The 57,671-nt window shown below is 55.2% G+C and carries 49 protein-coding genes and 4 pseudogenes (1 of these 53 running past the window's edge); 28 read left to right on the forward strand and 25 right to left on the reverse strand.

Going from position 1 to position 57,671, the window contains the following annotated elements:
* A protein-coding gene (locus CR155_RS02175) for an SURF1 family protein (protein ID WP_102068348.1) crosses the window boundary here: on the reverse strand, positions 1–622 show its 5' portion. The gene continues 188 nt to the left of window position 1, outside the view; 622 of the gene's 810 nt are visible here — the first part of the coding sequence; the start codon lies at positions 620–622; its stop codon lies beyond the left edge, outside the window.
* A 34-nt stretch (positions 623–656) separates the two neighbouring features.
* Here CR155_RS02175 and CR155_RS02180 point away from each other — a divergent pair, with 34 nt between their 5' ends.
* The gene (locus CR155_RS02180; RefSeq protein WP_102068349.1) at positions 657–863 is read left to right on the forward strand and encodes a twin transmembrane helix small protein; all 207 of its coding nucleotides are present in this window, start codon (positions 657–659) and stop codon (positions 861–863) included.
* 63 nt (positions 864–926) lie between these two features.
* Here the strand turns inward: CR155_RS02180 and CR155_RS02185 are convergent, their stop codons facing one another.
* From CR155_RS02185 to coxB, 4 genes are all read right to left on the reverse strand, one after another.
* Positions 927–1,802 (reverse strand): cytochrome c oxidase subunit 3, encoded by an 876-nt coding sequence (locus CR155_RS02185; RefSeq protein WP_102068350.1) that lies wholly within the window; start codon positions 1,800–1,802, stop codon positions 927–929.
* Positions 1,803–1,838: 36 nt separating this feature from the next.
* A complete protein-coding gene (locus CR155_RS02190) occupies positions 1,839–2,063 on the reverse strand; it encodes a DUF2970 domain-containing protein (protein ID WP_102068351.1) in 225 nt (74 codons plus the stop codon).
* Between the two features lie 129 nt (positions 2,064–2,192).
* Positions 2,193–3,791, reverse strand: a complete 1,599-nt coding sequence (ctaD, locus tag CR155_RS02195) for a cytochrome c oxidase subunit I (protein WP_102068352.1) — start codon at positions 3,789–3,791, stop codon at positions 2,193–2,195.
* A gap of 85 nt (positions 3,792–3,876) precedes the next feature.
* Positions 3,877–5,034, reverse strand: coding sequence for a cytochrome c oxidase subunit II (coxB, locus tag CR155_RS02200; protein ID WP_102068353.1), 1,158 nt, complete (start codon positions 5,032–5,034; stop codon positions 3,877–3,879).
* Positions 5,035–5,293: 259 nt separating this feature from the next.
* Between coxB and CR155_RS02205 the strand changes: the two genes are divergently transcribed.
* From CR155_RS02205 to CR155_RS02225, 5 genes are all read left to right on the forward strand, one after another.
* Positions 5,294–6,127, forward strand: a complete 834-nt coding sequence (locus tag CR155_RS02205; RefSeq protein WP_102068354.1) for an NUDIX hydrolase — start codon at positions 5,294–5,296, stop codon at positions 6,125–6,127.
* Between the two features lie 128 nt (positions 6,128–6,255).
* Complete coding sequence (locus CR155_RS02210) at positions 6,256–6,993, forward strand: PhaM family polyhydroxyalkanoate granule multifunctional regulatory protein (RefSeq protein WP_102068355.1); 738 nt, start codon at positions 6,256–6,258, stop codon at positions 6,991–6,993.
* Between the two features lie 27 nt (positions 6,994–7,020).
* Positions 7,021–8,397: a bifunctional UDP-N-acetylglucosamine diphosphorylase/glucosamine-1-phosphate N-acetyltransferase GlmU gene (glmU, locus tag CR155_RS02215; protein ID WP_102068356.1), complete on the forward strand. Its 1,377-nt coding sequence runs from the start codon at positions 7,021–7,023 to the stop codon at positions 8,395–8,397.
* On the forward strand, positions 8,394–9,788 hold the full coding sequence (locus CR155_RS02220) for an MFS transporter (RefSeq protein ID WP_102068415.1): 1,395 nt from the start codon (positions 8,394–8,396) through the stop codon (positions 9,786–9,788). Before glmU ends, CR155_RS02220 begins: the two co-directional genes overlap by 4 nt.
* A 6-nt stretch (positions 9,789–9,794) precedes the next feature.
* The gene (locus tag CR155_RS02225; protein WP_102068357.1) at positions 9,795–10,856 is read left to right on the forward strand and encodes a glycosyltransferase family 4 protein; all 1,062 of its coding nucleotides are present in this window, start codon (positions 9,795–9,797) and stop codon (positions 10,854–10,856) included.
* An 11-nt stretch (positions 10,857–10,867) separates the two neighbouring features.
* Here the strand turns inward: CR155_RS02225 and CR155_RS02230 are convergent, their stop codons facing one another.
* Positions 10,868–11,362, reverse strand: coding sequence for an Lrp/AsnC family transcriptional regulator (locus CR155_RS02230; protein WP_102068358.1), 495 nt, complete (start codon positions 11,360–11,362; stop codon positions 10,868–10,870).
* Between the two features lie 147 nt (positions 11,363–11,509).
* Here CR155_RS02230 and glmS point away from each other — a divergent pair, with 147 nt between their 5' ends.
* Positions 11,510–13,342: a glutamine--fructose-6-phosphate transaminase (isomerizing) gene (gene glmS / locus CR155_RS02235; RefSeq protein WP_102068359.1), complete on the forward strand. Its 1,833-nt coding sequence runs from the start codon at positions 11,510–11,512 to the stop codon at positions 13,340–13,342.
* A gap of 542 nt (positions 13,343–13,884) precedes the next feature.
* On the opposite strand, the pseudogene CR155_RS20625 reads toward glmS, so the two are convergent.
* The 5 genes and pseudogenes from CR155_RS20625 to CR155_RS02260 all read right to left on the reverse strand — a co-directional run.
* Positions 13,885–13,989 (reverse strand): annotated as a pseudogene (locus CR155_RS20625) (hypothetical protein); the annotation flags it as partial.
* Between the two features lie 140 nt (positions 13,990–14,129).
* The gene (locus CR155_RS02240) at positions 14,130–16,424 is read right to left on the reverse strand and encodes a type I restriction endonuclease subunit R, EcoR124 family (protein WP_233213827.1); all 2,295 of its coding nucleotides are present in this window, start codon (positions 16,422–16,424) and stop codon (positions 14,130–14,132) included.
* Entirely contained in the window at positions 16,358–16,711 is a 354-nt protein-coding gene (locus CR155_RS20630; RefSeq protein ID WP_199171648.1) for a thiolase C-terminal domain-containing protein, read from the reverse strand. The genes CR155_RS02240 and CR155_RS20630 overlap by 67 nt, the downstream gene beginning before the upstream one ends.
* 384 nt (positions 16,712–17,095) lie before the next feature.
* A complete protein-coding gene (locus tag CR155_RS02250) occupies positions 17,096–17,935 on the reverse strand; it encodes a Bug family tripartite tricarboxylate transporter substrate binding protein (protein WP_143705169.1) in 840 nt (279 codons plus the stop codon).
* Positions 17,936–18,455: 520 nt separating this feature from the next.
* Complete coding sequence (locus CR155_RS02260) at positions 18,456–19,040, reverse strand: hypothetical protein (protein ID WP_143705170.1); 585 nt, start codon at positions 19,038–19,040, stop codon at positions 18,456–18,458.
* A gap of 450 nt (positions 19,041–19,490) precedes the next feature.
* Here CR155_RS02260 and istA point away from each other — a divergent pair.
* Positions 19,491–20,372, forward strand: a pseudogene (istA, locus tag CR155_RS02265) (IS21 family transposase); the annotation flags it as partial.
* A gap of 45 nt (positions 20,373–20,417) precedes the next feature.
* Here the strand turns inward: istA and CR155_RS02270 are convergent.
* A pseudogene (locus tag CR155_RS02270) lies at positions 20,418–21,425 on the reverse strand (XdhC family protein); the annotation flags it as partial.
* A 175-nt stretch (positions 21,426–21,600) separates the two neighbouring features.
* Between CR155_RS02270 and CR155_RS21450 the strand changes: the two are divergent.
* From CR155_RS21450 to CR155_RS02365, 16 genes and pseudogenes are all read left to right on the forward strand, one after another.
* Positions 21,601–21,918, forward strand: coding sequence for a hypothetical protein (locus tag CR155_RS21450; protein WP_102068364.1), 318 nt, complete (start codon positions 21,601–21,603; stop codon positions 21,916–21,918).
* Between the two features lie 1,081 nt (positions 21,919–22,999).
* Positions 23,000–24,187, forward strand: coding sequence for a CaiB/BaiF CoA transferase family protein (locus CR155_RS02290; protein ID WP_102068365.1), 1,188 nt, complete (start codon positions 23,000–23,002; stop codon positions 24,185–24,187).
* 52 nt (positions 24,188–24,239) lie between these two features.
* Positions 24,240–24,812, forward strand: coding sequence for a DUF2889 domain-containing protein (locus CR155_RS02295; protein ID WP_102068366.1), 573 nt, complete (start codon positions 24,240–24,242; stop codon positions 24,810–24,812).
* A 192-nt stretch (positions 24,813–25,004) separates the two neighbouring features.
* On the forward strand, positions 25,005–26,252 hold the full coding sequence (locus CR155_RS02300; RefSeq protein WP_102068367.1) for a CaiB/BaiF CoA transferase family protein: 1,248 nt from the start codon (positions 25,005–25,007) through the stop codon (positions 26,250–26,252).
* A gap of 15 nt (positions 26,253–26,267) precedes the next feature.
* On the forward strand, positions 26,268–27,224 hold the full coding sequence (locus CR155_RS02305; RefSeq protein WP_102068368.1) for a Bug family tripartite tricarboxylate transporter substrate binding protein: 957 nt from the start codon (positions 26,268–26,270) through the stop codon (positions 27,222–27,224).
* 48 nt (positions 27,225–27,272) lie between these two features.
* On the forward strand, positions 27,273–28,502 hold the full coding sequence (locus tag CR155_RS02310) for a CaiB/BaiF CoA transferase family protein (protein WP_102068369.1): 1,230 nt from the start codon (positions 27,273–27,275) through the stop codon (positions 28,500–28,502).
* A gap of 313 nt (positions 28,503–28,815) precedes the next feature.
* Positions 28,816–29,262, forward strand: a complete 447-nt coding sequence (locus CR155_RS02315; RefSeq protein WP_158238226.1) for a PaaI family thioesterase — start codon at positions 28,816–28,818, stop codon at positions 29,260–29,262.
* Between the two features lie 441 nt (positions 29,263–29,703).
* Positions 29,704–30,348 carry a nitroreductase gene (locus CR155_RS02320; protein ID WP_255399122.1) on the forward strand — a complete coding sequence of 215 codons (645 nt, stop codon included), beginning with the start codon at positions 29,704–29,706 and terminating at the stop codon, positions 30,346–30,348.
* 586 nt (positions 30,349–30,934) lie between these two features.
* Positions 30,935–31,015, forward strand: a pseudogene (locus tag CR155_RS20975) (SDR family oxidoreductase); the annotation flags it as partial.
* Between the two features lie 37 nt (positions 31,016–31,052).
* Complete coding sequence (locus CR155_RS02330) at positions 31,053–31,169, forward strand: SDR family oxidoreductase (RefSeq protein WP_199171651.1); 117 nt, start codon at positions 31,053–31,055, stop codon at positions 31,167–31,169.
* A 260-nt stretch (positions 31,170–31,429) separates the two neighbouring features.
* Entirely contained in the window at positions 31,430–32,827 is a 1,398-nt protein-coding gene (gene leuC, locus CR155_RS02340) for a 3-isopropylmalate dehydratase large subunit (protein ID WP_102068371.1), read from the forward strand.
* 1 nt (position 32,828) lies between these two features.
* Positions 32,829–33,479 carry a 3-isopropylmalate dehydratase small subunit gene (gene leuD / locus CR155_RS02345; protein WP_102068372.1) on the forward strand — a complete coding sequence of 217 codons (651 nt, stop codon included), beginning with the start codon at positions 32,829–32,831 and terminating at the stop codon, positions 33,477–33,479.
* Between the two features lie 5 nt (positions 33,480–33,484).
* A complete protein-coding gene (locus CR155_RS02350; protein WP_102068373.1) occupies positions 33,485–34,039 on the forward strand; it encodes a carboxymuconolactone decarboxylase family protein in 555 nt (184 codons plus the stop codon).
* Between the two features lie 535 nt (positions 34,040–34,574).
* On the forward strand, positions 34,575–35,555 hold the full coding sequence (locus CR155_RS02355) for a Bug family tripartite tricarboxylate transporter substrate binding protein (RefSeq protein ID WP_102068374.1): 981 nt from the start codon (positions 34,575–34,577) through the stop codon (positions 35,553–35,555).
* Positions 35,556–35,665: 110 nt separating this feature from the next.
* On the forward strand, positions 35,666–37,315 hold the full coding sequence (locus CR155_RS02360; RefSeq protein WP_233213833.1) for a GMC family oxidoreductase: 1,650 nt from the start codon (positions 35,666–35,668) through the stop codon (positions 37,313–37,315).
* A gap of 72 nt (positions 37,316–37,387) precedes the next feature.
* On the forward strand, positions 37,388–38,893 hold the full coding sequence (locus tag CR155_RS02365) for an aldehyde dehydrogenase family protein (RefSeq protein ID WP_199171652.1): 1,506 nt from the start codon (positions 37,388–37,390) through the stop codon (positions 38,891–38,893).
* A 325-nt stretch (positions 38,894–39,218) separates the two neighbouring features.
* Here CR155_RS02365 and CR155_RS02370 read toward each other — a convergent pair whose 3' ends face one another.
* Positions 39,219–40,238 (reverse strand): IS110 family RNA-guided transposase, encoded by a 1,020-nt coding sequence (locus CR155_RS02370; RefSeq protein WP_102068377.1) that lies wholly within the window; start codon positions 40,236–40,238, stop codon positions 39,219–39,221.
* A 232-nt stretch (positions 40,239–40,470) separates the two neighbouring features.
* On the opposite strand from CR155_RS02370, the gene CR155_RS02375 reads away from it, so the two are divergent.
* From CR155_RS02375 to CR155_RS02385, 3 genes are all read left to right on the forward strand, one after another.
* A complete protein-coding gene (locus tag CR155_RS02375) occupies positions 40,471–41,442 on the forward strand; it encodes a Bug family tripartite tricarboxylate transporter substrate binding protein (RefSeq protein WP_158238227.1) in 972 nt (323 codons plus the stop codon).
* A gap of 307 nt (positions 41,443–41,749) precedes the next feature.
* Positions 41,750–42,730, forward strand: coding sequence for a Bug family tripartite tricarboxylate transporter substrate binding protein (locus CR155_RS02380; protein ID WP_102068379.1), 981 nt, complete (start codon positions 41,750–41,752; stop codon positions 42,728–42,730).
* 198 nt (positions 42,731–42,928) lie between these two features.
* Entirely contained in the window at positions 42,929–43,657 is a 729-nt protein-coding gene (locus CR155_RS02385; protein WP_102068380.1) for a DUF4286 family protein, read from the forward strand.
* A 41-nt stretch (positions 43,658–43,698) separates the two neighbouring features.
* On the opposite strand, the gene CR155_RS02390 is transcribed toward CR155_RS02385, so the two are convergent.
* The 7 genes from CR155_RS02390 to CR155_RS02420 form a co-directional block, all read right to left on the reverse strand.
* Positions 43,699–44,841: an acyl-CoA dehydrogenase family protein gene (locus tag CR155_RS02390; protein WP_102068381.1), complete on the reverse strand. Its 1,143-nt coding sequence runs from the start codon at positions 44,839–44,841 to the stop codon at positions 43,699–43,701.
* 61 nt (positions 44,842–44,902) lie between these two features.
* Positions 44,903–45,661 carry an enoyl-CoA hydratase/isomerase family protein gene (locus CR155_RS02395; protein WP_102068382.1) on the reverse strand — a complete coding sequence of 253 codons (759 nt, stop codon included), beginning with the start codon at positions 45,659–45,661 and terminating at the stop codon, positions 44,903–44,905.
* Positions 45,662–45,776: 115 nt separating this feature from the next.
* Positions 45,777–46,730, reverse strand: coding sequence for a Bug family tripartite tricarboxylate transporter substrate binding protein (locus tag CR155_RS02400; RefSeq protein WP_158238228.1), 954 nt, complete (start codon positions 46,728–46,730; stop codon positions 45,777–45,779).
* A 46-nt stretch (positions 46,731–46,776) separates the two neighbouring features.
* The gene (locus CR155_RS02405) at positions 46,777–47,970 is read right to left on the reverse strand and encodes a CaiB/BaiF CoA transferase family protein (protein ID WP_233213838.1); all 1,194 of its coding nucleotides are present in this window, start codon (positions 47,968–47,970) and stop codon (positions 46,777–46,779) included.
* A 3-nt stretch (positions 47,971–47,973) separates the two neighbouring features.
* Positions 47,974–48,753, reverse strand: a complete 780-nt coding sequence (locus tag CR155_RS02410; protein WP_102068384.1) for an SDR family oxidoreductase — start codon at positions 48,751–48,753, stop codon at positions 47,974–47,976.
* Positions 48,754–48,856: 103 nt separating this feature from the next.
* Positions 48,857–49,837, reverse strand: coding sequence for a Bug family tripartite tricarboxylate transporter substrate binding protein (locus CR155_RS02415; protein WP_102068418.1), 981 nt, complete (start codon positions 49,835–49,837; stop codon positions 48,857–48,859).
* A 379-nt stretch (positions 49,838–50,216) separates the two neighbouring features.
* The gene (locus CR155_RS02420; protein WP_102068385.1) at positions 50,217–51,863 is read right to left on the reverse strand and encodes a sigma-54 interaction domain-containing protein; all 1,647 of its coding nucleotides are present in this window, start codon (positions 51,861–51,863) and stop codon (positions 50,217–50,219) included.
* A gap of 275 nt (positions 51,864–52,138) precedes the next feature.
* On the opposite strand from CR155_RS02420, the gene CR155_RS02425 reads away from it, so the two are divergent.
* Positions 52,139–52,960 carry an enoyl-CoA hydratase/isomerase family protein gene (locus tag CR155_RS02425; RefSeq protein WP_102068386.1) on the forward strand — a complete coding sequence of 274 codons (822 nt, stop codon included), beginning with the start codon at positions 52,139–52,141 and terminating at the stop codon, positions 52,958–52,960.
* A 45-nt stretch (positions 52,961–53,005) separates the two neighbouring features.
* Here the strand turns inward: CR155_RS02425 and CR155_RS02430 are convergent, their stop codons facing one another.
* The 5 genes from CR155_RS02430 to CR155_RS02450 form a co-directional block, all read right to left on the reverse strand.
* Entirely contained in the window at positions 53,006–53,983 is a 978-nt protein-coding gene (locus CR155_RS02430) for a Bug family tripartite tricarboxylate transporter substrate binding protein (protein ID WP_102068387.1), read from the reverse strand.
* A 34-nt stretch (positions 53,984–54,017) separates the two neighbouring features.
* The gene (locus CR155_RS02435; RefSeq protein ID WP_369406162.1) at positions 54,018–55,166 is read right to left on the reverse strand and encodes an acyl-CoA dehydrogenase family protein; all 1,149 of its coding nucleotides are present in this window, start codon (positions 55,164–55,166) and stop codon (positions 54,018–54,020) included.
* 111 nt (positions 55,167–55,277) lie between these two features.
* On the reverse strand, positions 55,278–55,748 hold the full coding sequence (locus tag CR155_RS02440; protein ID WP_102068389.1) for a MaoC/PaaZ C-terminal domain-containing protein: 471 nt from the start codon (positions 55,746–55,748) through the stop codon (positions 55,278–55,280).
* Positions 55,749–55,791: 43 nt separating this feature from the next.
* The gene (locus CR155_RS02445; protein WP_102068390.1) at positions 55,792–56,970 is read right to left on the reverse strand and encodes a thiolase C-terminal domain-containing protein; all 1,179 of its coding nucleotides are present in this window, start codon (positions 56,968–56,970) and stop codon (positions 55,792–55,794) included.
* Positions 56,967–57,404, reverse strand: a complete 438-nt coding sequence (locus CR155_RS02450) for a Zn-ribbon domain-containing OB-fold protein (protein WP_233213839.1) — start codon at positions 57,402–57,404, stop codon at positions 56,967–56,969. The genes CR155_RS02445 and CR155_RS02450 overlap by 4 nt, the downstream gene beginning before the upstream one ends.
* Positions 57,405–57,671 lie beyond the last annotated feature (267 nt).

The following is a 57,671-nucleotide window of genomic DNA, read 5'->3' on the forward strand; positions in this document are numbered from 1 at the left end:
TGGATTCAGCGGACTGGGCCAGCACTGTGGGCAGAAAGTTCAGTCCGGCTGCCTTGCCATAGGCTTCGATGTCCAGGTTCTGCACTTTCGGCACGGGTGTTGTCGTATCGGGCAAGGCGGATGGCAACTGGCTGGCATCGTCCTGAGACAAAGACATTAACTCAAAAAGCCGAGGTACGCGTTCCAACAACTGGCCGCTGACGGTTTGCGGGCCGGCTGGGGCAGGAATCACCGGCACGGTTTCGCCGGGACGCATGGGCCGGGCCATCCAGCCGCGCAGCACCAGAATGGCGGAATTACTTGCCTCATCAACAAGCAGTGGCGTGGCTACCCAGTAACCTGGCCGGCCCTGGTAGTTGCGGTTCTCGAGTAGTACAGTGAGTGGATGCAGCCACACTCCCTGGGCGCTTGCCGGTCGCCACGGCACGAGTTCCGTGGCGGGTGTGCTGGCGTCCAGATGCAATGCAGCTGTGCTTCGGCCGGCTTGTATGGCAGCCTTGATGGCTTCACGTTGGCCAGCCCGATCCAGCTGCCAATTGCCCAGCGATGCGAACACAACCGCCATGATGCCCAGCAAGATTAATGCGGCAATAATGCGAAAACCAGTGTGTGTACGGGCCATGTCTGCAATAATTCCACTTTCAGCGGAGGGCGTAATGCGTTTTGTAGTAATCCTGGCGTTCCTGGGTATTGTCGGAAGTCTGGCGTCCGCGCTGTTCTATCTGATGCGCGACAAGGGCGGGACCAATCGTACCGTGAACGCTTTGACCGTACGCATCGGGTTGTCGATAGCGTTGTTTCTATTTGTGCTGTTCGCCCATTACATGGGCTGGATCCAGAGTACCGGCATATCCGCGGGTTGACATAAATCGCCATCCAGAAAAAAGGCTGGCAATGCCAGCCTTTTTTTCGGGCATCGCTTCTGTTTAGAACCAATACACGAACAGATACAAGCCCAGCCATACAACGTCAACAAAGTGCCAATACCATGCAGCGCCTTCGAACCCGAAGTGATGCGAAGCGGTGAAGTGCCCTTTGATGAGACGGAACAGGATCACCGTCAGGAACGTGGCGCCCAATATGACGTGGAAGCCGTGAAAACCGGTAAGCATGTAGAACAGTGAGCCGTACGCGCCAGAATCAAAGCGCAGGTTCAGGTCCTGGTAGGCGTGCATGTATTCATAGCTCTGGACACCTACGAAAGTGAAGCCCAGGATGACCGTAAGCGCGACCCAGAAAATTGCTTTGCCGCGATGGCTGGCGCGCAGTGCATGGTGCGCAATGGTCAGTGTCAGGCCGGAGGTCAACAGCAGAGCCGTGTTGATCGTAGGCAGCCAGAACGGACCAACGGTCTTGAATGCCGGTACAACGCCGGCAGGCCCCAGGTTGGGCCACGTTCCGGAGAAGTTAGGCCATAGCAATGTTTGGTGGTCGATATTGCTGAGCCATGGTGTAGTCACTTCGCGGGTGTACCAGAGCGAACCAAAGAATGCGGCAAAGAACATCACTTCGGAGAAAATGAACCAGGCCATGCTCCAGCGGTAGGAATGATCGACGCGGGCGTTGTTCATCCCGCCTTCGGATTCGCGTATGGCGTCGCCGAACCAGCCAAACAGCACCACGAAAAGGCCAAGAATACCGACGATGAACAGCCAGAAGCCCACTTCATAGCTATTGATCCAGAAGGCGGCACCCAGCAGAGCCAGCAGCAAGCAGAAACTTGCGCGTACGGGATGTACTGAATCGGCAGGCACGTAGTAGTAAGGTGCCTCGTTGCCCTGAGCCAAGTGACTTGCACTCATGGTGTTCTCCTGATGCGAATTATTAAATTGAAAATGCTAGGTCAAATAGAAAATAAACCAGCGGGCAGCCATGATCAAGGCCACTACGAAGACGATGGCGGCCAGCACGCCAGCCAGAATCAGATGCACCGGGTTGAGCTTGGAAATGTCTTCGGTATAACCCTTGCCCTTGCGTACGCCAAAAAAGCCCCAGGCCACGGCCTTCAGTGTCTGGAAAAAGTTCAGCTTGCGCCGGGAAAGCTCGTGGATATCTCGCGTCATGCCGGGCTAGCCTCCACCCAGTGACCCACCGCGCCAGAAGGTCCACGCGACGATCGTCAGCACAATGATGACAAGTACGATGGCGGTGTGGCGGTTCTTCCGGCGTTGTTCGGGTGTCATTGATTTACCTTACTTGACAACGGGGGGGACAACAAAGGTATGGAAAGGTGCGGGCGAAGGCACGGTCCATTCCAGACCCGTTGCGCCCTCCCAGGGCTTAGCCGGGGCGGGTTTTCCGTGCCCGGCATACGAGCGCAGGATGACGAACAGGAATATCAGTTGCGACAGGCCGAACCAGAAGGCGCCAATCGTTGCGATTTGATTGAAATCGGTGAATTGGGCCGAGTAGTCGGCATAACGGCGTGGCATTCCGGCCAGCCCCAGGAAGTGCATGGGGAAGAACGTGATGTTGAACGAAATCATGCTGGACCAGAAGTGCGTTTTGGCCAATTTCTCGTTGTACATGCGGCCTGTCCACTTCGGCATCCAGTAATAGGCGCCGGCGAACATGCCGAACAGCGACCCGGCCACCATCACATAATGGAAGTGGGCGATGACGTAGTAGGTATCATGGACCGCAATATCGATAGGCGCAACTGCCAGAATAAGGCCAGTGAAGCCACCGATGGTGAACACAAAGATGAAGCCGATGGCGAATAGCATGGGCGTTTCAAACGTCATGGAGCCGCGCCACATGGTGGCTACCCAGTTGAATACTTTCACGCCCGTGGGAATGGAAATCAGCATGGTTGCGTACATGAAGTACAGCTGTCCGGTAACCGGCATGCCGGTTGAGAACATGTGGTGAGCCCATACCAGGAAGGAGAGAATGGCAATGGCTGCGGTGGCATATACCATCGAGGCATAGCCGAACAGTTGCTTGCGGGCAAATGCAGGAACCACGGCGGACACGATGCCGAAGGCCGGCAGGATCATGACGTAGACTTCGGGATGGCCGAAGAACCAGAATACGTGCTGGTACAGGACCGGATCACCGCCGGCGGCGGCGTTAAAGAAGCTGGTGCCGAAGTGGCGGTCGGTGAGCAACATGGTGACTGCCGCGGCCAGCACAGGCATGATTGCGATAAGCAGGTAGGCAGTGATGAGCCAGGTCCAGCAGAACAAAGGCATCTTCATCAGGGTCATGCCGGGAGCGCGCATGTTCAGGACGGTAACCACGATGTTGATGGCGCCCATGATGGAGGAGGCACCCAGGATGTGGACCGCGAAAATGGTGAAGTCCATGCCGGGACCCATTTGCAGCGAGAGCGGCGCGTACATGGTCCAGCCGGCGGCATTGGCGCCGCCTGGAACGAAGAACGACGAGGTCATCAGGATGGCGCCGATGGGCAACAACCAGAAGCTGAAGTTGTTCATGCGAGCGAAAGCCATATCGGACGCGCCGATTTGCAGGGGGATCATCCAGTTGGCAAAGCCCACAAATGCCGGCATGATCGCGCCGAAAATCATGATCAGGCCGTGCATGGTGGTGAATTGGTTGAAGAGTTCTGGCTGGAAGAACTGCAGGCCGGGCGAGAACAGTTCTGTGCGCACCAACAGTGCCAGCACGCCGCCTTCAAGCAGCATGCAGAACGAAAAGAGCAGGTACATGGTACCGATGTCTTTGTGATTGGTGGCAAATAGCCAGCGCCGCCAGCCGTGTGGCCGGTGGTCGTGGTCGTCGTGCCCGTGACTGGCTGGGACGTGATCGGCAGTAACGCTGCTCATGGTGGAACTCCTTCCTACTCAACCAGACGCCGCATGACGGCTATCCGGTAAAAACATTCGAATGTGTCTGTAACGTGCTATCGACTTAGCGCAAGGCCTTGACGTTGGCAGGTTGAACAACGGGATCCTGACCTTTACCGGCATTGCCCCACGCGTTGCGGGAATAGCTGATCGCAGCGGCAATTTCGACATCGTTCAACTGATCACGGAAGGCCGCCATGGCAGTGCCGGGACGTCCATTGAGCACGGTGAGGATTTGGTCTTTCATGGGGCCGAGCACTTGCTGGCTTCCGTCGAGGGCAGGGAATGTGCCCGGAAGGCCTTTTCCAGTTGCCTGGTGACAGGCTACACAGTTTGCAGTGTAAACCTGTTCACCGCGAGCGACGAGCTCTTCTTTGGTCCATTCCTTGTTCGGATCGTCGGCCGCCGAAGCCATGGATTTCTTCTTTTCGGCTGACCATTTTTCGTAATCGGCTTGCGATACGACGTCAACGACGATGGGCATGAAAGCGTGATCTTTACCACAGAGTTCAGCGCACTGGCCACGGTAGGTACCGATTTTCTCGGCGCGGAACCAGGTGTCGCGCAGGAATCCGGGCATCGCATCTTGCTTTACGCCGAATTCCGGAATCATCCAAGAGTGAATGACGTCGTTGGCGGTAAGAACGATGCGTACCTTTTTGTTGACTGGAACGACAACGTGGTTGTCGACTTCCATCAGGTACAGGTCGGTGCGTGGAGCAGTACCTTCGATCTGTTCGCGCGGCGTCGCCAGGTTAGCCAGGAACTTGACGCCCTGGGCAGGACCGTCGAGGTATTCATAGCCCCATTTCCACTGATAGCCCGTAACCTTGATGGTAAGGTCGGAGCTGCTGGTGTCTTTCATGGCCACGACCGTGCGCGTGGCAGGCAATGCCATGGCGATCACGATGATGAAGGGAATGACGGTCCAGGCAATTTCAATACCTACGTGCTCGTGGAACTTCGCAGGCACGGCGCCGCGCGATTTGCGGTGCATGAAGATGGAGTAGAACATTACTCCGAACACGCCAACGAAAATCACGGCGCAGATGATAAGCATCATCCAGTGTATCCACATGATGTCCTGCGCGATCTGCGTTACTCCCTCGTGCAGATTGAGCTGATTGACCCTGGGGCCTCCCGGCATGTCCTTGACCTGCGCACCGGCAGCGCATGCCGTTAGCAATGCGCCAGTGCCCAGTAACCCTCTCAACTTCTTCATGCTGACCTCGAAATACGACGTGTTCTGGACGAATGTTGACTTTGATCAAACGGAGTGATCGGGAAAACACCGAACGAACACATAATTATTGAACGGCAGGTTTAAAATGTTGTACGTTGGGTAATACCTGCTCGAATCACCTATAGACCGCGGAATTATAGCGAACAAGCGCTGACGATGGGCTGATTCAGCGTCAAAGGCTTGAACAGGCTCGCGCCCGAACATGCGTAAGTAACCCAGCATCTACTACAATTATTGCATGAAAGATGCACCCGCCCATGCACTGACGCTCGCCATAGACGCGCGTTATCAAACACTTGCAAAACGAATTCAACACCTGCCACCCACCGGATCGCGACCGTTGACGGTCGCTGGAAAGGTCGCGGGCTGGATTACCGCCAAGGCGACCCGTCACCTGGTCGGCCTGCCCGGCATATATGTTGAAGACGAAGCGGTGCACATCACCGCCGCTGCCGGGCAACGCAAATCCCTGAATACGGTATTGGCGGAATTGGCCGTGGCGCTCAGGGACGCGGGTTGTCTGCGCACGTGGAGGGACGAGCTGCTGGATGTCGTCGGCGAAGGGCGCCGCCTGGCAGTCATCGAACGAGCTGCCGTGCGCCCCCTGGGGCTGCTGACCAGGGCGGTGCATTTGAACGCATGGACGCCCGAGGGCAAGCTGTGGATCGCACGCCGCGCCTTAAGCAAGTCGACTGATCCCGGCATGTGGGATACGCTGGTCGGCGGGCTGGCCGGCGCCGGGGAAAGCCTTGATGTTTCTTTGTTGCGGGAAAGCAACGAAGAGGCCGGACTGATCGCCAGCGACATCGAGGACAGGTCTCCTTTGCGCATTATCCTGCGCATGCACCGACGCCTGCCGGAAGGCTATCAGGTCGAGGACGTGCTTGTCAGTGACTGCATCCTGCATGAATCGGTGACGCCTAGAAACCTGGACGGCGAAGTCAGTGAGATCCGGCAAGTCGACATCGATGAATTGTGGGCGATGGTCGAGTCGGGCGAGTTTACGCGGGAGGCCGAGCTGGTCATTCTCGAAGGTTTGCGCAAGCGGGTGCGCGAAGGACTTATCCGGTAGCGCCGAGTGCTGGGCTCCACGGCCATTAGACGGCGGCCCGGGTTCAGTTTAAGCTAGCGTGAGACCTGGTCCGGCGCACATAACGGTACGCAGCCAGGGTCCCCTACGATTGTGCTCAAGGAGGCGACATGGTCACTCAAAACAACAATCCGTTTGTATTGCCCGGTTTCGGTCAAACCGGCGATATGGCCCAGAACCCACTTATCGCCAGCATGGAGATGATGCGCCAGGCCTGGCAAGGGCTGGCAAGCGCCGGCGGCGCGAATGCCGGTGCAATGGCGGCGCCTATTTCAGTCGAAGACCTCGAGCGGCGCATCAGCGATTTGCGAGCTGTGGAAAACTGGCTGCGCCTGAACCTGTCCATGCTCTCCAGCACCATACAGGGGCTTGAAGTACAGCGTTCAACCATTGCCACCCTTAAGTCGTTCATGACATCGGCGACCGCCGCAGCAAGCGCCCCGAACGGACCGTCACCACTGGAAGTGGCGCTGGGCATGGTGGCGCCTGCCTCGCAAGGCAGCGGGTCGTCGTCGGCCGCTGCCACGGGCAAGGGCAACAGCGAGCCGTCCAAAGACACGGCCGAAAGCAATGCCGCCGGGACGACCGCCGCCGCCCAGGCATGGTGGGACATGGTGCAAAAGCAATTCGACACGCTGGCGGCGGCTACAACCGCGACCCTGCAGGGCGCCGAGGCGGTGAAGACTGCGGCGCAACAGGCAGCTTCAAGTGTGTCGGCCGACTCGACCTTGGGCAAGGGCAGAACCAAGGCACAAGGTGCCACCGCGAGCCAGTCCCCGGCGCCGCGAAAAGCCGCGGCCAAGAAAGCAACGACGCGCAAGCGGGCGCCGGCCGCGCGAAAGCCATAATTCTTTACTCATTTTTTAAGTAATTTCATGCTCAATATTGTTATTCTTGCCGCCGGTCTGGGCAAACGCATGCAGTCCGATTTACCAAAAGTATTGCACCCGCTGGCCGGCAAACCCATGCTCGCCCATGTCCTGGACAACGCTAGGCAGCTTGGGCCGGACCGTATCATCATCGTGGTAGGACATGGCGCCGATCGCGTCAAGGCGGCGTTTGCCGATCAGGCGGACCTGCACTTCGTCATGCAAGTTCCGCAGCATGGCACCGCGCATGCCGTGCAGCAGGCGGCCGGCCTTTTGCTCGAAGGGCAAGCGGCCGCGCAGGACGCCACGCTGGTGCTGTATGGCGATGTCCCTCTGGTGCAGACCGGGACCTTCCAGCGGCTGTTGGAGGCAAGGGGACAAGGCATGGCGGTGCTCACCGAGACATTGGCCGATCCCACCGGTTATGGCCGCATCGTACGAAACGATAGCGGCGAAGTGCTGCGTATCGTCGAGCACAAAGATGCCACGCCAGCCGAGCACGCCATCGCCGAGGTGAATACTGGCATTCTGGTTGCCCCCACGGGCCGGCTCAAAAACTGGCTTACACGCATCAACAACAATAACGCCCAGGGTGAGTACTACCTTACCGATGTGGTCGGGCTTTCTGTGCAGGACGGTTTGCCGGTGCATGCCGCGCAGCCTTCAGCGGGCTGGGAAACGCTGGGCGTGAACAGCCGTATCCAGCAGGCACAACTGGAACGCGATTGGCAGGGCGAGCAAGCCCGCCGGTTACTGGAAAAGGGCGTTACGCTGGCCGACCCCGCTCGTTTCGATTTGCGCGGTTCGCTGGACTGCGGCCGCGATGTCTCCATTGACGTCGGTTGCGTTTTTGAAGGTGTGGTCAAGCTGGCCGACGGTGTCCGCATCGGCCCGCATTGCGTCATCAAAGACGCCGTCATCGGCGCGGGCACGCATGTCGAAGCCTTCAGCCATATCCAGGAAGCGACGATTGCCGATGAGGCACGCATAGGACCATACGCGCGCCTGCGGCCGGGTGCCGATATCGGCACGCAAGCCCACGTCGGCAATTTCGTGGAAATCAAGAAAAGCCAGCTGGGTAAAGGTTCAAAAGCCAATCACCTTGCCTATATCGGCGATGCCGTAATAGGGCAACGCGTGAACATAGGCGCTGGCACCATTACCTGCAACTACGACGGCGTGAACAAGTCGCAGACCATCATCGAGGACGACGCCTTCATCGGATCGGACACTCAACTGGTGGCGCCGGTACGGGTCGGTCGTGGCGCTACGCTGGGTGCCGGCACGACCTTGACCAAAGACGCGCCTCCGGACCAGTTGACCATATCACGATCGGTGCAGCAGACTATCAAGAGTTGGGTGCGTCCCGTCAAGAAGTCCTGACCGTGCCTGACGCTGCACCTCGGCCGAGGCCCACGAATCTGCCTGACGGATTGCCCACGCCTGAACGCTATTGGGCCGCGCTCGGCTTGTTGCTGGCCATCACCATCACGGTGCTGGATTCCAGCATGGCCAACGTCGCCTTGCCGGCCATTGCCCATCAGTTGGAAATCGATCCAGCCGCCGTGGTGTGGGTGGTCATCGCCTACAACCTGACGGTGGTGGTCTCCTTATTGCCGCTATCGGCCGTGGCCGAGCGCATCGGCTTCCGGCGCATGTTCGCGATCGGCATGACCATATTCCTGCTCTCGTCGATCACATCGGCCATGTCGAACTCTTTGCTGACGTTGACACTGTCGCGCATTGTGCAAGGATTGGGTTCCGCCATGCTGATGTGCATGTTTGGCGGCTTGGTGCGCAATACCTATCCGCTCAACAAACTGGGAACGGGCATCAGTGTCAACGCCATGACGGTGGGGGTGATGGCGGTATTGGGTCCCACAGTAGGTGCATTCATCCTGCAACTGGCATCATGGCAGTGGATATTCCTCGTCAATATCCCGATAGGCGTCGCCGCTTATTTTTGCATCCGCTTCCTGCCCGAGGTACCACGCAGTCGGGGTCGGTTCGACTGGATCGCCTGTGCGCTGAGTGTGCCGGTATTTGGCTTGTCGATCGTGGGACTGGATGCGATTGTCAAGAATCCCACGCGTGCCGCGCTTTGCCTGATCGTGGCGGGCCTGGCCGGATGGATATTGGTACGGCGTTCGCGCGGACAGGTTGCGCCCATCGTTCCCATCGATTTGCTGCGCATTACGCCTATTGCATACGCCGTCGGTGCATCGGCATTTTCATTTGCCGCACAGATGGCGGCGTTTGTCTCGCTGCCCTTCTATTTTCACCAGGAGCTCGCTTTTTCCTTCGGCGATGTCGGCCTCTTGCTGGGCGCCTGGTCGATAGGCGTTGCAGTCATGGCGCCCGTTGCGGGACTCCTGTCGAATCGCTGCTCCATTGCCGTGTTGTGCGGTATTGGCGCGGCGGGGATGGCGACGGGACTGTTCTGGGTCATCATGCTTCCGGCCGGCGCAGCCTTCGGATGGTTGATGGCGGCGATGCTGATGGGCGGCGTGGGTTTCGGGTTTTTCCAGACACCCAACAATCGGGCGATGTTGGCCGGCGCGCCACGGCATCGCAGCGGTGCGGCCGGCGGCATGCAGGCCACCACCCGCGTCTTCGGCCAGAGCTTTGGCACCGCCCTGGTTGCCATCGCCTTCAATGTCAGCCAGACGCAAGGCGCCGTGCTGGGTGTATCGGCCGCCATCACCTGCGCCCTGATCGCGGTGGTTATCAATATCTGGCGGCAGTTGAATCCTTCCCTGGACCTGGAGCTCTAAACCATCATGCGCATACTGCAGATGAATTTCGAACGCGGCTGGCGGGGCGGCGAGCGACAAACCTTGCTGAGCATGCGGCAGTTCCGGGATGCCGGGCATGACGTATCGCTGCTGGCGCGTCGCGGGGGCGAGCTTGCCCGCCAGGCCATAGCCCAGGGATTCACAGTGCATGAGCCGGCCAACGTGCCGGCACTATGCGGCTTTCTCGTTCGTCATGGCCGCCGCTACGATATTTTGCATGCGCAAACCGCCAATATGATGACCTGGCTGGCACTGCTGAAGCCTTTGCTGGGGCGCCGCGTCGTCTTCACTCGGCGGACCGCTTTCCCGGTAAAACGGCGCGAACGCCAGACTGCCTGGAAGTGGCGTAGGGCCGACGTGCTTGTTGCCATCAGCCAGGCTGCGGCTTCAGAGCCGCGTCGACTTGGCCTGGTGGCAAGCATCATCCCGAGCGCCATCGAGGTTAAAGCATTGGACCAAGGACACATTGCAGCATTTACCCGGCAATTTGACCTGGCCGATAAACGAGTGCTTGCCACCGCAGCCGCATTAACCGCCGACAAAGACCCTTGCACGTTGATACGGGCTGTACATCGCCTGCACCAGTTGCGCAGCGATTTTGTGTTTTTGCATTTGGGGGCGGGCGGTGGATCAGAATCAGAAGCACGCGCACTGGTGCGCGAGCTGAGCCTCGAGAATATCTATTTGTTCGCGGGTTTCCAGTCCGGCATCGATGATCTGTACCGGCTCATGGACGTATTCGTCCTGAGCTCCCGAAGCGAGGCTTTGGGCACGAGTGTGCTGGATGCGTTCTTGTACTCGGTTCCCGTCGTCGCCACCAATGCAGGCGGGCTGGCTGAAATCCTGGCGGGCGGCCGAGGAATCATGTGCGCGGCGGGCGATCACGAAGCGCTGGCGGCCGGCATGGACCGCGTATTAAATGATCGCAGCCTGCGGGCCAGCATGGTCGAGAACGCACGCGACTATGTCTTGCGTGAGCACGATGCCGGCGTCATGGCCAAGCGTTACCTGGTGCAGTACCAACGTTTGATCGACCGGAACACCTAGGCATTGTCGGGTCAGTTTCCTTTTCTTGCGAGCGTCATGCGCGTCTCGAACTTGCTTCGATGCATGGAGAAAAACGTTCGGACATTGCGCACATTGGCGCGAGAAGTGAACGTCCGATGCGCCAGTGCGTGGTAGGCAGGCATGTCAGCCACCTGCGCAATCACAATGAAGTCGGGCCCGGGCGACACGCGATAGCACTGCAGAATGGCGGGATCGTCGGCCAGGCTTGCTTCAAACGCATCTAGATGCTCGGCGGTTTGCACGTCCATCGTGATTTCAATAATGGCAGTCAGCCCTTGACCGACTTTTTGGGGGTCGAGGATGGCGACCTGTTTGTGGATGATGCCTTCCTGTATAAGGCGGCGGACACGCCGCAGGCAGGTCGGGGGCGAGGCGTGCACAAGCTGTGCAAGGTCCTGATTGGTCATGGAGTTGTCGGCTTGTAGGTGTTCGAGTATCCGAAGGTCGAGCTCGTCGAGCTCCAGGGGAGCAGTAGGTTCCGTCATTTATTTCTATTCACTATTCAATTTGAAATAAAATTACATAGTAAGCTAGTATGGAAATAAAATACCATTTATGCCTTCAATAAGAAACCTTATTTCTTTCAATGTTGCGCACAATAGCCTTTCTTTGACATCGGCCGGAGTTTATCTATGTGCGGAATTGTTGGCGCAGTGGCGCAACGCGACATCACCCCTGTTCTTCTGGAAGGGCTTAAACGCCTGGAATACCGTGGATACGACTCCTGCGGCGTGGCCGTGTACGCCGATGGTGAATTGCGGCGCGCGCGCAGTACAGAGCGGGTTGCCGAACTCCAGTCGCAAGTCGAAAAAGACAAGGTCGCTGGCTTCACAGGAATTGCACATACCCGCTGGGCGACCCATGGCGCCCCCGCCACCCACAATGCCCATCCCCATTTTTCCGGCCATGCCAAGAGCTCGCCCCGCATCGCGCTCGTGCATAACGGCATTATCGAGAATCACGACGAACTTCGCGAAGAACTGCAGGCCGCGGGTTATGTATTCGAAAGCCAGACCGACACCGAGGTCATCGCACATCTGGTCGATCACCTGTATGCCGGTGATCTTCGTGACGCGGTGCAGCAGGCAATCCGTCGTCTTTCGGGCGCCTACGCCATTGCCGTATTCTGCCGCGACGAACCCCACCGAGTAGTCGGCGCACGCCACGGATCGCCACTGGTCGTGGGCCGTGGCGTCAATGAAAACTTCCTGGCATCCGATGCATTAGCGCTGGCCGGCACCACCGATCAGATCATCTATCTTGAAGATGGCGACGTCGTCGACCTACAACTGGCACGAGTATGGATCACCGACAGCGACGGTCGTGCCGTGGACCGCGAAGTCCACACCGTGCAAGTGCACACAGGAGCGGCCGAGCTAGGGCCATATCGCCACTACATGCAGAAGGAAATTTTCGAGCAGCCGCGCGCCGTGGCCGACACCCTGCAAGACATTGAAAGCATTACGCCGGAACTGTTTGGCGACCAAGCCTATAAAGTGTTCAAGGACATCGACAACGTGTTGATTCTGGCTTGCGGCACCAGCTATTACGCCGGATTGACCGCACGCTACTGGATAGAATCCATCGCCAAGATACCGGTGAACGTTGAAATCGCCAGCGAATACCGTTATCGCGACAGCGTGCCCAACCCGCGCAGCCTAGTCGTCACCATTTCCCAGTCCGGCGAAACCGCCGACACCCTTGCCGCCTTAAAACACGCACGCGGCCTGGGCATGGAACACACCCTGACGATCTGCAACGTTGCCACCAGTGCCATGGTGCGTGAATGCAAACTGGCCTACATCACGCGCGCAGGCGTGGAAATCGGCGTGGCGTCCACCAAAGCGTTTACCACGCAGCTGACCGCCTTGTTCTTGCTGGCGTTGGCCTTGGCCCAGGCCAAGGACCAATTGAGTGAAGTGAAAGAGGCGGAGTCCTTGAAAGCGCTGCGCCACCTGCCGGTTGCCATCGGAGCCGTACTGGCGTTGGAACCGCAGATCATGGCCTGGGCCGACCGCTTTGCCAGCAAGGAAAACGCCTTGTTCCTGGGGCGCGGCATGCACTATCCCATTGCCCTGGAAGGCGCGTTAAAGCTTAAGGAAATCAGCTACATTCATGCCGAGGCTTATCCCGCGGGTGAATTGAAGCATGGTCCGCTGGCGTTGGTGACGGAAGCCATGCCTGTGGTCACGATCGCACCGCGGGATGAACTGCTGGAAAAGTTGAAATCCAATATGCAGGAGGTCCATGCGCGCGGCGGTGAGCTGTATGTATTCGCCGATGCCGATACCAGGATTGGAAGCAGCGAAGGGATACACGTGATTCGCATGCCGGAGAATTACGGGAAATTGTCGCCTATTCTGCACACGATACCGCTGCAGTTGCTGGCGTATCACACGGCGTGCGCGAGAGGGACTGATGTGGATAAGCCGCGGAATTTGGCGAAGAGTGTGACGGTGGAGTAGGCGGCGTGGAAATGCAGTCGGTTTTGAAGTGCAGAAATAAAGTCCGCCCTTTGGAAATAAAGTCCGCCTTTTCCAAATTCGTCCAATACTCGTTCAACCGTAGCTAAGATCCTATAAAGCGTGGGCATAATCTGCCATTTTGGTTTGCATGAATCGATGCGGTGTTAATTGCCGAAACGGAAATTTGCCGATCGATAAAAGATATTCCTTTCGCCCTTTGCGAATTTACGACATAAATGCGCTTAAGTTTTAGTCTCACTATGAGCGGAGTGGTGTTTTGGCCCAAAAAGGTAGATGCACCCGTGCACTATTTGGCTTAGATTGGGGAGTTGCGACCCTGCTGATGGAGAGTGCAGTCAGTGGCTGCATTCGACCCACAAGGGAAGGCTAGGTTGCGACTGTTATGTGGCCATTGATGGCAGGGAGCTGATAGCCAGATCGATGCAGTGGATTCGCAAGGTATGCCCAAATCGGCACTTGTCTCAATGACTTCTGGCCCACCAATTGCAGTTCGTCGCGGCCTATGCCATGTGTCACCTGTTGCACCAGGGGCAGACGCTGCGACCTTTGCAGGAGAAGACGGCTAGATAGTCACGCCCAGAGTCATCGCAGTGCGCGCGGGCAAAGCCGTGTGCGAAGATGCCGCATTAGATCGTTGCCAGTGATGTCGTAAAGGTGCAGCAGGCAGCGTCAGCTAATTAACGGACGCAAACAGTACTTCCAATTGAGGCTGGTGTGCCACCGATGTGGGTGAATTGGAGGTTATGTGCCTCCATGCGACTTCTTCTTAACTTGCTGTCTTTAGCTCGATACCACCCCGAAGAAGAAAGTCACTCAGCAGATTAGAAGCTTTGATGTTGACCCGGAACATCGGCAGCGGCTTACCTTCTAGGCCTTCAAAGTAGGCCATTGCCTTTTGCTGATCCAGCGTTCCCCGCAGGTCATCAAAGCGGCCATATTCATTGAGATTGGATTCAGTGAGCTGGGTATTCATCAGGGCGATGAGCTTCGCTGGGTCCAGGCCGAGGCAAGAGACGATGGCCGCAATTTTCTCGTTCACGGCCTCTGCTTTGTAGTCGCTCAAGTAGTCGTGGAAGGTGCAGCATGGGTCGATCTGCACATCACCGCGCTGGATGTCGCGGAGAAAGATTTCGGCGATTTTTTGGTCTTCCTGTGAGAGCGATGTAAATGAGCGGTGCAAATCGGCCAAAGTGGCTTCCTTGGCTTGCTGATCGCCGCTTTGCAGCACTTTGAGATATTTTTCAAAGCGCGCGTTCATGTAGTCGGCGTCGATCTTGCCTGTGTCGATTTCGGTTATATGGCTATCAATATCGAAGGGAATATCCTCGCTGCCACCGCCGCCGCCACTGCCGCCGAGTTCTTTGTAGCGTTGCAGTAGCGTCAGATAGTGATGCTGGCTAAGGGCCAGCTGGACCCGCGTCGCGGGGTCTTCACCAAACTCATAAACCGATTTCTCCCAGCTAAAGCCTTGGATCTTCGCAGCCTCTAAGATGGCGCTGAATTGGTTGAACTCCTTGGCAAAGGCCGCACGCGCTGCAAGGTCGTCCGGTAGCTTGGTGAAGTCCTCGATGCCTGCTGCGCTGAAGATGGCGTCGATTTCAGCAAAGCTAGCATTCATCCGCTCCAGGTTCATCGGCAACCGATCGGCGAACAGGCCAATCGGTTTGTCGCCGGAATAAAGTTTCACGGCGGCCTCGACATTGCGCGTCATCGTATGGGGCTTGCGGTAGTAGCGGATGCTGCCAAAGGGCTTGTCTGGCCCGAACAGGCGATTGGTGCGCGAGAACGCCTGAATGATGTTTTCGTATTCCAGCAGCTTGTCGAGGTAGAGCGTATTCACCCATTTCGAGTCGAAACCGGTGAGCATCTGATTCACTACGATCAATAGGTCAAGTCGCTTGCCCGGCTCGGCCTCGATACGAATATAGGCCTTTTTATGCGCGAGGCGGTAGGCCAAGTCTTCCTTGAATTTCGCGTGCGTTCCGAGGTCAAACTTCTGCCCGTAGGCGGCGTTGTAATCCTCCAGAATCTCGACAAGTCCGTCCGTTTTAAACGCCGGATCACAGCCGCCGTCTTCGTCACTGATATTCGGATCAAAAAGTGCGGTGATCTTCAGCGCCGGGCACCGCGCCTTCATTAGGCGGTAGTAGGTGATGGCCTCTAGGATGCTGCTGGTGGCAAAGATGGCGTGGAATTTACTGCCTTGGCTCAGGGTCTCCCAGTTTGCTGCCATGTCGTCTATCACCGCATCCTGGTGCTGGGCGTGGCGGTATTGGCTGTTGGGCAGATGGTCTTCGATGCCTTTTTGATAGACGCCCGAAGCATCCCGATACCCCGCCATCGGCACATCGTTCATGTAACGATTGAAGACTTTCTTTTTCGCCGTATCGGCCAGCGCTTCAGTCACCGTTGTGGCTTTGGCTTTTTCCAGCGCAACGGCCTGCCGTAGGTCACGGTCGCGATAGGTGAGCATTTGGTACGGATCGAAGCCGAGGACGTTCTTGTCACGAATACCGTCGGCGATGCTGTAGCGGTGCAGCTCATCGCCGAACACATCGGTGGTGGTGTTGTCCTTGCGGACGTTCTCCTTGTGGATGGGCGTGCCGCTGAAGCCGAACAAGATCGCGCCGGAAAAGCTCTTTTTGATATCAATGAGCATGTCGCCAAACGTGGAGCGGTGACATTCATCAACGATGAACACGATGCGCTTGGCGCGCATGGTATCCAGATCGTGCGCCTTGAGGCCGTCTTCTTCATCCTTGAGCCTGCTCATCTTCTGGATGGAGCTGACGATCAGGGTATCGACGGGATCGGTGCTTTTGAGCTTCTTGACGAGAATGCCTGTGTGTTCCGTGGCCTGCACCTCGTTGCCGTCTCCGGCGAAATCACGGTAGGCCAGTAGCGTCTGCGTGCCCAGCTCGATACGGTCAAGCAAAAACACCACCTTGTCTGCGTCTTTGGAATTGGCGATGAGTTGGGCAGACTTGAAGCTGGTCATCGTCTTGCCTGATCCGGTGGTGTGCCAGATGTATCCTCGCGCAGCTTCTTCATCATCTCGCATATCGACATCACGACGTAGCTGTTGCCAGGTCCGCCGTAATAGGGTAAGCCGCCGGTCACAGTCAGCCCCCTGGGGTCGTCTTCGGAAATCCCCAACTCCTTGCAGGTGATCTCAACGGCGGAAGGAAAACAGCTGTATAGGTCGAAGTGATCGATATCGTCGATGCTTAATCCTGCCATCTCTAACGCCGATCGAGACGCGATTCGGACCGCGGGCGACGAGCAAAGGTCGGCCTTTTCTGTCACGAACCAATGGTCGTTGGCATCAGCATATCCATGGAGGAACACCCATTTTTCCCTCGGAATCCATTTCGCCCCTTACGATCTTCTCAGACGCCCAATTTGCAGCGTACTGGGGCATGTTGCCGCTGTACCAGGTGTAAACATTCCGCTTAGGCGTGATGTTCAGCCGGTTGGCAACACTCTTTGGGGGATTCGTAGAGCTTCCAAAGCCATGGCTAAATCGTGGCGACGTATCAGCATGCGACCGAATCACAACCAGCGTATCGATACTGTCTCTGAACGCTTCGGACTGCGTGTCGGCCAGCGCAAGGTCGGCTGCTTCAGCCAACAAATCATATCTTGACCTGTCGGTGCGGGGCACTCGGCCCCGATCTGTGATGCAGCCAACACCAACAATAATTGGCGTTCTCGGATTCATATTCCCTTCCCTCAGTTCGGCTTGATGTTGGCTTGCTGGATAACTTGACCCCACCGAGGAATTTCACTCTTAACGAATGCCTTGCTTTCGGCTGCGTTGGAATTGATGACGCGACCGCCAATGGTGCTGACTTTCTCGTTGACTGCAGCGGAGTTCAAGCTTGTGGAAATCGACTTTTCGATTCTTTCCGTGACTTTCGGATCAAGGCCCTTAGGTGCTGCAAGGCCGAACCACGCTTCCTTCACAGGCAGGTCATACCCTAACTCTGAAAGCGTGGGCACGTCCGGCAACATAGTCAGCCTGTCTTTCGACGTCACCGCCAGCACGGTCACTTTGCCGGTGGGGATGTGTTGTGCGATTGAAGAATAGCTGCTGATGCCAAGCGGCGCGTGACCGCCGAGGACATCGGTGACAGCGGGCGCCTCGCCCTTGTACGGGATATGCGAAACCTCAATCTGCGCAGCATTCGTGAAGCTCTCGGCCATCAAGTGAACCGCAGTACCGTAGCCGCCGTTTGCCATGCTGAGCTTTTCGCCGCCGCCCTCGGCTCTTTTCATCAAGTCTTCAAAAGACTTAAGTCCGGAACTCTCACTGGCAATGATCATGTAGGGTACGGCGAACATCACGGCCAACTGGTCAAAGTCGCTTTCCGGGTCGTAGCCGATATCTTTATAAAGAAACTTGTTGGCCGCCATGGTGCCGTTTGTCGTGACTCCGAGGGTGTAGCCGTCAGGAGCCGCCTGGCTCAGGAACTTGGCCCCAAGGCTGCCGCCCACGCCTGGCTTGTTCTCCACAATGATCGTTTGGCCCAGGTCGTTTGACATCTCCTGAGCGACGATGCGACTAACCACATCGGTAATTCCGCCCGCAGCAAACGGTACGATGACTCTCAACGATTTGTTGGGGTATCACAGCGTAAATACCGGTCTTCAGTGTTAGGGTCGGATTTGCCTGTATGGGTCTGCCGAATGTGCAGAAGAACGCGCGGGCATCAGACCGGACCACGTTTCCATCATGAAATCCGTTTAGTATTCATTCTGGAATGCTCGCATATCGCGTCCTTACGCTTGCCAATTTGACTATTTTCTTCGGCCCCTTGTCGTTTATACAGAACAACCCCATATTCACCATAATGAGCACATGCCGATGGTGTAAGCAAGGACTATGCCAGTTCGTCATCACTTCTTTGAATTTCCAGTTGATTCTGATGGAATCCGTTCAGCAAAGCCGTGCTGCGACCGCACAGTTGCAGCAACACTATGTCTAGTTTTATGACACAATGTCCGGTATAAAGACACGATGTGTCTTGTCTGTGTCGTTTCGAGTCTCGGGAGCCCGACAAGGTGAGTAAGTGCACTGGGAACCTTGCTATTACCCACATCTTTTGACGATTTGCGCGCCCAGTAGCAAATCGCTAAGCCGACGCATGCCTCTCCAGATAAACAAGTTGCCCGGAGGCGGATCATGTGCTCGCGCGAGATAGCCGCCAAGCCGAGCGAGGCAAATCAGGTAGTCTTTCAGACGAGACTGGTGCGTTAACGGCGTGTGCCACTGCTGCGATATCTTGCGCAAGACGAGTCTTTCGCAGGCGGTAAATGCCACCTCGGGTGGTGCTCTGGGGGCCGAGCGCTGAATCATGGTGAGCCAGAAGATACGCCAGCTCACAATGCAGCACAGGGCGATCAGGTTAACGCGACGTTGCGCCGTGCGAAGCTTGGACTGCTCAACCCTGCAGCCTGATTTCAGGATGTAGTGGAACACTTCGGTTTTCCAGCGTAATGCATACCAACGCAGCTTCTCGATGGCCTCGGTTCGAGTGCATACCGGCATATCCGTTACCAGCTTCCAGCCGATGGGATCTCGCCCTTTAGGCTTGTCCTTTTCTCGAGCGTGAATGACGGTCGCCGTCAATTCAGGATACCGGCTGCGCTTAGCGCGCGACGGCAGAAGGCGCAAACGCACATCTCCTGCGCCACTGTGTGCGTGCCATCGCCACAGAGCCGATCAGCACACGTGCGCACCAGAAAGTGTGTGCCTAACTCTTGAGCGGTACTGAATAATTCATAGATGTCGCATTCATGATCGCCAACGTGAATGCATTCATCTGGGCAACCTAGCAATGCTGTTGATTGCTGCACGTTTTGCAACCAGCGGATACTGTCCTTTTGCTCAATTGGGTATTCCGGCCTATCGTGACCGGCCATTCTGGTCCATCGCGACCACCCATTCCGGTCTATCGTGACCGATTTCCGGGGACACCGGAATCGGCGGTCATGATGCCGGAATCAGCGGTCACGATACCGGAACGGCGTCGTATCGCGCAGGAATGATGTTACGCATATAGCAACCAACCGAGTACGCTGCCAGCTTTTGTCTGGAGACAGCGTGCCGGTATTAAGGATCACTATGCGTAAGATAAAAGACGTACTGCGTTTAAAGCTGGACGCCAAGCTCTCGCACCAGCAGATCGCCACGGCGCTGGGCATTTCAAAGGGTGTCGTCACCAAGTATGTCGGCTTGGCGGGCGCGGCAGGCCTAGACTGGCCGACCGTGCAAGCATTGGACGAAGCCGCCCTGAAGCGGCGCCTGCTGGGGGCCCCAGAACAGCCCCGCGACCACGTGCAGCCGGACTACGGGCGCCTGCACCAGGCGCTGCGCCACAAGGGCATGACATTGATGCTGCTGAGGGAGGAGCGCCGCGCCGACCACGCCGATGCGCACACCTACAGCTACTCGCAGTTCTGCGAGAATTACCGACGCTTCGCCAAGCAACTTAAGCACTCGATGCGTCAGATACACCGGGCCGGCGAGAAGCTGTTCATCGACTACGCGGGCCCCACCATTGCGCTGACCGACGGCAGTCGCGCCCACATCTTCGTGGGGGCGCTGGGCGCCTCGAGCTATACCTATGCCTGTGCCACGCCGCGTGAAACGATGGCCGACTGGATCGAATCGACGGCTCGCGCGCTGGCCTTCATCGGGGGTTGTCCGCAGTTGATCGTACCGGATAACCCGCGCGCCATGATCTCGCAGGCAGATCGCTACGAGCCGCGCAGCAACGACACAGTGCTCGACTTCGCACGCCACTATGGCACGTCGATCCTTCCGGCGCGGCCCCGTCATCCGCAGGACAAAGCCAAAGCGGAGTTGGCCGTTCAAGTGGTCGAACGCTGGATCATGGCGCGGCTGCGCCACCAGAAGTTCGCCAGCGTGCACGAGGTCAATACGGCGATGGCGCCGTTGCTTACGCGTCTGAATGACAAGCCGTTCCAGAAGCTGCCGGGCAGCATCGAATGGGCCTTCTGTTGCAACGAGATCGTCGGTCCGCGTGGCTGCAGCTTCTTGCTGTTTCTTGGCCTGAGCGACGGACCATTCGCGAGGCAGACGTATGCCGTTTTTAACGGCAAGTATTTCCGCCATCACGCTTACGGCGATTTCGGCCGGCGTCTTGCTGCCGATGTAGATTCCCACGGGGCCCCGAAGGCGTTCGAGCGACGCCTGCGTCTCGTCGAAATGCTCGATCATCCGGGCGCGCCGGCTGTCGTTGTTGCGTCGCGAGCCAATGGCACCCACGTAGAATGCGGAGCTGCGAAGCGCCTCTAGTAGTGCCAGGTCATCGAGCTTTGGATCGTGGCTGAGCGCGACGATGCAGCTGCGCTGATCGGGGCGGAAGGCTACGACCGCATCGTCGGGCATTTCGACGACTTTCTGCACGCCAGGTAATGACCATGCATCCATGTATTCCACCCGTGGATCGCATATCGTCACGGAGAATCCGTTGAACAGCGCCATCGTGGACAGGTACTCGGTTAGCATTCCCGCTTCGATCAGGAGCATGCGGTACTCGGGGCCGAAGATACTCGTGAGGTAGCTGCCATCGAACCGCAGCTGTTCGGGTGCATCGGCATGTTCGAGTGTGACGCTCCCGTCGAGACAGCAGACAGTGCGGCGCACAAGCTCGCCGGTCTCCAGCCTTCGCACTAGCTCGCCCAATGATTCGTGTTGCGGGCCGAACTCCAGCAGCAGTTCCAGTGTGCCGCCGCACGGAAGCCCGAACCGGTGCGCTTCGTCGGCACTCACGCCATAGCGCAGCACTTGTGGAGACTCGCAAGGAATACCTTGTACTCCGTGAGCGCGTGTATAGCGGAAAATCAGATCGTCCTCGATACATCTTCCGGAGACGGAGCCCACGGCGCGCCCATCCTCGCGTAACGCCATCATTGCCCCTACCGGCCGTGGTGAGGATCCCCAGGTTCTAATGACTGTCGCCAGCAGAGCCCGATGACCGTCAGCGCGCCAGTCCCGCAAGGTGCGCAGGACGCCGACATCAATAGTTTCCATTCGCCTCTCTCTCGTTTGGCTGGCTTCGAGCACGAAGTAGCGCTTCTGCGTTGGCTAAGTCCTCCATCGTATCCACGTCCATCACAATGCCCATGTCATCCAGGGGTAGATCCAGCACCGCGCCAGATGAACGGCGGTTTCTTACTACGGTTGCGGCGCCAGTATCGCTGGACAGATGCATCAGCGCATTGAAGCATTCCGCTCCAAACCCGACGGGGTGGCCCTGGCGTTCGCGCCAGCTCGGCACGACAACGTATGCGGCGCTAGTGCCTGCGCCACACAGCGCAAACTTTTTGATGTGATCAAAGGCGAGTCACTTGGCAAGATGAGCCATCCCGGTGCTTCGGCCGTGGCGGCTACTCCTGCGGCGATGGAGTCACCCATGCTCGACCCGGCTGCATGGGTGTCAGGAGGCTCAACGCTGTGCTTTTTAAAAGCGTATCAACCGTTAGATTTAAACACGGTGCTGTTTATAGATGGTATGCGGTTATGAGCAACATTCATGAAAGGATGCTCTCTTCGGGTCTCCGCCAGTGGCGATTTGTCAATATCGTCGTTACCCAATTTTGGGTTTTAGCGTCGATCTAGAGCGGGCGTGACGGTTTGACGGCACTTACTTTGCAGGGGAATAAGCGATAAGCCGGAAAGCAGTGGCGGGCTCATTGTGGCAGCCATTCAACTCTCCATCATGCCGGGAGTGCACAGGGCGGATTGCTCCTGGATCACATGCCGATCGCGGCAACGCTGCTCGGCGGTAGGGCTCTTTTGGTTCTGGCGTCGCTTATTGTCGGGAATGGTGGCCATGTCAAATCACAAGCTTTCTAATCGATGATAAATCGAAGACTACTATCAAACCAAATATTTGCCATGGTATTTGTCGGAGCCAATTGTGCTGGGTGATCACACATCACTCGAGGACTTCACGCCGACGTCAAAAAGCATGTACGCTTGAGCTGTGAAGTCCGTACAGGCCTTGCGCATGGGGAAAGTACGTCCAGAGCCAGAGCTAGAGCGCCCGGGCGCGTGTGCGCGGTAGATGGATTTTTGTCTGTCGCAAAAAGCAAACGGTTCCAAGTCTGTGGCGACCATTCCCATTAATGTCCAAGTTAACGGCTCGTAGCGCGTTGGTGAAGATGGGCGAACTCATGTGCAGCGCGCCCTGCAGGTCGCGCCCCAGGGTCACGCAGTAGAATTTGGCGATGGCTTCCCGTTCAGTGCTCGCTGCATACAGCGTGGGGATAACAGCGCCAGTATCCGCCTGGCGGAGCGGACTGAACCTACCATTACCCAACTCCGAGTCATTAAACCGGTTCGCCGCGTACTTGCCGCTATCTCGATCATACGGCCGCCACCAATGTCGCTGTGGAAGACAAGTGTATTTGCCGAGTGCAGGTTCTTCTTGTAATTGACACGCCGGCGACTATCCGCAAGGCCTATACACATGTGATGCAACCTGGCATTGAACTTGCTTCGAATTATTTTAAGGAAAATTACCAAGTAAGGTTTTCTTCCCAGGGTCCACGGCGTTTAGTACGATCCGATGGGGCGGTAGTGAACTTGTGTAGAGGAATCGTATGTCCGGTCCGTTATCTGGAATCAAGATCGTTGATCTAACGTCAATGGTGATGGGGCCCTATGCCACGCAAATTTTCGGTGACATGGGTGCCGACGTAATCAAAGTGGAAAGCCCCCAGGGCGACATCATGCGACATATGGGCGTCGGCCGTAGCGAAGCGATGGGGCCAATTCATTTGGCCGTCAACCGCAACAAAAAAAGCCTGATGCTCAATCTGCGTTTACCCGCTGCACATGAGGCGCTACTCCGAGTTATCGAAAAGGCTGATGTTTTCGTGCACTCCATGCGTCCTGCTGCGATTGAACGTCTCCATCTGGATTATTCGCGGATCAAGGAGATCAATCCAAACATTGTTTATTGCGGCGCCTATGGCTTTGGCAAGGACGGCCCTTATGCTGAAGAACCTGCTTACGATGACATGATTCAGGGGCTTTCAGGCCTGTGCGCCGTCAACGCGGGTTTGGCAGGCGAACCGCGCTTCACACCCTCTATCGTTGCGGACAAGGTTGCAGGCCTTACCATTGCATACAGCGTTCTTGGCGCGTTGTTCCATAAGCTTCGGACGGGGGAGGGGCAGAGCATTGAAGTACCCATGTTCGAATCCTTCACGTCGTTCATGCTGGTCGAGCATATGGGAGAGCGCACGTTTGACCCCACAAAGGGTGCCGCAGGCTACTCGCGCGTACTCAGCCAGCTTCGCAAACCTCACCGTACCCAAGATGGCTATTTATGCGTGTTGCCGTACACCGACAAGAACTGGCAGGATTTCTTCAGATTGGTCGATCGCAATGATTTGGCGACAGACGACCGTTACGCGACGGCAAACAGTCGCAGTCAAAATTATGAAAGCTTATATAAGACCCTTGGCGAAATCCTGGCGCAGCGCACATCGGAAGAATGGCTCAGTCGATTGAAACCGCTCAGTATTCCGGTGGCCAGGGTCAATACGCTTGAGGATCTATTCGCTGACCCACACCTGTCTGCGGTAGGTTTGTTCAGTCAAATGTCGCACCCAAGCGAGGGTGCGGTGACACAGATGCGGCCGCCCGTCAGCTTCGAAAAAACACCTAGCGAAATTACACGCCTGGCGCCATGCTTGGGCGAGCACAGCCGCGAGGTACTTGCCGAAGCGGGTCTTTCGGACAGTGAGATCGCGGCCCTCGTCGAAGCTGGCGCAACGTGCTAACAACAGGTAAGCGTTAATAAGAAATTAAGCACGCCAAACCCGGAGACTGTATATGGTAGCCACTTCACATTTTCTTTCCAAGCCTCAGTCCCCCAGGAAAGCAGCACATTCACGCACAATCCATCTTCAGGCCTATGAGCGTCAAGATGGCCTTTGGGATCTGGAGGCATTGATCGAGGACCTGAAGGCAGAACCCTTCACTTCACAGGCCTCACACTTTGATTGTGGCGTACCAATCCATTTGATGGCGTTGCGAATTACGATCAACCAAAACATGGATGTGCTGTACGCTGAAGCCAGCATGCAGCGGATGCCATTCTCTACCGTCTGTCCGGAGGCTGGAGTGAGTGTCGAGCGATTGGTAGGCGCGAACCTGCTCAAAAGCTTCCGTAAGGAAATCTCAAAGCGAATTCCATTGCACGAGCGCTGCTCGCACCTTTCAGAGCTTGCCGCGTTACTGCCTACTCTGGCCGTGCAAACAATGATGCCCAGAAGGAAGGCCTGTGAAGAGAGTGACTCTTCAGGACCACGCCCTTTAAAGATCGGCGGATGCCTTGCGTGGAGAGAGGACGGTCCGCTGGTTCTAAAGTACCACCCAAACTGGTATCGCGAGCCAGATCAATAGAAAGACAGCGTTGCAAACTCTGCTCTGCACTAAAACTCGCATGTGTCGTTGACGCACACAGTTTGCTCTGCCTAGAGTCACTTTCTTGAGGGGTCCCATGTTCAGCACGCGTCTATATCTGGTGCCAGACGGCTCGTTGATCTGGCACAGGATTTGCGTAACAGTGGGAATGATTCACAAGGAAGGCAACTGATGCAGACCGACACACAGGACGGACAGAACACTAAAGACAATCGCCCGCTTGCGGGCATCCGCGTCCTGGATTTGACGCGGGTTTTCTCAGGGCCGTGGGGCACGCAGATTCTTGGAGATCTGGGGGCAGACGTTATCAAGGTAGAACAGCCAGGTCGTGGAGATGATCAGCGCCGCCTAGGGCCTCCATTTCTGTTGGATGGCGATGGCTGTCCCACTGAAGAATCAAGCTATTACCTGAGCGTCAACCGCAACAAGCGATCTGTCGCACTGGATATCAAGACTAAAGAAGGTCGAGACGCCGTTTTGAAGCTCGCAGGGAAAAGCGATGTGTTCGTAGAAAACTTTAAGGTTGGCAATCTTAGTAAGTATGGTCTTGATTACGAGAGCATCTCACGCATAAATCCTCGCATCATCTATTGTTCGATCAGTGGATATGGCCAAACAGGCCCGCGCAGCAGTCAGATGGGTTATGACACCGTAATGCAGGCGATGTGCGGCCTGATGAGCGTAACCGGCAAGCCGGACGAAGAGCCCGGCGGCGAGCCGCTGAAAGTAGGGCTGGTTATGTCTGACATGATGGCAGGGACCTACGCAGCCATGGCTATTCAGGCAGCGCTTTATGCACGAGACACGCGGGACGAAGCGCGTGGTCAGTACATTGATATTTCGATGTTCGACGCCCAGTTGGCCGCTATGTCGCACCAGGCCAGTCACTATCTAGTTTCTGGAAAAACGCCTGCACGTTTTGGTAATGGCGCGCCCTCTGTGTCCCCATCAAATGTCTTCACATGCTCCGACGGAAAGATCGTAATCGTATCCGGGAACGATGCTCAGTTTCGCAGGCTATGTGAGATGCTAGATCTGCCCACGCTGATCGACGATATCCGCTACCAGAGCAATAGCTTTCGCGTCATTAATCGCCAGCCTCTCAAAGAAGCGATTGAAGAACGGCTAAGGTCGAACAAAAAATCTTATTGGTTGGCGTTATTGACTAACGCAAACCTTGTCGCCGGCCCGATTAATACGCTGAGCGAAGCTTTAGCTGATCCACAAGCCGGAGCGCGGGAGATCGTCAAACATGTGAAGCATATCAGCGGCGGAATTGTCCCTTTGATCGCTTCGCCCATGCGTATGTCCGCGACGCCACTTGATCGCTATCTCGCCCCACCCACGTGCGGACAACATACGGAAGAGGTGTTGGCGGAACTACTCGACATACCGCCCGGCACAATCAATAACGCCTGACAACAGGAGAAAACAATGAGCTATCGCTTCATACTTTCGGCGATCTTCGCGATCACGCTGCCACTTACTGCAGTTGGGCAAAACGCGCCGACAAGAATCATCGTGCCATTCACGGCAGGGGGCGCTACAGACACGCTCGCACGAGGACTTGCTAGTCGCCTGTCCGAGGCTTGGGATCGCCCGGTAGTGGTAGAAAACAAGCCAGGCGCGGCTGGAACCATTGGGTCACGGCAGGTCGCACTTTCGTCGCCTGATGGAAACACACTGCTCATCGTAGCGAGCGGACATGCAACCAATGAGCTGGTCCATGAAAAATTGCCGTATAAAACGCTCGACGATTTTACGCCCATCGCACAGATAGTCGACGTGCCAAACGTGCTACTGGTTCCCAAGAACAGTCCGTACCAAAACGTCATGCAATTGATCGCGGCTTCAAAAGAAGCGCCCGATTTACTCTCATATGGCACTTCTGGTATCGGCACCTCTGTCCATCTGGCTGGTGAGCTTTTCAAAGCTATGAGCGGCGCGAAGATGGAGCCCGTGTTTTTCAAGGGGGATTCCGAGTCCCTATCCAATGTTGTAGGAGAGCATGTACCCGTCAGCGTCAATACCGTTCCTGGTGCTAAAGGACAAATTGATGCAGGCAAAGTGCGAGCGCTCGCTGTAACGTCGCAACAACGGGTACCAATTCTTGAAGATACGCCCACGATCAGCGAGGCAGGTGTTCCCGGGTATGAGGTGAGTACATGGTTTGGAATCTTGGGACCTAAAGGCATGGATCCTGACGAGGTGAAACGTATAAATGCAGACATCCGTACCGCCATGACGAACACTGAAGTCGTCAAGCAGTTAAGTGACAGGGGCATGATTGTCAAAATTGGCTCGCCATCTGATTTCGATCAATTAATACGCAATGAAATCGACAAGTGGCGCCCGATCATAGGAAGTATGGATATGCGTGGGAAAAACTGATCGTTATCACAATCAACAACCATTTCCTCTCACATACTGAGTACGACAATGAACCTTCTCGACAAACTGCCGCAATTGCCATATTCCGACGGATTAAACTTTCTTCAAGGAGTAACGGTACTGGATCTGACGACCTCCATTGCCGGCCCATACAGTACCCAACTGCTGGGCGACCTCGGAGCGGAGATTATCAAAGTTGAAAGGCGCGATGGTGGGGATGATGCTCGCCACTGGGGGCCGCCTTTCCTGAACAACGAGTCGTTGTGGTTCATCAGCGCCAACAGGAATAAAGAAAGCCTGACCCTCGACCTGACGCTCCCGGCGGGCCGGAGGATCCTTCATGAACTGGTCAAGCAGGCTGACGTTATCGTGATGAATACGGCCTCTCGTATCCAGGCTAAGCTGGGCATAGACTACCAAACCCTTCACGCCATCAACCCATCGCTGATTCACGTCTCGATTACGGGTTTTGGTTTGGAAGGCGTAGGGGCCGATCTGCCTTGCTATGATTTGATCGCCGAAGGGTACTCCGGCATCATGGATCTGACCGGAGAGGCCGCTCGCTCACCTCAGAAAATCGGGACGCCGGCATCCGACCTGCTTGCTGGCCAAGATGCTGCGCTGGCCATACTCGCGGCTTTACATGGGCGTCAGCGTACCGGTTCGGGTACCCAGATCGATATTTCAATGGTGGCCAGTTCCACACGATTCATGGCGTCCCGCATCGTTCCCTACCTCGGGTCCGGCAAACTACCCAGACGGTCCGGCGGCACTGACTCAGTGGTCGCTATCTATCAGGTTTTCGAGACGGCTGATTATCCCATCACGCTCGGTCTTGGAAACGATGCAATTTGGCATCGCTTCTGGACGGCGGTTGGCCAGCCAGAATACGGTATGCAAGACTCTCTTAGTTCCAACATCAAGCGCTGCGAGCTGCGCCAGGACATTGTCGCCAAGATCGCTAAAATTCTGGCCGAGTATCCGCGCGAAAAATGGCTGGACTTGTTCGCACGGCATAGGATTCCCGCAGGACCAATCAACACGTTGGCACAACTGGTCGATGACCCTCTGGTGCAAGCGAATAACCAACTCTACTGCCTGGATGGCCCATCAGGACCGATTCCTCAAGTGGGACTCGGTATTCGTTTTGATGGGGCCAGCGAGACCGCGCGTCGCGCTCCACCGAAACTTGGCGAAGATACGGAACGAATCCTTCGAGAGCGCCTTGTCATGTCAGCAGACGATATTGCGGATTTGAGGAAAGCGAAGGTGATTTGATTGGTGACTATAGGTTGATTACAAAGAAGATTCTCGAGTCTTTATGTGCGTCGCAGAGGCATCTTTTTTATTTTTACCAGTCACTACCACCTCATGCTTCTAACTATAGGCGCATTTTTCACCGCTCCGGGCCGACAAGGGACTCAGAAAAATGTTGATATTTAGAGCGCTGAAGAATCATCGTATCGGTACAGGGGGCGAATTTCCCCCGAGAAACCGAGGTTCAGTGAAATCAACGGCATAACGTGTTATGCCGCGCTTGACGTGTGTTCGAAGCGAGGCCGACGGCGAAAATTTCATAACGAGAGACTATATGGTAGTTGAGCGACAAGAGTCTGAAATACATTCAGAAAATAATTGGGCAAAGCCTAACTTCGGGGCGATCTTAGGTTTTATCCATGAAGAAGCGCCGAATGAGAGGGCGATGGTCAGGCTTGATGTGCAATCCGAGCATTGCAATTTGCGAGGTATGGTTCATGGTGGCGTGCTGATGTCCTTGATGGACGCCACAGGGCTGTGGGCGGGTGTACCTAAAGGCGAAGCCGTGCCAAGCGCGGCAACGGTGAGCCTTAACTGCAGCTTTCTGCGGGGAGCTAAACGGGGCGAAACAACGTCGTTGCGGGCGGAAGCCTTGGTGACCAAGCGGGGCCGGGCGCTTCACTTCGCGTCGGTTTCGGTCTATGGCATGCCGCAGAACACGCTCCTTGCTACAGGTCAAGGCATTTATAGCTGGGGCGCAACGTCAAACCCAAGCGCCTGAAGTAAATGTGTTTGTTTCAACGTCACTATAAGAGCCTCAAAAAAGCCCGGCTCAACCGGTCAGTGCAACACCTTAGATTTATTGATCGAATAAGATATGGAGGGATGTGCAATGGCCTGTGCTTATGGAGCCATGATTGATGAGCGCAAAACGCGAATCTGGCAACTGTGGCGACAGCGCCGCCCTTGATTGATATTGCCCGTGATATTGAGAAGCCCCCTGCGACCGTCTATTCTTACCTTACGTAAAGCTTATTGATCGAGAGTATGCTGCCCTCCTAGATGGAGCAAGCGTACTTCATCAAACAGGGCTAAGGTATTTTCGATTTTGATTAAATAATGATTAGCATTCTTTTGCTCAAGCGCAAGCATAAAATTTCGAGCGTTGACACTGATGACCCCCTTTGAGAACTCAAACAAGCTAGCATTGCTAGATTACTTAATGACCGCTCGGCACAGTTGCCGGGCCTTTCTGCCGCAACTGGTTACTCGCGATGTAATCATGCAAATTCTACTGACATCCCAACAAACGGCATCGTGGTGCAACGCTCAGCCATGGCGCGTTTATGTCGTTAGCGGAGATCCGTTGGAAGCTCTCCGCGCCGACTTAATTCGTTGCGCAGAGGAGGGTCGACGCCCGAACCCAGAGCTGGATTGGCCGCGTGAATACCGAGATGTCTTCCAAGCGCGTCGACGCGAATGCGGCTGGCTACTTTATGGGGCTGTAGGCATCGAGAAAGGCGACCGGGCAGGCTCTGCAGAGCAGGCCCGCGAAAACTTCCGATTGTTTGGCGCCCCTCACCTCGCCGTAGTCACAAGCCCTGACGTTCTAGGTACGCATGGTTGCATCGACACCGGCGGCTGGGTGTCAAACTTCATGCTCACCTCTGTCGCACATGGGGTAGGGACGATTGCCCAAGCGGCGCTTGCTTCGTGGCCGGACGTTTTACGCAAGCATCTGCCGATCGAGGCCGATCAACGTATCGTTTGCGGCATCTCCTTCGGCTATGCGGACAATATACATCCCGCCAACGGATTTCGGACGACGCGGGCTCCCTTGGGCGAGGTCGTGACGTGGGTCGACTGAGCAACGCCCCGTCAAGCAATTAGTTAGATCCGTCCGATCTCTTGGAGTGGCGACATGAAGACTCGGACAAGGTCAACCGCAGTTTGCCGGGCCGATCAAAGCCATAATCGAAGAACCTTCAGCCTTTGATTATCAAACGGTGGCGTAGCTACTGCGTTTTTATGAGGACACCATGCAGCGCAGTCTTGCAGCTCACGCTAACGAGTAAGAAAACGAGCCGTTGACTTTAGGCCTCGCAGCCAGGCAATACAACTGCAGCCGAAATTTCCTTGGGTGTGCGCAGCCATGGAGGGGGTCATTAATGGCCTTATCACGAGACGACGTCATGGCTCGATTCGTACCTAGACGCGAATCAGAGACGGCTGAGCAGTCAAACTGTTTTTTACGAACACACCGTCGCATTTGCCAAATACACTGTCCACCCATGCCAACGATATTCACGTCAGATTAGCAAACGAGCAGACCCATAGGCTCGTATGTAATTGCGAACGCTGGCGCTTGGTCCAAACGAGGTTCTGCAGGTTGGCACGCAAGTTGCGTTAATCCGAATAACATAATTTGGATTAACGGAGAAAGCTCGATGTATATGAACGACACATTGAGGGGTCGCGTCGCCTTGATCACCGGCAGCGGCTCGGGGATCGGTCTTGAAATCGCCACCATCTATGTTCGCCTGGGCGCGAGCGTAATGCTTACGGGACGGAATGAGGCAGGATGTGGCAAATGCCGCTGTTTACCTCGCCTCGGATTTCGCTACCTATGTCACCGGCGAAAGTTTGATCGTCGATGGTGGCCGGTGGTTGAAATACGTGGCCGCGTGACATCTCTTCCTGGAAATCTTCCGCACAGCGATGATAATCGCTACCGCGCCGTCCGCGCTCCACACCACCTTCAAATATTGTAAACCACTCAATCTGGCGAACCTATTGCTCGCGGTCCGCTGGTATACGCGATTATGGGTGGCCTGCAATACGCAAGCACCATCACTGGCGGAACACCCTCTCAGGAAATGACGGCGACCCTGCTATATCGTCGGCTGGGCTACTAAATAAATAACGCAGGAACATCTAAGGCAAACGGCATGAATGAAACTCTGTACGAGAAGGTCTGGAACGCTCACACGATTTTGCAGGGCGACGATGGACAGTCACTACTGCATGTTGGGCGCCACTTAGTGCAAGATGGCTCTCTTCATGCCTTCGAGTTCTTGCAAGCCCGCGGCATCGGGGTGCGTCGACCTGACCAGACGTTCGCCACGCCCGATCATGGCGTCTCGACCCAAAGACGCGACATTGCCGCGATCAAAGATCCAGACCAACGGCGCGCGGTCGATTTGCTGGCCCAAAATGCGGCAAAGTTCGGTATTGTCCACTTCGCTCTTGGCGATCCGCGCCAGGGCATCGTGCATGTCGTCGGCCCCGAACAGGGTCTTACGCAGCCCGGCATGCTCCTGGTTTGCGGGGACTCCCACACATCTACCCATGGCGCGCTCGGTGCCCTTGCCTTCGGCCTCGGCGCTAGCGACATTTTGCACGTGCTCGCGACCCAGACAACATGGCAAAAACGATCGAAGACAATGCGGGTCACGATTGATGGCAACCTCTCCTCGGGAGTCACAGCCAAAGACCTGATACTGAAGATTATCGCCAGGATCGGCGCCAATGGCGCCACGGGCCATGTCATCGAGTACGCCGGCGCAACAATACGCGCTATGTCCATTGAAGAGCGACTAACCATATGCAATATGTCAATCGAAGCTGGCGCCCGGGCGGGCATGATAGCCCCTGACGAAACGACCTACACATATATGGAAGGCCGTCCGTTCACGCCCAAGGGAGCGCAGTGGGAGCGCGCACTCGCCTACTGGCGTACCTTGCCCTCTGATCCCGACGCCATTTTCGACAAAGAAATCCATCTGGACGCGAGCGCAGTAGCCCCCATGGTGACATGGGGAAACAGTCCCGAAGATGCTCTGCCGGTTGACGCCCACGTTCCTGATCCTGCAACCGAGTCTAATCCTCAACGACGGGCATATATGCTACGAACGCTGAAGTATATGGGGCTGGAGCCCGGCATGGCACTCACCGATATCCAAGTCGACCAAGTGTTCATCGGATCATGCACCAATGCACGCCTTGAAGATTTGCGCGCCGCATCAAGCATCGCAAAAGGAGGTCGGGCGGTAATCCCAGCTCTGGTCTCTCCGGGGTCAACAGCCGTAAGGCTTGCCGCTGAAGCTGAGGGACTGGACAGAATATTTCGTGATGCTGGCTTCACCTGGGGCGAATCGGGCTGTTCGATGTGTGTAGGAATGAACGGCGACATCGTTGCACCCGGAAAGCGGTGCGCATCAACGTCCAATCGCAATTTCGTCGGCCGTCAGGGCACTGATAGCCGCACGCACCTCCTCAGCCCCGCAATGGCAGCCGCAGCGGCGCTCACTGGCCGCATCACAGACATACGCAAATTCGGAGCCTGATATGGAAATTTTTACGGTCCTCGAAGGCATAGCCGCTCCTATCGATCAAACTGTGGATACCGATCAACTATTGCCGTCGCGCTTCCTGCGCCGACCGCGCAAGGATGGGTATCAGAACTTCCTGCTACACGATCTACGTTTTCATGCCGACGGAAGCGAGAAACCTGATTTCGTGCTCAATAAGAAGCCCTTCCGCAAGGCCTGCATCCTGGTCGGAGAGCGCAATTTTGGCACGGGATCCAGTCGGGAACATGCTCCATGGGGCCTGACCGACTATGGCATCCGCTGCGTGATTGCCGCAGATTTCGGCGATATTTTTTTTCAAAATGCGCTCAAAATCGGTTTGCTTCCAGTAAAGCTAGACATTGAGCAATGCACGACGCTACGCGAACAACTGCACGCAAATCCCGGGGCAAGCATGCGAGTCGACTTGCCCCTGCAATTGGTCACCAGTCCCGACGGCACGACCTACCATTTCGAACTAGACGCTTTCCGCAAGCGCTGTCTGCTCGAGGGCCTGGACGACATCGGTATCACCTTGCAGCAAGATGCTGAAATCACTGCATTTGAACAGGCCTATCGTAAAAAATACGACTGGCTTTTCGACATCCCTTCAGACACTTCCCAAATCAATTCCACTCAGGAAGGTTAACTACCATGGCATTTTTCAAGTCTATTCCCGCACATGTCGGTCCACCCCATGTGTACATGCAATATCCCGAAATATATGGCCCCTGGTCCAGCATGAGCGAGGCGTTGATGAACGGCCCCTCCTCGTTAAACCAGGGGGAGCGAGAACTGATCTTTGCCTACTCGGCAGGATTGGCACGGTGCGAAATGGTGTACGTGGCGCATTCCGAGGTCGCATATGCTTGGGGAATTGAAAACGGTTTGGTAGACCCTCTGCTCAAAGACCTAGACACAGCACCTGTAGAAGATCGTCTGAAGCCCTTGCTGGCCTTCGTTCGAAAATTGACATTGACGCCCAGCGAAATTTCCCAGACCGATGCGGATGCTGTGTTTGATGCTGGATGGGATGAAAAGGCGCTACACGATGCCATCGCCGTGACGGGTCGAGCCAAATTTATGGTGTGTATTGCCCAAGGTTTCGGGTTCAAGCCCATGTCTCGCGAAAAGGCCGCACTTCGCGCTAAAGAGCGAGTTGAAAAAGGTTACGTCAACCTTTACCCCGTATTTCAAGAAAAACAATAAAACTTTAGTGGTGGGCCACTTCGTCAGCGGCCCACCACAGTCCCGACTACAGGCGTATGCCAAACACACACTATTGTTCTCGGAACAAACATTGCGAGGCAAGCGCTACAGCGGATCTATTGTCAAACTATCAGGAGCGCCGCATGTTTTAAACGTATTGGCACAAACTTTGCTTGTTTCAACCCATATGGGACGGCTAATAGACGTGCCTACTGAGCATGTGGTTAACACCATAAGAATCAGGTAATTAAATACCTGCCCACTACAGAAGGAGACAATCCAAAATGAACGTCAAGTTCTTCCTGACCGTCCTATCAAGCGTGTCTGTTGTGTGTGGTCTCGGATTCGCAACGACATCGGCAAATGCTGCAAACGCTTTTCCCGCCAAAAAGCAGACATGAAGTGGCTCGTAAGCGAACTCAATTTATCCAGCCAATAGCACCAAGCCATGCCGCCTCTGTTCACGATAACCAATATCGGACTCACCGGTAGCGTCATTAAGTAAATCAAACTATTCAAACGAGAGACAAACACAATGAACTTAAAAAAAATACCCCGACTTCTGCTTACCGGTACCGTCTTGCTACTTGCCAGCGCTACTTCAGCGTATGCAACCGACTCGTTTCCATCCCAACCTGTTCGCATCATCGTCGGTTCTGCACCCGGAGGCCTGCTTGATATTACGACACGCGTTGTGGCCCAGAGAATGGGGGAAGTGCTGGGCCAGAGTGTGATAGTGGAAAATCGACCAGGTGCAGGCACCGTTATTGCAACTCGGGGGGTAAAAGCCGCTGCCGCAGATGGATACACCTTGATTTCTGCGACCACTTCGATTGCAATGCAGCCAGCAGTAAGGTTGAATCCAGGCTATGACTTGCTCAAGGACTTCACCGGCATCGGCCCGATGACGCGTGCTCCGCTTTTGATGTTGGCGCGGCCCAATGCCTCTATGGATTCCCTGGCAGATTTTATGTCTCTCGCCAAAGCGCAGCCTGGCAAACTGACCTATGCTTCCTCCGGTATCGGAGGCTCAATTCATTTAGGCACGGCTTCTTTCGCTCAAGCAGCCGGATTGAATCTGTCCCACATTCCGTACAAAGCTAATTCAACAGCGTGGCCCGACGTAATCGGAGGACGTGTTGACACAATCTTCGAGCCCTACGGCAGCGCCGCGCCCATGCTGCAGGACGGGCGGTTAAAGGCAATCGGCATTACATCGACAAAGCGTCTAAAAGTACTTCCAGATGTACCGACAATGGCAGAATCTGGTGTCCCAAGTTACAACTATTATATTTGGCTCGGTATGTTCGCGCCGGCAGGAACGCCGCCGGACGTGGTTCAGCGTCTATCGAAAGCACTACAAGAAACAATGGCGACGCCCGAATTGCAAAAGCGTTTTGCTGACGAAGGCTCTGAATCTATGCTGATGTCCGCGGACGAATTCAACCAATTTATTAAGCAAGAAACGGAAGCGGTGTCGAAGCTGGTCACCGACCTGGGCGTGCCCAAACAGTAATTTTGCAAAGCGACATTGGCATGTCGCCATATACGCGACGGCCAATCCGCTGGTGTCTATGTTCACTTTTAAGGAGGATACCGGCATGTGTTCATCAGAGGATGGTATTAGTGGATAACTATGTTGTGAATACGTCGACAGATAGCTTTGACTTCATTATCGTCGGAGCCGGATCGGCAGGTTGTGTGGTGGCCAGTCGCCTTTCCGAACAACCGGACTGCCGCGTGCTGCTACTCGAGGCCGGCCCGCCGGCTGATAACTTCTGGATCCGCACTCCTGCCGGAATGGCCAAGATGTTCAAGTCAGAGCGCTACAACTGGCGTTTTCACACGGAACCTGTTCCGACACTGGGTAATCGCAAGCTCTACTGGCCACGCGGCAAGGCACTCGGTGGCAGCAGTGCTATCAACGGAATGGTTTATTGCAGAGGCAATCGGGATGATTATGACCTCTGGGCGCGTCTTGGCAACTCTGGTTGGAGTTGGGATGAGGTCCTGCCTTACTTCAAGCGTTCAGAAAACAACATGCGAGGAGCCACCCCATACCATGGCGGCGAAGGTCCGCTGGTTGTCAGTGACCCGGTGGTCAAACACCCCTCTATCACCGATTTCGTTGAAGCCGCGCGTCGCACTGGCATTCCGCAAATTGACGACTTCACTGGTGTTGAGCAGGAAGGGACAGGCATCCTGCAAGCCAATATTCGCAATGGTATGCGGCAGTCTGCTTATGACGCGTTCATTGCCCCCGTGCGTCACAGGCCCAACCTGGTCGTACGTACCGGCGTTCATGTACGTCGCGTTCTGTTCAAAGACAAAGAAGCTACTGGCGTTGAGGTACTTGAGAACGGCCAAGTTCTTGCCTACCAAGCGCGACAAGAGGTGGTTATGTCCGCAGGCGCGCTCGCTTCGCCCCAATTGCTGATGCTTTCTGGCATTGGCGATGGCGAGGCCTTGCAACGTCACGGGATACAGACCGTGATGCATACCCCCGGCGTGGGCCGCAATCTTCAAGACCATTTTACCGCCCGCCTCCAGGCACTGTGCACACCCGAAAGTTCGTATAACGCCGACCTGAATGGCTGGCGCAAATATATGCAAGGCTTGCGCTATATCCTGACCAAAAGCGGCTATCTCGCGCTTTCCTCTTCCCAGGCCGCCGCCTTCGTCAAGAGCGGGCCAGAGATCGATTTTGCCGACCTGGAAATCAGCTTCCGACCTATGACGTTCACGTACAAAGATACCGGTGTAGTAGAAGTGGACAATTATCACGCAATAGGAGCCTCCGTATATCGCGTAAGGCCTGCCTCGCGCGGTGAGATCCAGCTGCGATCCGCCGATCCATTGCAGGCTCCGGCATTCATACCTAACTACCTTGAGGCGGCAGAAGACGTCGAGGCAATGCTCTCGGGTTTGCGGATTCTACGTTCCATTCTGGCGACCGATCCCATGGCATCTCGCATCGTGAAAGAACTCGTCCCGGGGCCCTCAGTTACGACAGATGAGCAACTGATCGACTTCATGCGACGTGAGGGCCACTGCGCATACCATCCGGCAGGGTCATGCAAAATGGGTAATGACGCCATGGCTGTCGTTGACGAACGCTTGCGCGTGCGCGGTGTCCGTCGCTTGCGTGTGGTGGACGCCTCTATCATGCCTACCGTGACTTCCGGCAATACGAACGCACCAACCATCATGATCGGTGAAAAGGGTGCCGATATGATTCGCGCCGATACGCTAAAAACGAGCACTTTCGCCGCTTGATGCCGCTAACAAGGTTGCCCTGCCGCACGTGCGGCGGCACCATAACAAACGCTATTTTTAAGGATGACCACGATGACGGCCACACAGAATTCCTCCACCGTTAGCACCCTGGCCCCCGGTCACCAGAAAGCGCTGAACTGGATCAAGTCCGGAACCAAGCGGCTTCTGATTGGAGGGAAATGGGTAGAGTCTCAATCGGGCAAGACTTTTGCAACAGTTAATCCGGCAACGGGCGAAACTTTGACTCACATAGCAGAAGCAGGCAGCGCCGATATCGACGCCGCTGTAGTTGTCGCCCGGCGTGCATTTGAATCATCCTCATGGACTGGGATCTCACCGCATGCCCGCACCCGCCTGCTGCTCAAGATCGCAGAGCTGGTCGATCAAAATGCAGAAGAGCTGGCAGTGCTGGAAACCCTGGACATGGGAGCACCACTCTCCGCCAATATCGCCCGGTCGGCGCAAGTCGCCGAAATCTTCCGCTATTACGCTGGGTGGCCAACAAAGATCTTTGGCACCACCAATCCCATGGACGCATCCCGCTTCCAGTACATGCTGCGCGAACCAGTGGGCGTATGCGGCTTGATTAATGCCTGGAACGTGCCTTTGGTCATGGCAGCAAACAAAATTGCACCCGCGCTCGCTTGCGGCAACACGGCGGTGCTTAAACCGGCCGAACAGGCCTCGCTGACCACTTTGCGCCTGGCCGAACTGATCGAAGAAGCTGGCATACCGCCGGGTGTACTTAATATTGTTCCGGGCTTTGGCGCGACGGCAGGTGCTGCGATTGCAGCACACCCGGATATCGACAAGGTTGCCTTTACCGGATCAACCGACGTGGGCCGACAAATACTTGTTGCCTCCACAGGGAATATGAAGAAAGTATCGCTCGAACTTGGCGGCAAGTCTCCGAATATCATCTTCCCCGATGCAGATATCGACAGGGCATTGACGGTTGCGGTGGATGCGTTCTGCAAGAACTCCGGCCAGATATGCTCTGCTGGAACCCGCCTGTTCGTACATGAGAGCCTGGTCGAACAGGCCACTGAGCAAGTATCTAAAATGGCAGCCACCTACAAGGTCGGCTCGCCCTTCGAGGCAGATACCCAGTTAGGCCCCCTTATCTCGGAGAAGCAAATGGAGCGGGTACTGTCTTACATTGATGTGGGCCAGAGCGAAGGTGCGCAGTTGGTCCTGGGCGGCGAGCGCATGGGTGACGTGGGCTACTTCGTGACGCCAACTGTTTTCAGCAGCGTCACCAATAAGATGGCTATCGCGCAGGAAGAAATTTTCGGCCCAGTGCTTTCGATCATTTCCTTCAAAGACGAAGACGACGCCGTTTTCAAGGGCAACGATAACTCGTATGGTCTGGCCGCAGCAGTGTGGACGCGGGATATCAGCCGTGCTCACAGAGTCGCCCGCGCCCTAAAATCCGGACGTGTCTGGATCAATACCTACGCCGAGGGCGACCCAGTCATGTCTTTCGGCGGATACAAGCAGTCTGGTTATGGACGGGAATCGGGCGCTGAGTCTATCGATTCCTATACCCAAACAAAATCGATCCTTATGCGCTTATGAGAGAGAAGCCCTTTTCCTGTTGTTTTTTGCTCATGGCTCCATTTATATGGACGCCTCCCGTTTTGCAAGGGAACTTCGAGTGTGTCCGACGCTACGGGAACGGTTCGCAGCTTTATATCCGGCCTTGATGCAGTCGGTCTGTCCGCTGCGGGCCCTGATGGAATTCGCTGGCCCGCACCTCATTCCTCTCTCGAGCTAAAAGCTCTAGGAGCCATTCAGGTTTAGCGGGCCACGGTCCGACCGACGTCGCCATCACTCTCAACACCTATGCAAACTTTGACATTCCTCCTTCACAGAACCAATTCTTCATCTGACCGTTTTCAACCTATGCTGGCTTAGTGCTTACATACTCTTTTTGATACGGTCTGTTGTGAGCAAGCACGGCCCAGATTGTTCGTGCAATCTTGTTCGCGAGCGCAACAATCACTACGTTCGTATGCCGCCTGCTCTTTAACTGTTCCACCCACGCGCCAGGCTCCTTCGCATTGATCAACACGCTGCGAGCACCATGAATCAGTAGGGTGCGTAAATACGTATCGCCGCGTTTACTGATACCGTGCAGCCTTACCCGACCCCCTGAGCCGGTCTGTCTTGGCACTAGCCCCGCCCATGCCGCGAACTCTCGCCCTGATTTGAATACCTTCGCGTCGCCAATCATTGCGACCGCTGCCGTCGCCGTTAGCAGACCTACACCGGGGATTTCGCTGATAGCTTTTACCTCGTGGTCGTCTTTCTTCCATTCACGCATCCGGCGCTCGATAGCTGAAATCTGCTCATCCAGCTTTGTTAAGCTGTTCCACTGCTCACGCAACGTATCGATCAACACCGCCGGCAAGCGCTCGGCAATACGAGCAAGGATGTCTGGTATCGCTCTGTCCAGTGACGCCCGCCCTTTAGCTGACACCTCGCCGAACTCGCTCAGCAATCCTCGCAGGCCGTTCATCTGCATTGTTCTAAACTTGACCAAATGTTCCCGCATTCGATGCAAAGCCAACATTGCTTGCTGCATTTCAGTCTTAATTGCCACTTCTTTACTCGGCTGCTGCACAGCAAGCCAAATCGCCCTGGCATCTGCCGCATCATTCTTGTTTCGGATATTAAACGCTTTGACAAATTCGCCCGGCATCAGTTTGACTTGATGGCCCATCTTCACCAATTGTCGCGCCCAATGGTGGGCACCGCCGCATGCCTCCATACCGATTAAGCACGGAGATCGGTTTGTGAAGTGCTCGAGAAATGCTGCGCGTTTGATCGGCTTGTTCACGACCTCCCCGGTACCCTCATCCACGTAGTGGACATGCATAACCGTCTTGGCAATATCAATCCCCACAGGTATCAGCTTCATATCGTAATCTCCGGTTGGACTAAGAAGACTTATACCTCCGTCTAGGTCTCGCAGGTGTGGAAGGCGTCCATACCATTTCTCTCAAGATTAGGAGCCTCCTCAACCCGGGGTGATTCAATCTATCAGTTCGTCCACTTTCGCAGAAGTTGGCATGACCATTGCTTAAACAGTTTGGTGTGCATTTCTATGCGACAGCTGAAACATCCTAACTAGAAACTGAATGGAGAGCAAAATGAACAGACGAATTTTGATCTTGGCGGCGGCAGCTCTGCTGGCCACCACCTCCGTGAATGCTGGGGAAAGCGACTATCCTAACAAGCCCATACGTATGATCGTGCCGTATGCCGCGGGCGGCGTGACCGACGTCATCTCTCGGGCGGTGGCCAACCAAATGGCCAAGCAGCTAAACCAGCCGGTCGTGGTGGAGAACCGTACTGGTGCCGGCGGCAACATCGGCACCGACCTGATTGCCAAATCAACACCAGATGGATACGTTGTGGGTATCGCGACGAATGGCCCTATGGCCGCCAACAAGACGCTGTACAGCAGTCTCAACTACGACCCGGAGAAGGATTTTTCGCCCGTCACACTGCTATTTTCGATCCCCTATTTGTTATTCGTGCATCCCTCCGTAGAGGCAGACAATATTCACGAGCTCATCAGCTTGGTGAAAGCCAATCCGGGGAAATACAACTATGCGCACGGTGGCGTTGGCACGGCCCAGTATTTTGCGGGAGAGCGCTTCGTCAGCATGGCCGGTGTTAAGTTAGGAAGTATTGCCTACAGGGGTGAGGCGCCAGCCGTAGTTGATGTACTTGGTGGCCATGTGCCAATCGGTATTGCCAGCTATACATCAGTCGGCCCGCATCTAGCGACTGGATCTCTGCGTGTGTTGGCCGTCACGTCCAAACAGCGCAGTGCTCTGCTGACAAAAGTGCCCACGCTCGATGAGTCGGGATTGACGGGTTATGAAGTTCAACCTTGGTTCGGACTAGCGGGTCCAGCAGGAATGCCCGCTGATGTGATCCAGAAGCTTCATGCGGCAGCTGTGGCCAGCCTCACGTCATCGGAAGTGTCCAAGGCTGTCACTGACATTGGGGGCGCAACAGTAAGCAATTCTCCTCAGGAATTCTCGGACTTTATTTCAAGTGAAATTCCCCGTTGGGCAGCCATGGCCAAAGAGTCTGGCGCCAAGATTGAGTAACCAACTCTACAGCCTGGACGACCCCTCAGGGCCCATTCTTCGAGTGAGACTGCGTATCCGTTTTGATGGGGACTATCGGTTGATTACAACAAAGATTCTTGAGCCTTCCTGTGTGTCGCACAGACACCATTTGTGCTTCCCCCAGTCACTACTTGGTCGCGAAATGGGATTAATAGAGGCTTAAGCGACTTGGCATCGGTATTGCTTAATCCAAGTTGATTAGTGTTCCCATCCATTCATACACTTCATATTTCTAACGCTAGACAAATTTTCCGCCGCTCCAGACGGACAAAGGAGACATCAAAAAATGTTGGTATTAAAAAAATTGCTTCTGGCCACCGCAACGTCGATGGCAGGCCTGACCATGAGTATGCCGGCTGTGGCCAGTGACTATCCGAATAAACCCATACGTCTCATTGCTCCGTATGCGGCAGGGGGATTATCAGACATTTTGTCCAGGCTGCTTGCTCAAGAGCTCTCGGACCGTCTGGGTCAGCCCGTTATCGTTGAAAACCGCACTGGCGCCGGCGGTATTATCGGAATCGATTATGTGGCAAAGTCGCGGCCTGACGGCTATACCCTGGCTGTGGCAGGGCAAGGCCTGGCCAGCGTAAACACCACGCTGCACAAGGATCTTCCCTACAACACCTTAAAAGATTTCACGCCACTTTCTTTGATTGCCAAGTTCTCCATGGTGCTCGTGGGAAATCCCGACAAGCCGCCCAAATCCATTGCCGAACTTATCAAGGTTGCAAAAGAGAACCCGGACAGCTTGAACTATGGTTCGGCAGGTAACGCCTCAACCGCCCACCTGACCATGGAAATGTTCAAAGACCAAACGGGCGTGAAGATGCTGCACGTGCCATATAAGGGGGAGGCGCCCGCATTTACCGAGTTGGTTGGTGGGCGGATCGACGCGCTTTTTGCCACCGTCGGAGGCGCCTTGTCTTTGATTCAAGCTGGGAAACTCCGTCCAATCGCGGTTGCTGACACCACACGTAACGCGTTACTTCCCGACGTGCCAACGATCGCTGAGTCAGGCTTGAAGGATTTCAATGTATTCGGTTGGTATGCCGTGCTTGCGCCTGCGGGCGTACCGCAAGACGTGGTCGATCGCCTGAGCAAAGCGTTAATGGATATTGGCCAGAGCGCTAAGTTTCGTGAGGCAATGAACTCACGTGGTATGGAGGCAATAGGCAGCTCGCCTGAAGACGCCGCTAAAACCGTCAAAGAGGAAACTGATCGCTGGGGTGCCATTATCAACAAGGTTGGCATTACGACCAACTAAACCCAAAGGCATATACTACCGATCCGTGAATCTACCATTGCTCCAAAGCTCGGCCGCAACCGTTGAGCTGGTTGGGGCGGTAGTAAAGCGCGCCATTGCTAGCGCCGGGCAGTGGCGCACTTGCGTTTCAAGAGGAGTCATTGTGCATTGTGACGATACCAGCGGCCTTCTCCTACCCCATCAATATTCGGATCCAAGATGAGCAAACGCACCGACAAGAAAGAAGATGTGCCTGGTTTACTGCTGGTGATGCATGACATTCCCCCAGAGCTGGACGCTGAAATGAATCACTGGTATCACCACGAGCATATGGCCGAACGCCTTGCTGTGCCGGGCGTTGTCTCTGCACGAAGATATCAGGCCATCGAAAGCCAGCCTGCTTACATGATCGTGTACAAATGTGATTCCATCGACACGCTCTTGTCGCCGGAATATAGACGTGTTCTTGATCACCCCACCGAGACGACACGTAGGATTTTGCCTCGAATGGAGAATGTCATTCGTGCTGTCTGTCGCGAAACATGGTCGATAGGCAGCCATGTCGGTGCCACAGCCGTTGTCGTTCAGTGCAAGGCTGTCGAGGGCCGTAAAGACTATGCGCGGACATTCATTCGGGACACCCTCGCCCAAAGATTACGCGAATCAGGTGATATAGTTTCCATGTCACTATGGGAGTCAGACGCGGACGCGACGGACGCAACCAATTCAGAGACGACCAGGCGAACCGCCCCAGACCACTATGCAGATTGGGTTCTTATAGTCGAAGGCTATAACCGCGCCAGCTTGTCGCTAGCCTTGCACCGCGAAGCGTTGCTTTGCGATGGCCAGCGTGATGGCTTGTTGCTGGGGGCGATGATGCGTTACGAACTTATGTGCATCTACAATGCCCACGACATGGCGCCGCCCGTTACGATCGGTTCTGCTTGAGCGCGCTGGACCGAAGCTGTAACCGTCGATACCAATGCCACTTATAGACCAAGGTCACGGGCGATTAATTGCCGTTGGATCTGTGAAGTTCCGCCGCCCACGGTCGCGTTACGTGCGTCGCGCCAATGACGCTGCATCGCATGATCTGTGGTGTATGCATGGCCACCCAGTATTTGCATGCCCGACGCGGTTATACGCTGGAGCATTTCAGATACGTAAAGTTTTGCCATGCTCGCCTCTTTACGACACGGCAAACCGTTGTCGTAACGCCAAGCTGCCATCGTTGTAAGCCAACGACCACACTCCAACTCGGTTGCCATATCAGCAATCATGTGAGCAATTGACTGAAAATGACCTATAGGTTGACCAAACTGGTGTCTTTCTTTGGCATAGTCAACCGCATCGTTCAAGGCGCTGCTGGCGCATCCTAAGTAATTGGCGGCAAGCGTAATGCGTTCTCGTTCGAGATGACGCCCGATGTACTCCCAACCCTTACCTGCGTCGCCCAATAGATAGCGAGCGGGGATGCGTACGTCATCGAAGTAAATCTCCGATAGGCCGAGTATGCGTCGGCCAATGACATCAAGGCGGCGGATTGTGACACCAGGCAGATCGTTGGGCACTAAAAATAACGAGATACCCTCGTGCCGTTTCTCGGTTTGTTCGGTGCGGACAGCCAGAATGATCTTATTGTCCGGTGCGTCAGCTCCACTGGAAAACAATTTTTGCCCACTGATCAACCAGTCGTCGCCGTCTTTCCGGGCTTTTGTACTCAGAGATGCCGCGTCAGACCCCGACCCTGGCTCGGTCAGACTGAAGGAAAGCTTCATGTCACCCTTGGCCACAGAAGGTAGGATAGCGCGCTTCAATTCGTCGGAGGCGACGTCTGCCAGTATTGAAGAACCCCATGCTTGCAGAGCAACGCGGGTTGCGAAGTCTACGCTTGGCTTTGCCACCTCTTCATACAGAATGATGCAGTCAGACATTGGGCTACCCATACCTCCGTACTCAGCAGGGACGACCATTGAAATCAACCCGGCTTTCACCATGGCGGAATAAACGTCCTCGGGAAAAATACCGTCGCGGTCCCACTGCCGAACCTTCTCGGATGTGCATTGGGATTGAACGATCTTTGCGATCGCTGCGCGAAGCATGTTCTGCTCTTCTGTTGGTGTGAAGTTCAATTGTATACCTCATGTGAAATTCGAGTTCTAGGGAAAAACAGTCGGATCAGGGTTTTTTTCGCTATTTGCGCGTACGCACTTCTTTCATGGCGTTTTGGTGTCCCTGGGTGGACGATGCCAGGGCAAAGGCATCGGCCTCATGGGCCAGCGTCCGTTCGAATCCGGCTGCCCATTGTTGCGCGCAAAGCGCCTTCGTGAGCATGACCGCCTCCCAGGGCAATTTGCATAAGTTCCGCGCATACTTCTCACTGAAATCGCCCAACTCTGCAGCGGGAACGAGATGGCGCGTCAGCCCCACGCGATGCGCCTCGTCGGCTTTCATGGTTCCACCGCTTAGCAAGAGCTCGAGGGCGATGGCGGCATTCAGCTTTGCTTGCAGCAGATACGCCATGCCGCCATCGGGAACGACGCCCAGACGCACGAACGGGAAGACCAGCTTCGCATCATCAGCCATGATCAAAATGTCTGCGACGAGCGCCAACGATGCCCCGCCTCCCACTGCTGCGCCTTGAACGGCGGCTATTACGGGCTTACGCATGCGTGCTATCGCAATATGGTGTTTCTGGGCGAGCAGCACTCGATCTCGCCACGCGAGTGGCGTATCGGGCGCATCTTGCAAGTCCGCTCCGGCACAAAACGCGCGACCCTCTGCGCGCAGAAGCACCACCTTTACCTCATCGTCTTCACTGACGGCGGCCAAGGCTTCACCCAATTTCTTTCGTAACGCTGAAGAAAGCGCGTTGAGCTTCTTCGGATGAGCGAGCGTTATAACCGCCAATCCATCACTTTTCTCCAGCTGTATCGTTCCAGAATCTTCCATTCTCTTTGTCTCCAATAGTCAATCAACGAATTTGTGGATCGTTATATCGTGTTCGTTAGTTGGTAAAAATCGTGAATGTGGATCGGTAAAGATCAGACATTTCACCGCGATATTATTAATCTCTTACAAGACCGTTCTCTTTAACGACCTTAAGCGTCAGCGCAAGTTGATCTTTAAGAAATGAAGAGAACTCTTCTGGATTTGATGTTGTAACGGTTATATGGTGTTCGGCAAGGGCTGCGATAAGTTGAGCATCGGACAGCGTTGCGGTAATTACGTCGCTTAGCTGTGTTCGTAGGGCCGGTGGCATGCCGCGCGGGCCGAAGAATCCTCCCCACGGCACCAGTGGGAGATTCTCAAACCCCGAGTCAGTCATGGTCGGGATGTTCGGATACTTGTCCAATCTGGATTTGGTTGTGGTTATAAGTGCGCGCAGCTTGCCTTCCTGTATGAAACCCGCCGTCGTGGTCGGGGTTGCAAACATGACATCGACTCTGCCGCCCACTAGATCGATCACAGCAGGAGGCTCGCTGTTATAAGGAATATGCTGCAGGTCTAACCCAGAATTTCCAATGAGCTGCGCCATGGCAATGAGCGACGATGAGCTGCCTGAGGCATAGTTCATCTTTCCCGGGTTCGCCTTAGCGTATTTAATGAACTCTTCCGTACTGTTGATAGGAAGGTTTGCATTAGTGACAAGAAAGAACGGGAATTCACCTACCTGAGTAATTGGGGATAGATCTGTCAATGGATCGTAGAACGGTTTTTTATGAAAACTGTTTATTCCGGTGACAGCCGTGTTCGTGGAGAAGAGCAAAACATCACCGGATGGGTCGGAGTTGATTACCTCTTTGGCGGCAATCAAGCCTTGTGCACCGGGCCTATTGTCAATCACCACGGGCCGCGACATTGCTTTGCTCAAGTTGTCGCCGATCAGGCGTGCCGCCGTATCGGTAGCCGACCCAGACTGAAACGGCACGACAACTCTTAGTGGCTTGCCCGAGGCGTTAACATTGGATGTATAGAATGCGCTGGCGAGCATGACGCTGAGGAAGTGTCTTCTTTGCATCTTTTTGATCCTGTGAGTAAGAGAGAGGAATGAACGTGCAAATCCGCTACTTGGACGTATCCTGCCAAGCAGAAACAGCGCCGGAGTCAAAGAGCTCCTGCTGTTGTTTTTCACTGAAGCCGAACTGAGACAGAATTTCGCGCGTGTCTTCACCCTGCCGCGGAGCACGTTTTCCCGTATTTTCACGCGGCGTACCAGGGACTCGGGCGACGCGGACATTGTGCGGCCCGTTCATCCCGCTTTGTTTAAAAATTTGCCGATGCGCGACATGAGGATCCTCGAGAAAGTCTGAGTATCCAGACACCTTCCCGCACACAACCCCATGTTTATTCAATGTCTCTATCCAATAGGCAGTGGTTTTGCTGTAAAAGATGTGTTTTAGCGCTGAGTTAATCTCGTCTGCATAAGAGAACCGATGGGCCGCTGTTGAAAACCTCTTGTCAGCGATCCATTCGTTCTTCTCAATCGCATGGCACAGTCCGATAAACATGCGATCATGCAGCGATGTGACATTGATGTGCCCGTCCTGGGTTGCGAATGTACCTGCCGGTACGCTTAGCGGCTGAGAAACGTTTCCCTCACTGAGTGCCTCGTCGACAATTGCTCCGCTCTGGATTGCCGCAGCAGCATCAAGCAAAGAAACCTCTACGCGCGCGCCTTTCCCGTTTATGGCGCGGTTATACAATGCCGCACCGACAGCCTGTGCTGCATAGATGCCGGTAGTGATGTCAACCAGCAGAATCCCGACTTTACGTGGGTTTTGATTGGCATCCTTATTCACCACCATCATGCCGCTCATAGCTTGAAGTGTTGAATCAGACCCAGGGCGCATGGCATAGGGCCCGTCTGCGCCAAAGGCGGTGACCGATACGTAGACCAAATCAGGACGCTTCTTGGAAAGTTCGTCATACGACAAACCGAGACGCTTCGTTACTCCAGGCCGGAAACTTTCTATAACTACATCGGCCTGCAACGCGAGCTGATGCATGAGCGCTCGACCATGCTCCTTCGATGCGTCGATGCAGATGGAGCGTTTTCCAAGGTTGTATGCAATAGAGAGCGAATTCATGCCATCAACTTGGATGCCGATATTGCGCCCCCAGTCGCCCGTTGGGGGCTCGACTTTAATCACCTCTGCGCCACTTTCCAGGAGAATCATTGCGCAGTATGGGCCAGCGATGCCCTGGCTTAAGTCCAGAACTTTCAGTCCGGAGTATGGAGCTACTATTGATATGCTCATGGCTTAAGCAGCTACGTACTTCAGCCAGCGACCACCGTCGACAACCAGGTTCTCGCCGGTAATGTATTGGCCTAGATCCGACGCCAGATAAACTGCGGCATTGGCGATGTCCGACTTTTTGCCAAAGCGCCCCAACGCCGTCTTCTTTCGCTCCAGCTCCTCGCGCCCAGTTTCTTGATACAAGCGTCGTACCCCCTCTGTATCACCGATGGGGCCAGGTGAAATGGTATTGACTCGAATTTGATCGTCGCCCCATTCAACGGCCAACGTGCGCGTCAAGGAAATGATGCCCGCTTTAGCTGCTCCTGCATGCGCAGCACCGGGCCAGCCACTTAGGCCAAGCATTGTCGCAATACTAATGATGCAGCCCCCGTATTCTGATTTTTTCAAATGTGGGTATGCCGCATGACAGCCATAAAAGGTGCCGTTCAAGTCAATGTCTATGACAGTCCTCCAGCCATTCGGGGAAAGGTCTGCGGTGGGGCAGTGAAAATTTCCGGCGGCGTTGTTCACCAGGATATCTAGCCCGCCATATTGGCTAACCGTGGTAGCGACCGCGCTCTGCACCTCTTCATAATTTCTTACGTCGGTCCGAATAGCCTGAATTGTCAGACCTTCGGTTGCCAATGCGGTAACAGCGCCGTCCAGGCGTTCTTGATTTCGGCTGGCGACCATCACCTTCGCGCCAAGGCGTGCGTAGGTCGCAGCGATTTCAAAACCTATGCCGCCTGCCCCCCCGGTGATTAATGCGACTCTTCCCTTCAGCACATCTGATGTAAACATGATTTACCTTCCATTTAACGATGCCGTCCACAGTAGAGAGCGTCGATACGCCGACGCTCGCATCGGACTAAGAATTTATAGATGAATACGTCCGACAGTCGAACTATTCGACTTTGATTCCAGACTCTTCGATTAGCGACTTCCACTTCGGACGCTCCGACTCAATGAACTGAGTGAATTCTTCGGGTGTGCTGCCCTTCGCTATCCCGCTCATGGACTCCACGCGTTCCCGGAAACTCGGTGACGAAGCAATGGTTTGAACCGCCTCACTCAATTTTTTAATAGCGGGTTTAGGCGTGCCGGCTGGAACGACTAGCCCATACCAAGCGGTAAGGTCGTACCCAGGCAAGCCGGACTCGGCGACGGTTGGTATATCAGGAACCGAGGGCACCCGATCCTTTGATGTCACAGCCAGACCTCTGAGCATCCCGCTGTCGGTAAAACGTTTGGCAGCAAATATGCTTCCAAAAACAATCGGCACCTGACCTCCGACCGCGTCAGGCATCGAGGCGCCGTCCCCCTTGTACGGAATATGCGTCATCTGCACGCCCGCCAAGGTTTTCATTAGCTCTCCGGCAAAGTGGGTACTGGTTCCCAACCCCCCCGAGGCGAAGCTGTACTTGGTCGGATTGGCCTTCAATAGCTCGATGAGCTCCTTGACAGAGTGGGCGGGGACACTCGGATGAACGGCGATCATATTGGGAAGGTAGGCGACGAACGACACGGGATCGAAGTCTTTGTTCGGGTCGAATGAAATGCCTTTCATGAACATCGGATTTGCAACCAACGGGCCGTTGGTACCGATCATGATCGAGTACCCGTCGGCCGGCATCTTGGCAAACATTGTCGACCCGACGTTCCCGCCCGCGCCGGGCTTATTCTCTACGATGACTTTCTGCCCAAGAACCTTGGACATTTCATCCGCCAAAGAGCGACCCAGTGAGTCGGTTGGGCCTCCGGCGGCAAAAGGGATAATCATATGGATAGATTTGGTGGGGTAATCAGCGGCCCAGGCGGTCGTCATGGCTGCAGCACCCGCCAGTGATATCGCCCAGCGACCCGCTTTCTTGTGCGTGTTTTTCATGTCATCTCCTTTATGGCTTTGTTCTGTGTAGGCCAAGACTTCGTCTAGACCTACTTTGAGCTTTATTGACCTCTTACATGACTCCAGGTGGAAAGGCTTCCACCCGTCTGACATTACGCAAACTGCATGCCAAGTTTTTTTAGCTTTAGGAGTAGCGAATGCCTAGGCAGCCGGCGCCCATAAGCGATCGGCGGTTAATATCGCTGTTTTTGGAGTTATATGAGACTAAGGCAAAAGTGTTCGGAAGAGCAGTGGGCGCACACCGGGCCTGTATTCAGAACATACAGATCGCTGCGTTATGCCTATGTAAAAGACATTTGCCGGGAATGGGGGGCAGTAGAGCGCCCGTTATAGGCGCACTGCGTACTGGTTAAGCTACTTAAGCCACTGCAATTTCAGCGAGCCGCTTGTAGAGATAGGCGCGAGAAATACCAAGATCCTCGGCGACTTTTTTTTTGTTGCTGCGGTGCCGGACCATGGCCTCGCTGATCATGGTCCTTTCAACTTCATTTACCGCATCCTGTATGCGCCGATGACGAGACCCAACTCGGGTGGTCGGTGCACTAATCCCGCTTGTCGCCTCACTTGGGGCAGCGTCTTCCAGCAAGCCGCCGGTCATACGAAAATCTTCAACGCGCAGTTCAGGTCCATCGGAAAAAATCGCCGCTTTTTCGACTTCATGAAGGAGCTGTCGTACGTTGCCTGGCCACGGTTGCTCTTGCAAAAAGGGGTAGACTCTTTTATCGACCCGTTTCACGGGCATGCGGTGGCGATTGGCAAAGGCAAGCAGAAAACGCGGTACCAGTGCGGGTATATCGTCCAACCGTTCGCGCAAGCTCGGCATGCGGATGGTAACGCCACTAATTCTGTAATAAAGGTCCAGCCTGAATGTGCCCTCGTTAATCATTTCCTGGAAGCTGCGATTGCTTGCGCAGATGAGTCTGAAATCTGAGTGATACACGCGATTGCCGCCGACCCGCTCGAACATGCCGTCCTGCAATACACGCAGCAGCTTGACTTGAATCTCCGGGGCCATATCACCGATCTCGTCAAAGAACAGGGAAGTCTTGTCAGCTTGCTCGAACTTGCCTTTCCGCCCTGATTTATCAGCACCCGTGAATGCACCTGCTTCGTACCCGAATAGTTCGCTTTCTACCAGACTGCTCGGCAGTGCCGCCGCATTAACAAAGACCATGCGGCTCTTGGAGCGCGCGCTCAAGCCGTGAAGCGCTTGTGCCGCTAGCTCTTTACCCGTTCCGCTTTCGCCCACTATCAAGACGGGCACATGCATTGGAGCGACCTTCATAATGTCGGCCTTCAGCTGTCGTATTGCATCGCTTTCACCGATCATTTGCTCGAGGTCGTAAGCGTTCTGCTGTATGCCGGAAAGCTCGCTCTTGTAGAAGGCAACCTGCGAGCGAAGCTTGCTGACCTCTTGCGACAGCTCATGGACTGTCGTGGGCCCCTTGAACATGACTTGCCCAATTGCACCTACGATCTTTCCATTTTGTTTGATGGGCACGCGTGAAACTACCCGTGTGATGCCGCCCATTTCCTGCAGCTTTCCAATTTCGGCCTTGCCGCTCTGGACAACCTTGTGCAATTTGGTATTTTCGATGACTTCGGTGACGTGCTTGCCGATTGCCTCGCCTCGCTCTAACCCAAAGAACTTCTCGTGCACGGGTGGCATAAACCGAATACGTGCCTGGTCGTCAACCAGTACAAGGGAAAGATATGGACTCTCGACAAGATAAGTAAGCACCGCTACGGCAAAATCCACACTGGCCACTAGTCCGAACAGCGTGGACTCGGAGTCGACTGCTTCTATCAAGAAGACGAACTCGTCACCCAGGCTACGGTAAACCGCGATGTATTTCCCTCCTTCATTTAAGGCGACTATGCCACTGCCTTGACCACGGCCCGTCTCGAGCTCCTGCAGCAGCTGGCGTTGTATTGCCGGATTCGCCGCCAAGCCGCTCGCGTAAGCCACCGACTTTTGGTCGTTGAGAATTAACACACCCGCCATACGTTTCCTTAACTTATCAGTGATTTGTATGATTTGTAAACACAATCACGTCCCTAAACGTGCGTGTATAGAATACACAAGGGGGGCCGTCTCGGCTAGCCCTTATAACGATCCTTGAAAACGCAATTCCTGAGGTAGACCTGCTCCTGGGGGCCATTAGGTTCGTCAACTGGCATGAGTTTTGCTTTTTTAGGTACGGGAAGTCTGGCATCGCCAGTAACCACAGTCGCCTTTGCCGGCAGCTGAAGACGGATCAACAATATAAGGAGACCTTTATGGCGCAGGAACTGATACGAATCGAAAGAGATGGGTCGGTACTCATCATACGACTGAGTAACGCTAAGAGCAGAAACTCGCTCACGATAGAAATGCGTGAGGAACTAGGCGAGGCGGTGGATCTTGCCGCCAATGATCATACCGTCCGCTCGGTGTTCTTGACCGGAGATGGACCCACCTTTTGCTCTGGCGGCGACTTGAAGCATTTGCAAACCGCGTGCGATCCTTGGCCCGTACACCGCCGTTTTCGTAGTCTGAGCCGATGGCTCACGCCACTGATAACACTCGATAAACCGGTGGTCGTGGGCGTTAACGGACATGCAGTGGGCGGTGGTATGGGCTTGGCGCTCACGGGGGACGTCGTCATCGCGGGCGAGAGCGCTAAGTTCATGTCCGGATTTTTCCGGCTCGGCGCCATTCCTGACATCGCGATCATGTACCACTTGCCCCGACTGATCGGCATGGCGCGCACCAAGAATTTCTTATTTAGCGGAGGCAGCTTTTCCGCACACGAGGCGGCTGAGCTTGGCCTGGTGTCAAAGGTGGTCTCTGACGTAGAGCTCTACGAAACCGGCCTGCTCGAGGCAAAACGGCTGGCCGAGGGGCCGGCTGAAGTGATGGGGCTGGCTAAGATAATCATGGCGCGAAGCTTCGAAACGTCTTTGCATGACATGCTTGCCTTCGAGGGATTCGGCCAGGCCTTAGCCATGTCCAATCCGGAATTTCGGGAAGGTTTGTCGGCGGCATTGACGCGTCGGCCTGCCGACTTCGTCGGGGCCGCCGCCTCAGCCAACGCGCACTCGAATGGGAGTCAAGAATGAGCGTCGGCGAGTAGCCAGCTTACGGGACAAGCCGGCTCGAAGTTACTAATCGACCTTTGCGCCGGTCTTATCGATAACCTCTTTCCAGCGAAGGGTTTCAGCCTTCATGTACTCCGAAAATTGCTCGGGCGAACCGGGGGTAACGTAACCACCAATGGCCTTGATATTTTCTGATACTTCGGCGGACAGGATAGCTTGATTACTCGCCTCATTCAGCTTTTGAATAATCAGCTTGGGCGTTTTGGCTGGCGCAAACACCCCGAACCAAGGCTCCGCAACATACCCCGGAACTCCCGCCTCAGAAGCAGATGGAACATCTGGAAGCACGCTGCTCCTTTGTTTCGTCGTGACCGCCAAAGGGATAAGTCGGTCCGAATTGAAAAATGGTAAACCTGCAGAAAGCGTCGTGAGAACGACTGGTACATGTCCGGCAATGGCATCCGTGATGGCTGGCCCTTCGCCTTTGTAAGGAACGTGCGTAATTTTAATGTCAGCCATCGAATTAAATAGCTCGCCACCAAGGTGCTGAGCGGTACCGTTTCCACCCGATGCGAACATAAGGGAACCTGGGCTCGATTTAGCCTTGGCAATGAGCTCTTGCAGGCTACTAATGCCGAGCGAAGGATGCACAGCAATAACATTCGGCACAGCAGCAACAAATGCGACCGGCGCGATATCGCGGCTTGCATCGTAAGGCATTCTTCTGAATAGGCTGCCGTTGACTACTAACGGTCCGGCCGCCGTGAAGCCGATTGTGTAGCCGTCTGGATTAGATTTCACTACCAAATCGACGCCGATATTTCCACCCGCGCCGGGCCGATTATCTACCACAACTGGTTGACCTAAGAGATCTGATAGTACCTTGGCGTAGGAACGCGCCAACATATCGGTGGGTCCGCCTGCCGAGTAAGGCACGATGATCTTTATGGGCTTAGAAGGGAATTCTTGTGCAGCAGCGCTTTGGGCAAAAACCAGCCCCGATGCGACTGCTATCAATAGATTGACAGCCTTGTATTTCGACATAGTCTCCTCTTTCTTTTAATAAATTAGAACGACATCACAAACCCATTTGCTTGGCGATGACTGACCGCATGATCTCGCTTGTGCCGCCGCCGATCGGCCCGACCCGGCTGTCCCGGAAGTACATTTGCATTTCGTGATCGTTCATGTAGCCCGCTCCGCCCATGATCTGGATCCCCATGTCTGCGCAGCGCACGTTGTTTTCACACGCCAGCACCTTCAACATGGATGTATGCATGGTTGGGTTCTCGCCAGCGTCCAGCATGTCGGCCACGCGGTAGAGCAGGGACCGTGAGCTTTCGGCCATGATTTGCATGTCAGCGAATTTGTGGGATATGGCTTGGAACTTTGAGATCGGCTCACCAAACTGCGTCCGATCTTTGGCATATTGGGCTGCGTAATCGATAATGCGCGCCATGTTGCCGCAAGCTGCCGCCGCAAGAGATAAGCGCTCGAAGTTCAGGCCGCGCATCAGCGCTTTCCAGCCGCCGTTCAGCCCACCCAGAATTCTGCTTTTGGGCACCTTGACCGCGTCGAAATACACCTCATTGGTATGAATCATCTTGCGCCCCAGGCCCTTGAGCGGTCGGATCGTGATGCCGGGTGACTTGGCGTTCACCAGGAACAAGGTGATGCCTTTATGTCCGGCGCCAGGGTCAGTCTTCGTGGCAACCACCAAGTGGTCAGCTACATGCGCGCAGGTGATGTAGACTTTTTGGCCCGTAATGATGTAGTGATCACCATCTTCTTTGGCGGGGGTCTTGATTGATGAAACGTCGGAACCGGTCTCGGGTTCGGTGATACAAAGTGCCAGTCGAATATCACCCTTAATCAATCCCGGAAGTATTTCTTGCTTCAGCGCCTCTGAACCGCCATGTTTTACTTGCATTCCACCGTACATGACGGTCGTCAACCAAGCGGATGCAAGCTGAGCGTTATGGTATGCGACGGTTTCAACGAATACTGTGAAATCCTTCCATGACGCGTCGGCGCCGCCATATTCGGCTTCATGAGGCAGCCCTAACCATCCTCCATCCGCCAAGGCTTGATATGCCTCGAAGGGGAACTCATACGCTTCATCGAGCTCTCGAATTTTATTGCTAGGCATGACTTCAGCCAACATAGGCAGAATGCTCTCGCGGATCATCTTTTGCTCTTCCGTGAGGCCGAACTCCGTATTATTCATTATCGACATCTCTTGTTTCCCACGTTGATTCGTTTGGTCTGGCGCGACGGTGTCGCGCCAACACCGTTCACCTTGGAGCGCCGTCCTCTTCGGCCAGCGCTCCAAGGCTCATCATGCCTGCGGGCGGCGGCGATACAGCAATGTGGCAGTCATCTCCTGTGCGACGGTGCCGTCCTGCTTAATGCACTGTCGCTGGAAGCTGACGACGCCGCGATCCGACTTGCTCGATTCTTTTTTGCTCAGTACCCGCGAATGCAGGCGGATTGTGTCGCCATGCTTGACGGCATCAAGCATCTTCCAGCCATCGATCTGTAGCAAGGCCAGCAGCGTTCCATCGTTGATTCCACTGGCATATTGCAGGCCTCCCATGATCGCGTAGACCAGCGGACCGTGCGCGATGGGCTCGCCGAACTGCGTGGTCTTGCAGTATTCGAAGTTCGTATGTACTTCGTTGAAATCGCCCGACAGGCAGGCAAAGTTCACGATATCGGTCGACGTGATGGTTCGAGCTGGGCTGACGAATTCCTGGCCGATTTCAAAATCTTCGAAGTAGCGGCCACGGGGCTTTGGATTTTGTGTCATTTTTTTCCTTGGTTGTCCAGATTTAAGTTGATCGAGATCTCGTTCATCCCTTGTCGTTGGCGAGGATGAGGGTGCAATGTGAAGACAGGATCCCGCCTTCGTTATGTACCAGGGCGACTTCCGCGCCCTCGACTTGGCGTGCGCCCAAGCCACCGCGCAACTGGCGCACGGCTTCCACGATGCCAAAGAGTCCGCCTGCCGCGCCTGCGTGGGCGTGCGAGAGCATGCCCCCATGTGTATTGATCGGTAGTTTGCCGCCGATCCGAGTATTGCCCTCCACTACGAACGGGCCACTTTCACCACGGCCACAGAAACCGAGCTCTTCGAGTTCGATCATGGGCACGATGCTGAAGCAGTCGTACAGCTCGGCAAAGTCCATGTCTTGCGGACCTAGGCCCGCCATTTCGTACGCGACGCGCCCCGACTCGGTGGCGCCGAATTCTGTCAGGCTGGGTGCACACATCAGATGCTCGTGAGTATGATATTCGCCGATGCCCTGCAGGTAGATGGGCTTGGACTTGAGGTCACGCGCACGCTCGGCCGAAGTCACAATAAACGCACCGCCCGCGTCCGAGATCAGGCAGCAGTCGAACATGCCCAGTGGGTCTGCGATCGGCTTGGCCGACAGCACCTGCTCTACTGTCAGCGGCGTCTTCATGTGGGCATTCGGATGCAGCAGGGCGTGCTGACGCGTCTGGACGGCCAACTGAGCCATTTGCTCGCGGGTGGTTCCATACACGTGCATGTGGCGCTGCGCGATCATGCCGTAGTAGCCTGGGATCGATCCACCGTAGGGTTGTTCGAAATACGGGTGACCCACCGCAAGCAAAGCGGCCATGGCGGCGTCACGTGTTTGCCCTGTCGCGCGGTTCTCACCGGCACAAACCAGTATGGTTTCTGCCTGGCCCGATGCGATAGCTTCAGTGGCATGCTTGAGCATCACGGCAGGGCTGGCGCCACCGACTACCATCGATGCGTTGTATTTGGGCTTAAGACCTAAGTATTCACACAATACGGAGCCCAACATGAAGTACGGTTCAGTAAAAGAATAGGCTGTCAGCAAACCGTCGATGTCGGACACCTTCAGTCCAGCATTATCCAAAGCGCGCTTTGCTGCTTGTGCATTCAGTCCCAGGCCCGTCATATGCGGCATGCGGCCAATATCGGACTCGCCGACACCGACAATGGCTACTTTGTTTTTGAGTGATGCAGGAGATTTCATGCTGCACCTCCATTGGAGGCGCGGACAAACTGAGGAAGTAATGCACCGTCGCCACGATCCTCGAACGTTAACGTTACGCGATCGCCGATCTGGACCGACAAGGCATCATTACCCAGGATGTTGGCCATCATGCGCGGCCCCTCATCAAGATCGATCAAGGCGGTGACGTACGGAACCTTGTGGGCGAATGCCGGATCGGAAACTCGACGAATAATCGAAAAGCTGTGAACCGTTCCCTTACCCTTACTGTCGACCCACTCAAGCTGGTCGGACCAGCATTCGGGGCACATATGACGCGGCATGAAGTGCAGTGCGCTACAGCTGTTGCACTTGCGAATAACGAGGCGACGCTCGCGAGCCGCATCCCAGTAGGGCTGGGAATCGGCGTTAGCAATAGGTTTGGGTAAACCTGGACTCATGGCTTTCGTGGACATCCATTTCTCCGTAAGTGAATTTTCAGTACGGAAGTTTAAGCAATAGGTGTGCCAACAACGGGATCACCTTAGCTGGTTGTGGTAAGCCGTAGCTCTCCGTCGCGAGTGTCTTCCATACAGGCACTCTTGTGCCCAGGGCAAGCATTCTTGCCCGACAGGGACCACGCCTTGCGCTCGCTCAATGGTGGAACCATTGGCACCGTTTTTGCTTTATGGTCTCAGGACGGCATGCCTCACTTTCAAACGAATAGAGGTTGCGTCGATCAT

Source organism: Pollutimonas nitritireducens (genome assembly GCF_002849615.1).
Classification (GTDB): domain Bacteria; phylum Pseudomonadota; class Gammaproteobacteria; order Burkholderiales; family Burkholderiaceae_B; genus Pollutimonas; species Pollutimonas nitritireducens.

Bases quoted from the DNA above. Each gene is read 5' to 3' on its own strand.
- CR155_RS02180 (WP_102068349.1), top strand. From the start codon at position 657: ATGCGTTTTGTAGTAATCCTGGCGTTCCTGGGTATTGTCGGAAGTCTG.
- CR155_RS02185 (WP_102068350.1), bottom strand. From the start codon at position 1,802: ATGAGTGCAAGTCACTTGGCTCAGGGCAACGAGGCACCTTACTACTAC.
- CR155_RS02190 (WP_102068351.1), bottom strand. From the start codon at position 2,063: ATGACGCGAGATATCCACGAGCTTTCCCGGCGCAAGCTGAACTTTTTC.
- ctaD (WP_102068352.1), bottom strand. From the start codon at position 3,791: ATGAGCAGCGTTACTGCCGATCACGTCCCAGCCAGTCACGGGCACGAC.
- coxB (WP_102068353.1), bottom strand. From the start codon at position 5,034: ATGAAGAAGTTGAGAGGGTTACTGGGCACTGGCGCATTGCTAACGGCA.
- CR155_RS02205 (WP_102068354.1), top strand. From the start codon at position 5,294: ATGAAAGATGCACCCGCCCATGCACTGACGCTCGCCATAGACGCGCGT.
- CR155_RS02210 (WP_102068355.1), top strand. From the start codon at position 6,256: ATGGTCACTCAAAACAACAATCCGTTTGTATTGCCCGGTTTCGGTCAA.
- glmU (WP_102068356.1), top strand. From the start codon at position 7,021: ATGCTCAATATTGTTATTCTTGCCGCCGGTCTGGGCAAACGCATGCAG.
- CR155_RS02225 (WP_102068357.1), top strand. From the start codon at position 9,795: ATGCGCATACTGCAGATGAATTTCGAACGCGGCTGGCGGGGCGGCGAG.
- CR155_RS02230 (WP_102068358.1), bottom strand. From the start codon at position 11,362: ATGACGGAACCTACTGCTCCCCTGGAGCTCGACGAGCTCGACCTTCGG.
- glmS (WP_102068359.1), top strand. From the start codon at position 11,510: ATGTGCGGAATTGTTGGCGCAGTGGCGCAACGCGACATCACCCCTGTT.
- CR155_RS02240 (WP_233213827.1), bottom strand. From the start codon at position 16,424: ATGCGAGATGATGAAGAAGCTGCGCGAGGATACATCTGGCACACCACC.
- CR155_RS21450 (WP_102068364.1), top strand. From the start codon at position 21,601: ATGCATCAGCGCATTGAAGCATTCCGCTCCAAACCCGACGGGGTGGCC.
- CR155_RS02290 (WP_102068365.1), top strand. From the start codon at position 23,000: ATGTCCGGTCCGTTATCTGGAATCAAGATCGTTGATCTAACGTCAATG.
- CR155_RS02295 (WP_102068366.1), top strand. From the start codon at position 24,240: ATGGTAGCCACTTCACATTTTCTTTCCAAGCCTCAGTCCCCCAGGAAA.
- CR155_RS02300 (WP_102068367.1), top strand. From the start codon at position 25,005: ATGCAGACCGACACACAGGACGGACAGAACACTAAAGACAATCGCCCG.
- CR155_RS02305 (WP_102068368.1), top strand. From the start codon at position 26,268: ATGAGCTATCGCTTCATACTTTCGGCGATCTTCGCGATCACGCTGCCA.
- CR155_RS02310 (WP_102068369.1), top strand. From the start codon at position 27,273: ATGAACCTTCTCGACAAACTGCCGCAATTGCCATATTCCGACGGATTA.
- CR155_RS02315 (WP_158238226.1), top strand. From the start codon at position 28,816: ATGGTAGTTGAGCGACAAGAGTCTGAAATACATTCAGAAAATAATTGG.
- CR155_RS02320 (WP_255399122.1), top strand. From the start codon at position 29,704: ATGACCGCTCGGCACAGTTGCCGGGCCTTTCTGCCGCAACTGGTTACT.
- CR155_RS02330 (WP_199171651.1), top strand. From the start codon at position 31,053: ATGAGGCAGGATGTGGCAAATGCCGCTGTTTACCTCGCCTCGGATTTC.
- leuC (WP_102068371.1), top strand. From the start codon at position 31,430: ATGAATGAAACTCTGTACGAGAAGGTCTGGAACGCTCACACGATTTTG.
- leuD (WP_102068372.1), top strand. From the start codon at position 32,829: ATGGAAATTTTTACGGTCCTCGAAGGCATAGCCGCTCCTATCGATCAA.
- CR155_RS02350 (WP_102068373.1), top strand. From the start codon at position 33,485: ATGGCATTTTTCAAGTCTATTCCCGCACATGTCGGTCCACCCCATGTG.
- CR155_RS02355 (WP_102068374.1), top strand. From the start codon at position 34,575: ATGAACTTAAAAAAAATACCCCGACTTCTGCTTACCGGTACCGTCTTG.
- CR155_RS02365 (WP_199171652.1), top strand. From the start codon at position 37,388: ATGACGGCCACACAGAATTCCTCCACCGTTAGCACCCTGGCCCCCGGT.
- CR155_RS02370 (WP_102068377.1), bottom strand. From the start codon at position 40,238: ATGAAGCTGATACCTGTGGGGATTGATATTGCCAAGACGGTTATGCAT.
- CR155_RS02375 (WP_158238227.1), top strand. From the start codon at position 40,471: ATGAACAGACGAATTTTGATCTTGGCGGCGGCAGCTCTGCTGGCCACC.
- CR155_RS02380 (WP_102068379.1), top strand. From the start codon at position 41,750: ATGTTGGTATTAAAAAAATTGCTTCTGGCCACCGCAACGTCGATGGCA.
- CR155_RS02385 (WP_102068380.1), top strand. From the start codon at position 42,929: ATGAGCAAACGCACCGACAAGAAAGAAGATGTGCCTGGTTTACTGCTG.
- CR155_RS02395 (WP_102068382.1), bottom strand. From the start codon at position 45,661: ATGGAAGATTCTGGAACGATACAGCTGGAGAAAAGTGATGGATTGGCG.
- CR155_RS02400 (WP_158238228.1), bottom strand. From the start codon at position 46,730: ATGCAAAGAAGACACTTCCTCAGCGTCATGCTCGCCAGCGCATTCTAT.
- CR155_RS02405 (WP_233213838.1), bottom strand. From the start codon at position 47,970: ATGAGCATATCAATAGTAGCTCCATACTCCGGACTGAAAGTTCTGGAC.
- CR155_RS02410 (WP_102068384.1), bottom strand. From the start codon at position 48,753: ATGTTTACATCAGATGTGCTGAAGGGAAGAGTCGCATTAATCACCGGG.
- CR155_RS02415 (WP_102068418.1), bottom strand. From the start codon at position 49,837: ATGAAAAACACGCACAAGAAAGCGGGTCGCTGGGCGATATCACTGGCG.
- CR155_RS02420 (WP_102068385.1), bottom strand. From the start codon at position 51,863: ATGGCGGGTGTGTTAATTCTCAACGACCAAAAGTCGGTGGCTTACGCG.
- CR155_RS02425 (WP_102068386.1), top strand. From the start codon at position 52,139: ATGGCGCAGGAACTGATACGAATCGAAAGAGATGGGTCGGTACTCATC.
- CR155_RS02430 (WP_102068387.1), bottom strand. From the start codon at position 53,983: ATGTCGAAATACAAGGCTGTCAATCTATTGATAGCAGTCGCATCGGGG.
- CR155_RS02435 (WP_369406162.1), bottom strand. From the start codon at position 55,166: ATGAATAATACGGAGTTCGGCCTCACGGAAGAGCAAAAGATGATCCGC.
- CR155_RS02440 (WP_102068389.1), bottom strand. From the start codon at position 55,748: ATGACACAAAATCCAAAGCCCCGTGGCCGCTACTTCGAAGATTTTGAA.
- CR155_RS02445 (WP_102068390.1), bottom strand. From the start codon at position 56,970: ATGAAATCTCCTGCATCACTCAAAAACAAAGTAGCCATTGTCGGTGTC.
- CR155_RS02450 (WP_233213839.1), bottom strand. From the start codon at position 57,404: ATGTCCACGAAAGCCATGAGTCCAGGTTTACCCAAACCTATTGCTAAC.